Annotated in this window: 50 protein-coding genes, 1 tRNA gene, 1 other RNA gene, 1 pseudogene and 1 riboswitch; of the genes and pseudogenes, 19 read left to right on the top strand and 34 right to left on the bottom strand. The window is 65.6% G+C overall.

The genetic code is table 11. The features are described from left to right. Positions 1 to 730: glycogen/starch/alpha-glucan phosphorylase (locus tag KUG38_RS07445; protein WP_216920326.1), on the top strand; the 730-nt coding region annotated here is incomplete at its 5' end. A 27-nt stretch (positions 731 to 757) separates the two neighbouring features. Here KUG38_RS07445 and KUG38_RS07440 read toward each other — a convergent pair. From KUG38_RS07440 to KUG38_RS07425, 4 genes are all read right to left on the bottom strand, one after another. Beyond that, positions 758 to 1,237 (bottom strand): DUF8661 family protein, encoded by a 480-nt coding sequence (locus tag KUG38_RS07440; protein WP_216920324.1) that lies wholly within the window; start codon positions 1,235 to 1,237, stop codon positions 758 to 760. Between the two features lie 81 nt (positions 1,238 to 1,318). Continuing rightward, positions 1,319 to 1,636, bottom strand: a complete 318-nt coding sequence (locus tag KUG38_RS07435) for a DUF8670 family protein (RefSeq protein WP_094584336.1) — start codon at positions 1,634 to 1,636, stop codon at positions 1,319 to 1,321. A gap of 89 nt (positions 1,637 to 1,725) precedes the next feature. Continuing rightward, on the bottom strand, positions 1,726 to 1,977 hold the full coding sequence (locus KUG38_RS07430) for a hypothetical protein (protein WP_216913533.1): 252 nt from the start codon (positions 1,975 to 1,977) through the stop codon (positions 1,726 to 1,728). Positions 1,978 to 2,020: 43 nt separating this feature from the next. Further along, positions 2,021 to 2,094, bottom strand: a tRNA-Arg gene (locus KUG38_RS07425). A 291-nt stretch (positions 2,095 to 2,385) separates the two neighbouring features. On the opposite strand from KUG38_RS07425, the gene KUG38_RS07420 reads away from it, so the two are divergent. The 4 genes from KUG38_RS07420 (at position 2,386) to rnc (ending at position 5,189) form a co-directional block, all read left to right on the top strand. After that, positions 2,386 to 3,057 (top strand): hypothetical protein, encoded by a 672-nt coding sequence (locus tag KUG38_RS07420; protein WP_216920315.1) that lies wholly within the window; start codon positions 2,386 to 2,388, stop codon positions 3,055 to 3,057. 148 nt (positions 3,058 to 3,205) lie between these two features. Continuing rightward, positions 3,206 to 3,973: an HpsJ family protein gene (locus KUG38_RS07415; protein WP_216920313.1), complete on the top strand. Its 768-nt coding sequence runs from the start codon at positions 3,206 to 3,208 to the stop codon at positions 3,971 to 3,973. Between the two features lie 34 nt (positions 3,974 to 4,007). Beyond that, an RNA gene (rnpB, locus tag KUG38_RS07410) (RNase P RNA component class A) lies at positions 4,008 to 4,421 on the top strand. 12 nt (positions 4,422 to 4,433) lie between these two features. Continuing rightward, entirely contained in the window at positions 4,434 to 5,189 is a 756-nt protein-coding gene (rnc, locus tag KUG38_RS07405; RefSeq protein WP_216920311.1) for a ribonuclease III, read from the top strand. Here rnc and KUG38_RS07400 read toward each other — a convergent pair. Beyond that, positions 5,167 to 5,346, bottom strand: a complete 180-nt coding sequence (locus KUG38_RS07400; RefSeq protein WP_015109734.1) for an NAD(P)H dehydrogenase subunit NdhS — start codon at positions 5,344 to 5,346, stop codon at positions 5,167 to 5,169. The genes rnc and KUG38_RS07400 overlap by 23 nt on opposite strands. Positions 5,347 to 5,498: 152 nt before the next feature. Here KUG38_RS07400 and rimM point away from each other — a divergent pair, with 152 nt between their 5' ends. The 3 genes from rimM to KUG38_RS17135 all read left to right on the top strand — a co-directional run bounded on the left by rimM (position 5,499) and on the right by KUG38_RS17135 (position 8,586). Further along, the gene (gene rimM, locus KUG38_RS07395; RefSeq protein WP_216920329.1) at positions 5,499 to 6,014 is read left to right on the top strand and encodes a ribosome maturation factor RimM; all 516 of its coding nucleotides are present in this window, start codon (positions 5,499 to 5,501) and stop codon (positions 6,012 to 6,014) included. Between the two features lie 92 nt (positions 6,015 to 6,106). Beyond that, the gene (locus tag KUG38_RS07390) at positions 6,107 to 7,555 is read left to right on the top strand and encodes a mannose-1-phosphate guanylyltransferase/mannose-6-phosphate isomerase (RefSeq protein WP_216920305.1); all 1,449 of its coding nucleotides are present in this window, start codon (positions 6,107 to 6,109) and stop codon (positions 7,553 to 7,555) included. Positions 7,556 to 7,560: 5 nt separating this feature from the next. Next, the gene (locus tag KUG38_RS17135; RefSeq protein ID WP_216920304.1) at positions 7,561 to 8,586 is read left to right on the top strand and encodes an ATP-grasp domain-containing protein; all 1,026 of its coding nucleotides are present in this window, start codon (positions 7,561 to 7,563) and stop codon (positions 8,584 to 8,586) included. A gap of 231 nt (positions 8,587 to 8,817) precedes the next feature. Here the strand turns inward: KUG38_RS17135 and glmS are convergent, their stop codons facing one another. Both glmS and psaC read right to left on the bottom strand, forming a co-directional pair. Next, positions 8,818 to 10,716, bottom strand: coding sequence for a glutamine--fructose-6-phosphate transaminase (isomerizing) (glmS, locus tag KUG38_RS07380; RefSeq protein WP_216920303.1), 1,899 nt, complete (start codon positions 10,714 to 10,716; stop codon positions 8,818 to 8,820). A 76-nt stretch (positions 10,717 to 10,792) separates the two neighbouring features. Continuing rightward, positions 10,793 to 11,038 carry a photosystem I iron-sulfur center protein PsaC gene (gene psaC / locus KUG38_RS07375; protein ID WP_011377242.1) on the bottom strand — a complete coding sequence of 82 codons (246 nt, stop codon included), beginning with the start codon at positions 11,036 to 11,038 and terminating at the stop codon, positions 10,793 to 10,795. A gap of 149 nt (positions 11,039 to 11,187) precedes the next feature. Between psaC and acpP the strand changes: the two genes are divergently transcribed. The 3 genes from acpP to tkt all read left to right on the top strand — a co-directional run bounded on the left by acpP (position 11,188) and on the right by tkt (position 14,779). Beyond that, a complete protein-coding gene (gene acpP, locus KUG38_RS07370) occupies positions 11,188 to 11,430 on the top strand; it encodes an acyl carrier protein (RefSeq protein ID WP_035833476.1) in 243 nt (80 codons plus the stop codon). Positions 11,431 to 11,437: 7 nt separating this feature from the next. Then, positions 11,438 to 12,685 (top strand): beta-ketoacyl-ACP synthase II, encoded by a 1,248-nt coding sequence (gene fabF, locus KUG38_RS07365; RefSeq protein ID WP_216920302.1) that lies wholly within the window; start codon positions 11,438 to 11,440, stop codon positions 12,683 to 12,685. Positions 12,686 to 12,760: 75 nt separating this feature from the next. Continuing rightward, complete coding sequence (gene tkt, locus KUG38_RS07360) at positions 12,761 to 14,779, top strand: transketolase (RefSeq protein ID WP_216920301.1); 2,019 nt, start codon at positions 12,761 to 12,763, stop codon at positions 14,777 to 14,779. Positions 14,780 to 14,833: 54 nt separating this feature from the next. Here tkt and KUG38_RS07355 read toward each other — a convergent pair whose 3' ends face one another. Further along, positions 14,834 to 16,489 (bottom strand): hypothetical protein, encoded by a 1,656-nt coding sequence (locus tag KUG38_RS07355; protein WP_216920300.1) that lies wholly within the window; start codon positions 16,487 to 16,489, stop codon positions 14,834 to 14,836. Between the two features lie 300 nt (positions 16,490 to 16,789). On the opposite strand from KUG38_RS07355, the gene KUG38_RS07350 reads away from it, so the two are divergent. From KUG38_RS07350 to KUG38_RS07340, 3 genes are all read left to right on the top strand, one after another. After that, complete coding sequence (locus tag KUG38_RS07350) at positions 16,790 to 17,773, top strand: glycosyltransferase (protein ID WP_216920299.1); 984 nt, start codon at positions 16,790 to 16,792, stop codon at positions 17,771 to 17,773. Beyond that, positions 17,766 to 18,164: a hypothetical protein gene (locus KUG38_RS07345; RefSeq protein WP_216920298.1), complete on the top strand. Its 399-nt coding sequence runs from the start codon at positions 17,766 to 17,768 to the stop codon at positions 18,162 to 18,164. Before KUG38_RS07350 ends, KUG38_RS07345 begins: the two co-directional genes overlap by 8 nt. A gap of 203 nt (positions 18,165 to 18,367) precedes the next feature. Further along, positions 18,368 to 19,435 carry a class I SAM-dependent methyltransferase gene (locus tag KUG38_RS07340; protein ID WP_216920297.1) on the top strand — a complete coding sequence of 356 codons (1,068 nt, stop codon included), beginning with the start codon at positions 18,368 to 18,370 and terminating at the stop codon, positions 19,433 to 19,435. Here KUG38_RS07340 and KUG38_RS07335 read toward each other — a convergent pair. The 6 genes from KUG38_RS07335 to KUG38_RS07310 form a co-directional block, all read right to left on the bottom strand. Continuing rightward, a complete protein-coding gene (locus KUG38_RS07335) occupies positions 19,425 to 20,360 on the bottom strand; it encodes an NAD-dependent epimerase/dehydratase family protein (RefSeq protein ID WP_216920296.1) in 936 nt (311 codons plus the stop codon). The genes KUG38_RS07340 and KUG38_RS07335 overlap by 11 nt on opposite strands. A gap of 82 nt (positions 20,361 to 20,442) precedes the next feature. Beyond that, a complete protein-coding gene (locus KUG38_RS07330) occupies positions 20,443 to 21,246 on the bottom strand; it encodes an aldolase/citrate lyase family protein (protein WP_216920295.1) in 804 nt (267 codons plus the stop codon). A 48-nt stretch (positions 21,247 to 21,294) separates the two neighbouring features. Beyond that, positions 21,295 to 23,100: a thiamine pyrophosphate-binding protein gene (locus tag KUG38_RS07325; protein ID WP_216920294.1), complete on the bottom strand. Its 1,806-nt coding sequence runs from the start codon at positions 23,098 to 23,100 to the stop codon at positions 21,295 to 21,297. Then, positions 23,100 to 24,110: a 3-dehydroquinate synthase gene (locus tag KUG38_RS07320; RefSeq protein WP_216920292.1), complete on the bottom strand. Its 1,011-nt coding sequence runs from the start codon at positions 24,108 to 24,110 to the stop codon at positions 23,100 to 23,102. The genes KUG38_RS07325 and KUG38_RS07320 overlap by 1 nt, the downstream gene beginning before the upstream one ends. Positions 24,111 to 24,255: 145 nt before the next feature. Then, positions 24,256 to 24,984: an SDR family NAD(P)-dependent oxidoreductase gene (locus KUG38_RS07315; RefSeq protein WP_216920290.1), complete on the bottom strand. Its 729-nt coding sequence runs from the start codon at positions 24,982 to 24,984 to the stop codon at positions 24,256 to 24,258. 112 nt (positions 24,985 to 25,096) lie between these two features. Beyond that, positions 25,097 to 26,062 carry a glycosyltransferase family 2 protein gene (locus KUG38_RS07310; protein WP_216920288.1) on the bottom strand — a complete coding sequence of 322 codons (966 nt, stop codon included), beginning with the start codon at positions 26,060 to 26,062 and terminating at the stop codon, positions 25,097 to 25,099. A 9-nt stretch (positions 26,063 to 26,071) separates the two neighbouring features. Between KUG38_RS07310 and KUG38_RS07305 the strand changes: the two genes are divergently transcribed. Then, a complete protein-coding gene (locus tag KUG38_RS07305) occupies positions 26,072 to 26,410 on the top strand; it encodes a hypothetical protein (protein WP_216920286.1) in 339 nt (112 codons plus the stop codon). Here the strand turns inward: KUG38_RS07305 and KUG38_RS07300 are convergent. Genes KUG38_RS07300 through rfbF form a run of 6 tightly spaced genes read right to left on the bottom strand, consistent with a single transcriptional unit; the run spans position 26,407 to position 33,525 of the window. Further along, positions 26,407 to 28,182 carry a hypothetical protein gene (locus tag KUG38_RS07300; protein WP_216920284.1) on the bottom strand — a complete coding sequence of 592 codons (1,776 nt, stop codon included), beginning with the start codon at positions 28,180 to 28,182 and terminating at the stop codon, positions 26,407 to 26,409. The genes KUG38_RS07305 and KUG38_RS07300 overlap by 4 nt on opposite strands. A 19-nt stretch (positions 28,183 to 28,201) precedes the next feature. Then, positions 28,202 to 29,257: an SDR family NAD(P)-dependent oxidoreductase gene (locus KUG38_RS07295; RefSeq protein WP_190612502.1), complete on the bottom strand. Its 1,056-nt coding sequence runs from the start codon at positions 29,255 to 29,257 to the stop codon at positions 28,202 to 28,204. 5 nt (positions 29,258 to 29,262) lie between these two features. After that, positions 29,263 to 30,129, bottom strand: a complete 867-nt coding sequence (locus KUG38_RS07290; protein WP_216920282.1) for an NAD-dependent epimerase/dehydratase family protein — start codon at positions 30,127 to 30,129, stop codon at positions 29,263 to 29,265. Further along, positions 30,129 to 31,619, bottom strand: a complete 1,491-nt coding sequence (rfbH, locus tag KUG38_RS07285) for a lipopolysaccharide biosynthesis protein RfbH (RefSeq protein WP_216920280.1) — start codon at positions 31,617 to 31,619, stop codon at positions 30,129 to 30,131. Before rfbH ends, KUG38_RS07290 begins: the two co-directional genes overlap by 1 nt. After that, on the bottom strand, positions 31,616 to 32,749 hold the full coding sequence (rfbG, locus tag KUG38_RS07280) for a CDP-glucose 4,6-dehydratase (RefSeq protein WP_216920278.1): 1,134 nt from the start codon (positions 32,747 to 32,749) through the stop codon (positions 31,616 to 31,618). The genes rfbH and rfbG overlap by 4 nt, the downstream gene beginning before the upstream one ends. Positions 32,750 to 32,751: 2 nt before the next feature. Next, positions 32,752 to 33,525 carry a glucose-1-phosphate cytidylyltransferase gene (gene rfbF / locus KUG38_RS07275; protein WP_216920277.1) on the bottom strand — a complete coding sequence of 258 codons (774 nt, stop codon included), beginning with the start codon at positions 33,523 to 33,525 and terminating at the stop codon, positions 32,752 to 32,754. A gap of 190 nt (positions 33,526 to 33,715) precedes the next feature. Here rfbF and KUG38_RS07270 point away from each other — a divergent pair, with 190 nt between their 5' ends. Beyond that, entirely contained in the window at positions 33,716 to 34,276 is a 561-nt protein-coding gene (locus KUG38_RS07270; protein WP_216920275.1) for a J domain-containing protein, read from the top strand. 4 nt (positions 34,277 to 34,280) lie between these two features. Beyond that, positions 34,281 to 35,324 carry a hypothetical protein gene (locus tag KUG38_RS07265; protein WP_216920273.1) on the top strand — a complete coding sequence of 348 codons (1,044 nt, stop codon included), beginning with the start codon at positions 34,281 to 34,283 and terminating at the stop codon, positions 35,322 to 35,324. A gap of 124 nt (positions 35,325 to 35,448) precedes the next feature. Here the strand turns inward: KUG38_RS07265 and KUG38_RS07260 are convergent, their stop codons facing one another. From KUG38_RS07260 to KUG38_RS07205, 12 genes are all read right to left on the bottom strand, one after another. Further along, entirely contained in the window at positions 35,449 to 36,636 is a 1,188-nt protein-coding gene (locus KUG38_RS07260) for a pentapeptide repeat-containing protein (protein ID WP_216920271.1), read from the bottom strand. A gap of 215 nt (positions 36,637 to 36,851) precedes the next feature. After that, a complete protein-coding gene (locus KUG38_RS07255; protein WP_216920269.1) occupies positions 36,852 to 38,492 on the bottom strand; it encodes an AAA family ATPase in 1,641 nt (546 codons plus the stop codon). Between the two features lie 95 nt (positions 38,493 to 38,587). Continuing rightward, the gene (locus KUG38_RS07250; RefSeq protein ID WP_216920267.1) at positions 38,588 to 39,280 is read right to left on the bottom strand and encodes a hypothetical protein; all 693 of its coding nucleotides are present in this window, start codon (positions 39,278 to 39,280) and stop codon (positions 38,588 to 38,590) included. A 210-nt stretch (positions 39,281 to 39,490) separates the two neighbouring features. Further along, a complete protein-coding gene (locus tag KUG38_RS07245; RefSeq protein WP_216920265.1) occupies positions 39,491 to 40,603 on the bottom strand; it encodes an MBL fold metallo-hydrolase in 1,113 nt (370 codons plus the stop codon). Between the two features lie 13 nt (positions 40,604 to 40,616). Further along, positions 40,617 to 40,874: a hypothetical protein gene (locus KUG38_RS07240; protein ID WP_286195768.1), complete on the bottom strand. Its 258-nt coding sequence runs from the start codon at positions 40,872 to 40,874 to the stop codon at positions 40,617 to 40,619. 181 nt (positions 40,875 to 41,055) lie between these two features. Continuing rightward, positions 41,056 to 41,271, bottom strand: a complete 216-nt coding sequence (locus tag KUG38_RS07235) for a type II toxin-antitoxin system HicB family antitoxin (protein WP_216920264.1) — start codon at positions 41,269 to 41,271, stop codon at positions 41,056 to 41,058. A 79-nt stretch (positions 41,272 to 41,350) separates the two neighbouring features. Next, the gene (locus KUG38_RS07230; RefSeq protein ID WP_216920262.1) at positions 41,351 to 41,821 is read right to left on the bottom strand and encodes a cupin domain-containing protein; all 471 of its coding nucleotides are present in this window, start codon (positions 41,819 to 41,821) and stop codon (positions 41,351 to 41,353) included. Between the two features lie 7 nt (positions 41,822 to 41,828). Continuing rightward, positions 41,829 to 43,217: a phosphomethylpyrimidine synthase ThiC gene (thiC, locus tag KUG38_RS07225; protein ID WP_216920261.1), complete on the bottom strand. Its 1,389-nt coding sequence runs from the start codon at positions 43,215 to 43,217 to the stop codon at positions 41,829 to 41,831. A gap of 44 nt (positions 43,218 to 43,261) precedes the next feature. Further along, positions 43,262 to 43,378: riboswitch (TPP riboswitch) on the bottom strand. A 151-nt stretch (positions 43,379 to 43,529) separates the two neighbouring features. Continuing rightward, positions 43,530 to 44,129 carry a HEAT repeat domain-containing protein gene (locus tag KUG38_RS07220; protein ID WP_216920260.1) on the bottom strand — a complete coding sequence of 200 codons (600 nt, stop codon included), beginning with the start codon at positions 44,127 to 44,129 and terminating at the stop codon, positions 43,530 to 43,532. Beyond that, entirely contained in the window at positions 44,122 to 44,397 is a 276-nt protein-coding gene (locus KUG38_RS07215; protein ID WP_286195765.1) for a DUF3188 domain-containing protein, read from the bottom strand. Before KUG38_RS07215 ends, KUG38_RS07220 begins: the two co-directional genes overlap by 8 nt. Next, positions 44,394 to 45,632 carry an amidohydrolase gene (locus KUG38_RS07210; RefSeq protein ID WP_286195764.1) on the bottom strand — a complete coding sequence of 413 codons (1,239 nt, stop codon included), beginning with the start codon at positions 45,630 to 45,632 and terminating at the stop codon, positions 44,394 to 44,396. Before KUG38_RS07210 ends, KUG38_RS07215 begins: the two co-directional genes overlap by 4 nt. 34 nt (positions 45,633 to 45,666) lie before the next feature. Beyond that, a complete protein-coding gene (locus KUG38_RS07205; protein ID WP_216920259.1) occupies positions 45,667 to 46,485 on the bottom strand; it encodes a tetratricopeptide repeat protein in 819 nt (272 codons plus the stop codon). A 175-nt stretch (positions 46,486 to 46,660) separates the two neighbouring features. Here KUG38_RS07205 and KUG38_RS07200 point away from each other — a divergent pair, with 175 nt between their 5' ends. Beyond that, positions 46,661 to 48,241, top strand: a complete 1,581-nt coding sequence (locus KUG38_RS07200; RefSeq protein WP_216920258.1) for a glucosyltransferase domain-containing protein — start codon at positions 46,661 to 46,663, stop codon at positions 48,239 to 48,241. Positions 48,242 to 48,267: 26 nt separating this feature from the next. Here KUG38_RS07200 and ruvB read toward each other — a convergent pair whose 3' ends face one another. Next, positions 48,268 to 49,338: a Holliday junction branch migration DNA helicase RuvB gene (ruvB, locus tag KUG38_RS07195; protein WP_094584295.1), complete on the bottom strand. Its 1,071-nt coding sequence runs from the start codon at positions 49,336 to 49,338 to the stop codon at positions 48,268 to 48,270. 62 nt (positions 49,339 to 49,400) lie between these two features. Between ruvB and smpB the strand changes: the two genes are divergently transcribed. Further along, positions 49,401 to 49,901 carry an SsrA-binding protein SmpB gene (smpB, locus tag KUG38_RS07190; RefSeq protein WP_094584294.1) on the top strand — a complete coding sequence of 167 codons (501 nt, stop codon included), beginning with the start codon at positions 49,401 to 49,403 and terminating at the stop codon, positions 49,899 to 49,901. Positions 49,902 to 49,910: 9 nt separating this feature from the next. Here smpB and KUG38_RS07185 read toward each other — a convergent pair. Continuing rightward, positions 49,911 to 51,153 (bottom strand): annotated as a pseudogene (locus KUG38_RS07185) (serine/threonine protein kinase); the annotation flags it as partial.

Raw genomic sequence — 51,153 nt, 5'->3', positions numbered from 1 at the left:
TCCCGGCTATGCCATGGCCAAGCTGATCATCCGCTTCATCAACGGCATCGCCGACGTCGTCAACGCCGACCCCGACATGGACGGCCGTCTGCGGGTCATCTTCCTCGCCGACTACAACGTCAAGCTCGGTGAGCGTGTCTACCCCGCCGCCGACCTCTCCGAGCAGATCTCCACCGCCGGCCTCGAGGCCTCAGGCACCGGCAACATGAAATTCATGATGAACGGCGCCCTCACCATCGGCACCCTCGACGGCGCCAACGTCGAGATCCGCGAGCAGGTCGGCGACGACAACTTCTTCCTCTTCGGCCGCACCACCGAAGGCATCGCCGAACTCAAGCAGCAGGGCTACCGGCCCTGGGAGCTGATCAACTCCACCCCGGAGCTGCCGGAGGTGCTGCATCTGATCGAGAGCGGCCACTTCAGCAACGGCGACAAGGAGCTGTTCCGACCGCTGCTGGAGAATCTCACCGGCCGCGACCCCTTCTTCGTGCTGGCCGACTTCGAGGCCTACATGAAGGCCCAGCAGGAGGTGAGCGAGGCCTGGAGCGACCGCCCCCGCTGGAACCGCATGTCACTGCTCAACACCGCCCGCAGCGGCCTGTTCTCCTCGGATCGCTCGATCCGGGAGTACTGCGAGCGGATCTGGCAGGCGGAGGAGTTTCCCGTGACCATCACCTGCGAGATCGACGAGGCCCCGGCCAAGGGCCGCAGGCTCCCCGCCGCCCAGTGAGGGCGGCCTGAGACTGGCCGGGGCGGGTCAGCCGCCCCGGTGATCGGGCAGGTCGGGGGTCTGATGCAGCAGCCGATTGAGACGCAGCCGGTCGGCGTTGAGGGGGTCGGGGGCCAATTCACCGGCCACTTCCCGGAAGGTCTGCTCCACGGGCTCGGGCACCCTCACGTCGAAGATGCGCTCCATCAGGGCTTCGATGGAGAAGAGGTGGGCGTTGATGTTCTCCAGATCGGCCATGGCCTGCTGGATCGCCTCATTTTCAGAGGGTGCATCGGTACTGGTCTCGGCCGAGGAGATGTCGGCGGCCGAGGGGGTGGGGGGCGTGTCGCCGTCGCCGTGCTGCTTCTGGAGCTCCTCCAGCACCCGGCCGGCGAGGGTGCGGAATGACTGCAGGGCGGCCCAGTTGAGCTCCTGCTGCTGACGCAGGCTCGGATTTTCTCGGATCAGCCGGTCGTGTTCCCGATAGAACCGCTGGCAATCAGGACATTGGCAGGGCTCTTCTGGCACCGCGTCCCTTCTTTCATTCAATGGTCATCATGGCACCGACCGGGAGCTGCGGGGCAAAGTGCAGCGCCGGAGCCAAAGCGCTCAGGCGGCCATCGGGTCCTGATCGGGATGGTCCCCCGCCTCCTGGAGCAGCGGCAGGGGAATCTCGATCGAACTGACCACCTGGATCACATCGCGCAGGCGCATCGAATCGGCGAACCAGCCCATGGCCTGCTCGACGTCGCCGCGGCGCTCGGCATCGCCGGCCTGCTCCTCGTGGGCATCGGCCAGCAAGGCCAGCCAGCAGAGGCAGCGGGCCTGCACCACCGACAGATCGAGTTCATCGGGGTGGCTGTGGGCGATGGATTCGCTCTCCTGTTGCACCAGCAACCGCAGGCGCAGGTCGTGAAGCTGGGTCATCCACTGCTGACGACTGGCGACACGCTAGCGGGAGCGTCCGCTTTGGGAAGCCCACCAGTGGTAGCGCTCGTTACGGCCCAGGCCAGGGGTCAGTTGCCGGCGTAGGCGATGCCGGCCTCGACCTCGGCGATCGCCTGGTTCACCAGGTTGATCGCCCGGTCGCGGTGGCCACCTTTATTGGGGGCGGCCATCTGCAGGGACGACCGGGCGCTGAACAGCGCGTTCAGGGCGTTCTGCATGTTGGGTTGCTGGGCCACGGCGACGCCCGAGGCGACCGCCGCACCGGCGAGGAAGGCGACGGGGGTGGCCAGCCAGGGGGAGAGCAGGGGACGGGGAGCCATGGGCTTAAGAAATTCTCAAGGAAATCTAGGCCTGCCGGGGGAACGGGGCTGGCGGGACTCGAACCCACGACCTACGGTTTAGGAAACCGTCGCTCTATCCGGCTGAGCTACAGCCCCCTGCGGCCAATTATGAAGGCTGCCGGGCAGGGCCGGAAGACCGACCGCCGGTCCCATGAAAACCCAGTGGCCGCCTGACTCCGGCCGCCAGCGACCAGGGCCGCATTTGCGGGTTCACGGACATGGGAGGGGGAATTCTGTGAAACGGGTGAGAGGTGGTAGTATTTCGGCGGTACGACTCCTTTCCTCCTACCCACCATGCTTTCGCTCAGATCGCCTATAGGCCTTGGGGCTGCGCTCAGCGCAAGCCTGGCCGCCTCTTTCCTTTCCGCCACCCCGGCCCAAGCCCAGGTGTTCAACGCCCCCTCCGGCGGGTTCCCCGGTGGCGTTGAAGGCACCGCCGTCGTTGCCGCCTGCGGCAACGGCTTCGTTGCTGCCACCACCATCTTCAGCGGTTCGTTCGCCTGTCAGATCGGCGACAAGATCTACAGCAACTTCTTCCTGACCAACGACACGTCAGGTGCTCTGTCGAACGCCAATTTCCTGTTCCAGAACATCGGCGCCAACCACTCGCTGTCGGCCTTCGGTGCCTTCATCCCCGGCACCTACACGTTCGGCTACACCATGACGGTGTTTGACGCCATCAACACCGGTCAGAGCCTGGCCAGCATCCGCAACGATGCGCTGAACGCCGCCATCGGTGCCGGCGTCCCCGCCTGGACCAAGACCCTGACCGCCCTCACCAACGGTCCGACCATCACCACGGAAAGCTCCAGGGCTGGTCTGAACCAGTTCGACGACGGTCCGGTTTCGTTCCCCGTTGCCGCCCAGCCTGTCGTGGCTGATTTCATCTCCGAGCTGTTCGTGGATAACCTCCCCAACAACTTCACCCCCGGTATCAACGACACCGTGACCCAGAAGTTCGCGGAAGAGTCCGTCCCCGGCCCCCTGCCCCTCCTGGGTGCTGCCGCCGCCTTCGGCTTCTCCCGCAAGCTGCGCAGCCGCATCAAGCAGACCGTCTGATCCAGGCGTCGTCCTGCATCCCCTGCCCCCACTCCGGTGGGGGCTTTTTTTTATGTGCGGGTCGAGCCCCTCACCGGCATGAATGCCCATCCTGACAAACGGCGGGCTCCCGGTAGATTTGGCCCTGCCGTCTGAGAAAAGCCCAGTGATGGATGCGACCGAACCCAATGTTTCAGGCAGCAGTGAGGTCCGCATCGGCAAGGAGGCCGCCCAGGCGTTCTCCGTCATCGGCCTGGTGTCCCTCGGCCTGGGCCTCGTCACCCTGGTGTTCGCTTCCCTGCCGGTGCGGGTGATGGACCCCGCCTGGCAGTTGCAGCTCTCCGGCGCCTTGACGGGAGCAGGCTTTTCCCTGCTGATCGGCACCCTCCTGATCTGCACCGCCAGCGCCTTTCCCGGCGCCTCCCAACCCATCCACGGGAATGTGAAGTTGCTGCGCAACATCTGCACCTGGGTGGCGATTCTCTACCTGGTGATGATCCCGGTTCAGCTGTATGCGGGCATGCGGGTGCTGCAGCAGAAATCCGGGGAGGAGGGCCGGACCCAGGCCGCCTGGAAGAAGTTCAAGCGGCAACTGGAGGCCACCAGCAACGAGCAGGAGCTCCGCGACCTGCTCGGCAAGCTCAACCAGCCCATCAACCTGCCGCCCAAGCTGAATCAGCCGTTTCTCTCCTTCAAGCAGACCATCGTGGCCCAGGCGGATTCCCGCTTCAACGCCCTCGTCTATCAGAACGATCAGGCCCGCTCCGAGCGGCTGCAGAACTTCATCAGCGAGGCGGCCAACAACACCCTCAAGTCCCTGCTGTTCGCGGGGGGATTCGCGGCCTTCGGCCAGGGGAAGGAAGGCGGGCCGACCCTGCTCGACAAGGCGCTCGGGATCTTCGGCAACAAGCCCCGCCGCCGCGGCCGCGTGGCGTGAAGCCCCCTGGGGTCGCTGCCTACAGTGACCCCGGAAAGCAGGCGAGGTGATCGCGATCGGTGCGGTGCGGTCTTCGGGCCAGCTCCGCGGCCGGTTGAGGAAAGTCCGGGCTCCCCAATGGCCAGGCCTGCTGGGTAACGCCCAGTGCGGGTGACCGTGAGGACAGTGCCACAGAAACACACCGCCGATGGCCCGGGCTTGCCCGGCGCACAGGTAAGGGTGCAAAGGTGCGGTAAGAGCGCACCAGCGGCATCGAGAGGTGCCGGCTTGGTAAACCCCGGCTGGGAGCAAGGCCCAGGGACAGCGGTTGGCCATCTTCCCCGTCCCGATTCCCATGCGCCGCTCGAGGCCGCCGGTGACGGCGGTCCCAGACAGATGATCACCCCCCCAGCCGGCGGTCCGCCGCCGGCTGGGGAGAACAGAACCCGGCTTACGTCCTGCTTTCCCCTTTTGCCCCGCGATGACTCCCCAGCGCCGCCAGCAGATCCTGGCCTTTCTGGAGAGCCTCGGCTTCGGCGCCGCCTCCGACCTGCTGCCCCCGGATCCGGCCGCCGCGGACGCCGCCCTCGACACCCTGGATGAGGCCCTCACCCACAGCTCCACCGGCCTCCCCCGCCACCACGACCGCCTGGAGTTCCTCGGCGACGCGGTGCTGCGGCTGGCGGCCGCCGAGTTCCTGCACCGTGAGCATGCCTCCCTCAGCGTGGGCGACACCTCCGCCCTGCGGGCCCAGCTGGTGTCCGACCGCTGGCTGAGCGAGCTGGCCCGCAGCATCGCCCTGGAGCCGGTGCTGCTCATGGGGCCGATGGCCGCCGGCGACCGGGCCGGCCGCTCCACCGTGCTGGCCGAATGCGCCGAGGCCCTGGTGGGCGCCATCTACACGGTGGGGGGCGGTCCCCAGGGCGGCCTGGTGGCCGTGCAGCGCTGGCTGGCCCCCCACTGGCAGGTGAGCGCCGCCGAACTGCTGGCCGACCCCGCGCGCCACAACTGGAAGTCGGTGCTGCAGGAATGGAGCCAGGGCCAGGGCAAGGGCCTGCCCATCTACCGCAGCCACGAGCGCAGCCGGGTGCACGGGGATCCGGAGCGCTTCGAATGCCGGGTGGAGGTGGCCGACCTCAGCGGTGAGGGGCGGGGCGGCTCCCGCCGGGAGGCCGAGCAGCAGGCGGCGAAGGCGGCGCTGGCCGCGCTCGCGCTCAGGCCTGCTCCAGGGTGCTGAGCGGCACGGTCACCAGCTTGTCCCAGTTGCCGCCCTCGAACAGCACCGCGGCCATCGCCCCGCTGATGCGCTGCACGAAGCCCTGGTAGCCGTTGTAGATGGAGCGGGGATCGCGCACCACCACGGTGGAACCGGGCAGGATCGGGCTGCTGGCCATGGCGGATGCCCTGGAGGGGACCATCAAGTGGGGCCATTATCGATGCCGAAGCGTCCCGTTGGGCCCGTGACGCGATGATGCGCCGCGACGGGAGCGATCAGGCCGTGGCCGACACCAGCAACGAGGGGCATGGGGCCGACCCGGGTGAGCTCATGGCCGTGGGGCGGGTCGTGGCGGCCCAGGGCATGGGCGGCGACGTGCGCCTGCTGCCCCTGAGCGACTTCCCCGAGCGGTTCACCCGGCCCGGCCCCCGCTGGCTGCAGGCCCCCGGGGGCGAACCGCGGCCGGTGCGACTGCTGGCCGGCAGACCCGTGCCCGGCAAAACCCTGTTCGTGCTGCGCCTGGAGGGCATCGGCGACCGCAACGCCGCCGAAGCCCTGGTGGGCCAGCACCTGCTGGTGCCGGCCGCCGACCGTCCCACCCTGGAGCCGGGGGAGTTCCACCTCCTCGATCTGGTGGGCCTCCAGGTGCGGCTGCTGCCGGATCCCCAGGCCCCGATCGGCACCGTGACCGACCTGATCCACGGGGGCAACGATCTGCTGGAGGTGGAGCTCAGCGACGGCGGCCGGCGGCTGCTGATCCCCTTCGTGGAGGCGATCGTGCCGGAGGTGAACCTGGCGGAGGGCTGGATCGGCCTGACGCCGCCCCCCGGACTTCTGGACCTCTGAAACCCGCCGGGGTTCACCCGGACGCTGACGGCCGGGTGCGGCTCCGGTTGAATGGGCCCGTCTGATGGTCCTGCGGGACAGCTGCCGCCGCGATGGCTACCCCCTCCCTGGTCCCGGTGATCCTCTGCGGCGGCACCGGCACCCGCCTCTGGCCCCTGTCCCGAGCCAGCTATCCGAAGCAGTACTGGCCCCTGGCCGGCACCACCGAGGAAACCCTCCTGCAGCAGACCCACCAGCGCCTCCAGGGGCTGCCGGACCTGGCGCCGCCGTTGCTGATCTGCAACGAGGACCATCGCTTCATCGTGGCCGAACAGATGCGGCAGATCGGCGTCGAGCCGGCGGCGATCCTGCTGGAGCCGGTGGGCCGCAACACCGCCCCGGCGGTGGCCGTGGCGGCCCTGCAGGCCACCGCCCGCGGTGAGGACCCCCTGCTGCTGATCCTGGCGGCCGACCACGTCATCCGCCGGGCCGCCGACTTCCGCGCCACCGTGGCCGCCGGCATGGCCGCCGCCACCGCCGGACAGCTGGTCAGCTTCGGCATCGTGCCCACCAGTCCCGAGACGGGCTACGGCTACATCGAGGCCGCCGGACCGCTGGCCGCCACGCCCGTGCCGATCGCGCGCTTCGTGGAGAAGCCGGACCGGGCCACCGCCGAGGCCTTCCTGGCCACCGGCCGCTTCACCTGGAACAGCGGCATGTTCCTGTTCCGCGCCAGCGCCATCCTGGCGGAGCTGGATCGCTTCGTCCCCGAGGTGGTGAGCGCCTGCCGCACCGCCCTGGAGCACGACAGCGCCGACCTGGAGTTCCTGCGGCTGGAGCGGGAAGCCTTCGCCAACGGCCCCAGCATCGCCATCGACGTGGCGGTGATGGAGCGCACCGACCGGGGCGTGGTGCTGCCCCTCGATGCCGACTGGAGCGACGTGGGCAGCTGGGCGGCCCTCTGGGAGACCTCGGAGCAGGACCCGGAAGGCAACGTGCTGCGGGGCCGGGTGATCAGCGAGGGCAGCCGCAACTGCTACCTGCGCAGTGAGCACCGCCTGGTGGTGGGGCTGGGGGTCGAGGATCTGGTGGTGGTCGAGACCGACGACGTGGTGCTCGTGGCCCACCGCGACCGCGCCCAGGAGGTGAAGGGCATCGTTGGCCGGCTGGAGCGGGAAGGGGCCCCCGAGAGCCGCGCCCACCGCCGCATCTACCGCCCCTGGGGCCACTACGACGGGGTGGTGGAAGGGGAGCGCTGGCAGGTCAAGAAGATCTCGGTGAAGCCCGGCGCCAGCCTGTCCCTGCAGATGCACCACCACCGGGCCGAGCACTGGGTGGTGGTGCGTGGCACCGCCGTGGTGGAGAAGGACGGGGTGGAGGAGCTGGTGGGCGAGAACCAGAGCACCTACATCCCCCTCGGCGCCCGGCACCGCCTCACCAACCCCGGCAAGATCCCCATGGAGCTGATCGAGGTGCAGAGCGGCCCCTATCTCGGCGAGGACGACATCGTGCGCTTCGACGACCAGTACGGCCGCAGCGACGCCCCTCTCCCCTGCCCTTGAGCAGCGTGTCCAGTTTCATGGCAGGGGCGGAACGGCCCCTGCGACCCCTCAGACGCGCCCTTTCGGCGGCCATCAGCCGCCACCTGGCCCGCCGCCTCCTGCGGGCGATGGAACGCGCCACCCCGTCGCCGTTCGCGACGGCCCCACCGGAGGGGTACCGCCGCGGCATCGACCACTACAGCCGCCAGGACCTGATCGCGGCCCTGCAGAACGTCCTGGCCTCCTACCGGAGAGCCTGCGGCCGGTACCCCGATCTCGCCAGGCCCCGCCTCTACTCCGAGAAGGTGAGCCACGCCAAGTTCTTCGCCCCCATCAAGGTGCCCGAGAGCGGCAACAAGCTGCTCACGGGCAGCTTCCTGCCCCCGGCCCTGGCGGGCCAGGTGAGCGTGCCGGAGGTTGTCTGGCACCACGACCAGCCCCTGCTGCCCGCCAATGGGCAGCTGGAGCCCGGCGAGTACTACCTCAAGGCCAGCCACGGCTCCGACATGGTCCAGTGCATCCGCTTCCCGCTGGAGCCAGGGCAGCGGGAGGCCCTGGAGGCCACCTGCCGGCGGTGGCTGAGCCGCCCCTTCGGCCTCGCGCAGGGGGAATGGTGGTACAACAGCTTCCCCCGGCGCCTCCTGATCGAGCGGTCGATCTCGTCCCGCATCCCGTCGCTGTCCCTGCTCTTCTATGTGCTCGGGGGTGAGGTGGCCCTGATCACGGTCTTCGCCAAGACGCTGCAGCGGGGAGAGCCCAACCGTCGCCTGCTGCTGGACGGACGCTTCGTCCCCCTCGCCGAGCAGGATCCCGAGGAGAAGCGGCTTTCAGAGTTCCCGCTCAGCGAACCCCTCCAGCGGCGCTGCCTGGAGGTGGCCCGCACCGTCGCCGGCCCGTTCCAGTCGGTCAGGGTTGACCTGATGGTGGGGGACGACGGGCGGATCTACCTGAACGAGGTCACCTTCTCCCCCAACAACGGCCTCCCCTTCGTGGGCAGGGACCTGGACCTGCAACTCGGCCAGCTCTGGCCGGGCACCAGCCTGTGGCGCTGAGGGCGCCGGCCTGGGGCGGCGAGCCCGCGGAGCGGGCAACGCCGCCTTCGGTCGGCGCCCTCAGCGCCGCAGGAGCTGGTGGGGAGGGCGGCAGGGGCCATCCAAGCTTGCGGCAGAAGGCTCTCGAGCCCCCTTCCCACACGGGAGGGTGTCGGGCCGGTGACGTCCGAAGGTGGGCGTTGCCCGCTCCAGCGGGCTCGCCCACCGCAGGGGGTCACCGGCCCGAGACCCTCACTCGACAGTGACGCTCTTGGCGAGGTTCCTGGGCTGATCGACGTCCAGGCCCCGGTGGGCGGCGATGTGATAGCTGAGCAGCTGCATCGGGATCACCGTGAGCAGGGGGCTGAGCAGCTCGTCCACCTCCGGCAGGGGCAGCAGCACGTCAAACAGCTCGGTGTCCGGGCAGGCGGGCGCCACGCCGATCAGCTGGGCATCGCGGGCCTTGGCCTCCTGGGCATTGGAGAGCACCTTCTCGAACACGGTTCCCGGCACGGCGATCGACACCACCGGCACCCGGGCGTCCAGCAGGGCGATCGGGCCATGCTTCATCTCACCGGCCGGGTAGCCCTCGGCGTGGATGTAGCTGATCTCCTTGAGCTTGAGGGCCCCCTCCATGGCGATCGGGTAATTGATGCCCCGCCCCAGGAAGATCACGTCCTGGGTGTCGGCGAACAGGTGGGCCAGCTCAGCGCAGCAGCGGTCATGGTCGTCGACCAGGCGCTGCAGCACCGCCGGCATGGCCCGCAGCTGCTCCACCAGCTCCCGCAGCTGGGCGGGGGTGCGGCCGCCACCGAGGGGATGGGCGGTGCCTCCCCGGCGCTCGGCGAAGGCCAGGGCCAGGCCGTAGAAGGCCAGCAGCTGGCCGAGGAAGGTCTTGGTGGCGGCCACCCCCACCTCGATGCCGGCACCGATGTCGAGCAGGTGGGGCACCAGGCGGCCCAGGGAGCTCTCCGGGCGGTTGGTGATGCCCAGCAGCCTGGGGGCGTAGGCCGGATCGGCCACGAGGAAGCGCCGGTCCTGCTCCATCGCCAGGGCGGCGAGGGTGTCGGCCGTCTCCCCTGACTGGGTGACGCCGATGGTCAGCGTGTGGGGCTCCAGCGGGGGCGGGGCGTAGCGGAATTCGCTGGCGTAGAACACGGACGTGGGCAGGCCGGCCAGCTGCTCGAGCAGATGGGCCCCCACCTGGGCCGCATGGCGGCTGGTGCCGCAGGCGAGGATCTGGATCCGCTCCACCCCCTCGTAGACGGACTCATCGAGGGGAAGGGCCACCAGGGCGCCCTCGGGCAGATGGCGGGCCACCCACAGGGCCACCGTTTCGGGTTGCTCGTGGATCTCCTTGTGCATGAAGTGGCGGAAGCTGCGCTTGTCCGCCACGTGCTCGGTGCCCACCAGCAGCGTCGGGTTGCGCTGCACCCGAGCCCCGGAACCGTCGTAGAGCTCGATGCCCAGGGGCGTGAGCAGGGCCACCTCGCCGTCCTTCAGGGGCAGGATCGTGCGGGTGAAGCCGGCCAGGGCCGGGGTGTCGCTGGCACAGAGGAACTCCCCCTCCCCCAGTCCGATCAGCAGCGGCGCCTGCCGCCGTGCCACCACCACCGCCCCAGGCACCGCTGCCCACACCACCGCCAGGGCATAGGCCCCGTGCAGCAGGGGCAGCACCTGCTGCAGGGCCTCCAGCAGCAGCGCCGGTGAGGCACTGGCCCCCTCGGCCTGCCGCTGCCGCAGCCAGCGGGCGATCAGGTGGGGGATCACCTCGGTGTCGGTGTCGGAGCGGAACTCCACCCCCTCGCCCTGCAGCTCCTCCCGCAGGCTGCGGTGGTTCTCGATGATGCCGTTCTGCACCACGGCCAGCTGGCCGCTGCCGTCGAGGTGCGGGTGGGCGTTGCGCTCCTCCGGCTTGCCGTGGGTGGCCCAGCGGGTGTGGCCGATGCCGCACTGGCCCGGCGCTCCCCGCTCCTCGAAGCGGGCCGTGAGGTTGACCAGCTTGCCCTCGGCCTTGAGGCAGTGCAGGCCGGCCCCGTCAACGGTGGCGATGCCGGCGGAGTCGTAGCCGCGGTACTCCAGCTGGCGCAGGCCCTCCAGCAGCTGGGGGGCCGCCTCCCGTGAGCCGATCAGGGCAACGATGCCGCACATAGAGAGTTAGGCCAAAAAAAAGCCCGGCGCAGGCGCCGGGCATGAGCTTATGGGAGGGCAGCGGCGGCGCCGGTGCTCAGTAGGCCAGGCCCATGGAGCGGCTGGTCTCGTCGCCCAGGTAGACGCGGATGCTCAGGAAGTCGGTGGGGCAGGCGGTTTCGCAGCGCTTGCAGCCGACGCAGTCTTCGGTGCGGGGCGAGGAAGCGATCTGGGCGGCCTTGCAGCCATCCCAGGGCACCATCTCGAGAACGTCGAGGGGGCAGGCACGGACGCACTGGGTGCAGCCGATGCAGGTGTCGTAGATCTTGACGGCGTGGGACATGCCAGGGCCGGGAACGAACGGCGAGGTGCCCAAAGTACCCACACCGTTCCGGCGCAGGGCAACACCCGGGGCTGGCCGTCACCCTTGTTCATACGCCGAAAGGCCCCGAACGGGGCGACCCGTAGGATGCTGCCTCCCTCACAGCAGCCATGTCCCAGGAAGCGATCTTCGAGAAAGTCCGGTCGATCGTTGCCGAACAGCTCAGCGTGGAGGCTGACGAGGTCAAACCGGAATCCAATTTCCAGAACGACCTGGGCGCCGACTCCCTCGACACCGTCGAGCTGGTGATGGCCCTGGAGGAAGCCTTCGACATCGAGATCCCCGACGAGTCGGCCGAAGGGATCACCACGGTGGGTGACGCCGTCAAATACATCCAAGAGAAGCAGGCCTGAGGCGTCCATGGTGGAGGGTCTCCGCCGCGTCGTCGTCACCGGCCTGGGCGCGGTCACACCGATCGGCAACAACGTCGCGGATTACTGGGAGGGGCTGACCAGCGGCCGCAACGGGGTGGCGCCGATCACCCTGTTTGATGCCTCCCGCCATGCCTGCCGCTTCGCCGCCGAAGTCAAGGACTTCGATACGGCGGGCTGGCTGGAACCCAAGGAGGCGAAGCGCTGGGATCGCTTCTGCCAGTTCGGGGTGGTCGCGGCCAAGCAGGCGGTGGCCGATGCCGGCCTGACCATCGACGACGGCAACGCCGCGCGCATCGGGGTCGCCATCGGCTCCGGCGTGGGCGGGCTGCTGATGATGGAAACCCAGGCCCACGTGCTGGCCGACCGCGGTCCCGACCGGGTCAGCCCGTTCTGCGTGCCGATGATGATTCCCAACATGGCCACCGGACTGGCGGCCATCGCCATCGGCGCCAAGGGCCCCAGCAGCGCCGTGGCCACCGCCTGCGCCGCCGGCTCCAACGCCATCGGCGATGCCTTCCGGCTCATCCAGATGGGCCTGGCGGACGCCATGGTCTGCGGCGGTGCCGAATCGGCGATCACCCCCCTGGGGGTGGCCGGCTTTGCCAGCGCCCGGGCCCTGTCGTTCCGCAACGACGACCCCGCCACGGCCAGCCGCCCCTTCGACGCCGAGCGCAACGGCTTCGTGATCGGTGAGGGGGCGGGGGTGCTGGTGCTGGAGAGCCTCGAGCACGCCACGGCCCGGGGCGCCCGGGTGCTCGGCGAGATCGTCGGCTACGGCATGACCTGCGACGCCTACCACTACACCCTGCCCTCGCCCGGCGGCGTGGGGGCGGCGGAGGCCATCCGCCTGGCCCTGGCCGATGCCCGCCTGGAGCCGGAGGCGGTGGACTACGTCAACGCCCACGGCACCAGCACCCAGGCCAACGACAGCAACGAGACCGCCGCCATCAAGTCGGCGCTCGGGGCCCACGCCATGACCATCCCGGTCAGTTCCACCAAGTCGATGACCGGCCACCTGCTGGGTGGCAGCGGCGGTATCGAGGCCATCGCCGCAGTGCTGGCGGTGGCCCACAACCTGGTACCGCCTACGATCAACTACAGCACGCCTGATCCTGCCTGCGATCTGGATGTGGTGCCCAACCAGGCCCGGGAACACGCCGTCAACGTCGTGCTCTCCAACTCCTTCGGATTCGGCGGCCACAACGTCTGCCTCGCCTTCCGCCGGATGACCTGACCACCCGGCGCGCCAGCGCACCGGGTCACCCATCCCAGGAACACCTCCCTCCTCCCTGTACTCCCCCGTCAAGCCATGGTCGCCGCCCCCTCCACCCAGGTCGATAGTCACGTAGAGACGCTCTGCATCAACAGCATCCGCTTCCTGGCGGTCGACGCGATCAACAAGTCCAACTCGGGGCACCCCGGGCTGCCGATGGGCTGCGCACCGATGGCCTTCTCCCTCTGGGACAAGGTGCTGCAGCACAACCCGAAGAATCCGCAGTGGTTCAACCGCGACCGCTTCGTGCTCTCGGCCGGCCACGGCTGCATGCTGCTGTATGCGCTGCTGCACCTCACCGGCTACGACAGCGTGACCCTGGAGGACATCAAGCAGTTCCGCCAGTGGGGCTCCCGCACCCCCGGCCACCCCGAAACCTTCGAGACCCCGGGCGTCGAAGTCACCACCGGGCCCCTCGGCCAGGGCATCTCCAACGCCGTGGGCCTGGCGATCGCTGAAGCCCACCTGGCGGCGAAGTTCAACAAGCCCGACGCCACCATTGTCGACCACTACACCTACGTGCTGATGGGTGACGGCTGCAACCAGGAGGGCGTCTCCGGCGAGGCCGCCTCCCTGGCCGGCCACCTGGGTCTGGGCAAGCTGATCGCCCTCTACGACGACAACCACATCACCATCGACGGCAACACCGGCGTGTCCTTCACCGAGGACGTGATGAAGCGGTACGAGGCCTACGGCTGGCATGTGCAGCACGTCGAGGACGGCAACACCGACGTGGCCGCCATCACCCGGGCGATCGAAGCGGCCAAGGCGGTCACCGACCGTCCCAGCCTGATCAAGGTCACCACCACGATCGGCTATGGCTCCCCCAACAAGGCCAACACCGCCGGCGTGCACGGCGCCGCCCTCGGGGCCGAGGAGGCCGAGCTCACCCGCCAGCAGCTGGAGTGGAGCTATGGAGCCTTTGAAGTGCCCGAGCCCGCCTACGAGCACTGGCGCCAGGCGATCCAGCGCGGTGCCGCCGCCGAAGCCTCCTGGAACGAAAGCCTGGCCGCCTACCGCAGCCGCTACCCCGCCGAGGCCGCCGAGTTCGAGCGGCTGCTGCGCGGTGAGCTGCCCGAGGGCTGGGATGCGTCCCTGCCGGTGTTCACCCCCGAGGACAAGGGCCTGGCCACTCGCCAGCACTCCTACAACGCCCTCAACGCCTTCGGCCCCGGCCTGCCCGAGCTGATCGGCGGCTCCGCCGACCTCACCCACTCCAACCTCACGGACATCAAGGGCGAGGCCAGCTTCCAGAAGGGCCACGAAGCCAACCGCTACCTGCACTTCGGTGTGCGGGAGCACGCCATGGCGGCGATCCTCAACGGCATCGCGTACCACAACAGCGGCCTGATCCCCTACGGCGGCACCTTCCTGGTCTTCGCCGGCTACATGATCGGCGCCATGCGGCTGTCGGCCCTCTCCGAGCTGGGCGTGATCTACGTGCTCACCCACGATTCGATCGGTCTGGGCGAAGACGGCCCCACCCACCAGCCCGTGGAAACCCTCGCCAACCTGCGCGCCATCCCCAACCTGCTGGTGATCCGCCCCGGCGACGGCAACGAGACGGTGGGGGCCTACAAGGTCGCCGTCACCAACCGCAAGCGCCCCACGGTGCTGGCCCTCAGCCGCCAGGCCATGGTCAACCAAGCCAACTCCGCCGCCGACAAGGTCGCCAAGGGTGGCTACATCCTCAACGACTGCAGCGGCACCCCGGACCTGATCCTGATCGGCACCGGCACCGAGCTCGACCTCTGCGTCAAGGCCGCCGCCCAGCTCAGCGCTGAAGGCAAGGCCGTGCGGGTGGTGTCGATGCCCTGCGTCGAGCTGTTCGAGGAGCAGGACGCCGCCTACCGCGAGTCGGTGCTGCCCGCCGCCGTGCGCAAGCGGGTGGTGGTGGAGGCCTCCAGCTCCTTCGGCTGGCACAAGTACACCGGCTTCGACGGCGCCAGCGTCTCGATCGACAGCTTCGGTGCCTCCGCCCCCGGCAACGTCTGCCTCGAGAAGTTCGGTTTCACCGTCGACAACGTGGTGGCCACCGCCAAGGCGCTGGGCTGATTTCTGCCCGGCCTAAGGCCCCATCAAGCCATCCATCCACAGGAAGCCGGGATCTCACTCCCGGCTTTTTTCATGCTTCTGCTGCGGATCACTGATCCGTTCGTAGAGGATGCCCAACGTGTTGCTCTGGCGCACCCGGTAGATCTCCAGCAGGTTGACGCCGTGGCGCCGGGCCAGCTGCTCCAGGGGCGGGAAGTTAGCCGCCGCCAGCACACCACCCCTGTTCGGAGAGGCCACATGGTCGAGCACGAAACGGGGCCGGCCCTGCGGACCATCCAGGGCCCGGATGTAGGGCTCCGTGTCCTGTTTCATCCAGGACAGCGCCAGCAGGGTGCCGAGCCTGAGATCGCTGCTATGGGTGTCCTGAAGGCCGAAAAGGCGGGAGTTCCAGCCATAGACGTGCAGCCCTGCCTGACGGGCGTCGGCCGGAAGCAGAGCCGCCTGGGGGTTCCCCCTGGCCGCCAGCTGCCGGTTCAACGTCAGCCCCGTTCCGACCAGCAGAGCCATGACGGGGGCCAGGGCCAGCGGCGGAGCCCACCACGGGATGGCGGCTCGCCCGAGGGACCCAGGGGAGAACGGCCTTGAACCGGCCGCGCGGCAGGCAAGATTCGGGAGATTGGCCAGCCCTGTGGCCATCACCACGACCGCTGTGGGGATGAGCAACAGGTAGTAGTGCAGCATGCCCTTGTTGGGCAGCAGGATCGCAGCGATGGTGGCGAGCGAGAGCAGCAGTGCGGCCTTGAGGTCGTGGCGGGAATGGGGCCCATACCGGCGGCGCTGAAGCAGGGGAAGCAGCCACACGGACCAGGCCAGCAGGAATTGGGGGGCTTCTGAAGCCAGGGTGCGGAGCGTGGCCAGAAACCGCGTCAACCGCTCAGGGGCGGTGCCGACCAGCGTGTGGCCCTGGACCACTAACCAGACGGCCACACCCCGCAGGGAGAACCCGGACGACTCCTGACGGGGGCCATCGACGTCAACGAGGCCCATGTAGTCGCCCAGCAGGGAACCCGCCCGACTGAACAGCCCATAGCCGCCCATGCGATAGACGACCAGGTCGGCCAGCAGACAGGCCAGCAGGGAGATGGCCAGGAGCCGCAGGGCCCGCTGCCGGCCGAGGCCGGCACCCAGGATCAGGGCCCACGCCTGGGGCACCAGCTGGTACTTGAGGTGAAAGGCGGCGACGGAAAGGGCCACCACTCCAGACAGGGCGCCCTGGACCTGGGGACGGTGGACCAGCAGGGCCCACATCCCCAGAAGCAGCACGCTGCCGAGAATCTCGCCATTGGGAGAGAGCTGGGTGAGTGACGGGTCCAGGGGCCGCAGCAGCAGGGGCGGCCCGACACAGAAGCAGGCAACGGCTACGGCGGCGGCCCGGTTCAGCAGCGCCCGACTTCCGACATAGGCCAGCAGAGCGATGAGGCCAACGGCCACCGACTGGACGAAGGCGATGGCCAATCCATCCTGCAAGGAGGACGGAACGCCGAGGGCCCGCAGCAGGGCCAGAAGCGGCACATAGAGCAGGGGATGGAGAAAGCCCTGGGTATACATATCCACCACCTCCGTGCCGGGAGGCAGCAACAGGTAACGGCGCGCCAGGGAGGCGGCGAAATGAACGTCGTCATCAAATCCGTGGGTGATCAGCCCCTCCGAAACAATGCGGGCCAGAACGGCCGTCGATAGAACGGTGAACAACAGAAGGCCGATGTTCAAATCCGCTGAACGGAGCCCAGATGACTTGGGCCCCGATGGCCTGGACTCAAAGGGATGACGCCTTGACGCGGCCAGGCCCATGCGACGAACACGTATGTTCGCCACGATACACGACATCAACGTGGATCAATGTGCTCCTGGCCGCTGGGAGACTTCAAAGGGGCACGGGCACGTGAATCCGACCGTTGAATCCGGAGTCCGGCGAAGGAATGGTCATGCAGCAGGGCGAGGGCATGCATGGAATCTGATGGCAATCGAGAAATGTCGGCTAACGTGGAAACGACAGCACTCGTCTGCAGCATGACATCCGAACGACTCGTATACGTATCAACGGCCTACAATGAGTCGCTGAACCTTGAGGAGTTGCATTCGCGTTGTCGTCAAGCCTTCGAGCAGATCAGAGCAGCCCTCCCGAACCCTGACGACCTTGAGTTCGGCATGGTGATTGCCGACAACAACAGCAGCGACGAGAGCCTGACGGTGATTCAGCGCATTGTCGCCAAGGACCCTCAGGTCATTGGCATCGCCAACAGCAGCAACTACGGACCGGAGGCTTCAGCCGTAAACGCCTTCAAGCATGCGGGCGATTGCAGCTTGATGATCTGTCTCTGTTCCGATCTTCAGGATCCTCCCGAGCAGAGTGTGGAGATGGTGGTGCGGCTGCTTCAGGACAATTCCAAGGATGCGGTGCTGGCCGTGAAGAGTCGTTCGGCAGGGGGACCATTGCTGCAGATGGCCCGCAGGACGTACTACAAGGCCCTGGGCTATTCCTCGAGGCTCCAACAGGTTCCCAGTGGCTTCCATGGCTTCGGCTGCTACCGAAAAGAGGTTGTCGAGGAGATCCTGCGCTACTGGGATGAGTCCGGGATGAACCTGCGCATGTGCATCGCCAACAGTTGCCATTCGCCCGTGCTGATTCACTACAGGCAGGCCGATCGAACCCGGGGGACATCCTCCTATCGCGGTGCAGGGTATGCCTTGGAGGCCATCCGAGCTCTGCTGTCCGCAGACGCAGCCGCCAGTCGACTGGCCCTCACCATCGGCGGGTTTGGGGTTCTCTTTGCTTTCATGGTGGCCCTGTTCCTGCTCGCCAACTATTTGTCTGGGAACAGTCAGTACGAAGGCGGCATCCCCACGGTTATGGCCCTAGTTCTGATCAGCTTTGGCCTGCAGATGCTGACCATGGCGGTGGTCTCCAGGCAGATCGAAGGCCTGCGCCTTTCCGGCTTCAGGCCGAAGCTCAGATATACCTTGATGCGCCAGAGCCAGAGTCCGAATGATTAGCCATTCATTCACCCGCTACGGACTCAACGGCATCGCCTTCACCATTCTAGGCCCAGCTCTTTTCTGGCTTGCCTATCCGATGGGTGCGTTTATCGCCCTGGGCATTGCAGAAGCAACCTGTCATGTCCTGAGATACTTCAGCTTTCGCTTTCTTGTCTTCCCCAGCAGCCAGGGATATCGGGTTTCCATCAGGCGCTACATCGTTTCCATCGTGCCCACCATTACGGCTGGAGCCATCATCGTCGCCCTGTTCAAGGGAGTGATCGGCAGAACGGAGCTGACGGTGCTGGGCGCCGCCACATCCCTGATCGTTGGCTATGCATGGAGCACGTTTGTGTACAAGCAGAAGATATCCACCAGGCGCACAGAGCAGGACGAACCCCAGAGCTGAATCTGCTGCCCCGGGGAGGTGAGAAGCAGGGATACCACCAGAGTCATCAGCGAAGTCGTTGGTGGTCGCCTTCTTATTGAGTCCGTACTACGATGACATGACTAAGGGCGGCATCCATCGTGAGACAGACTTGCCTCGTTTGCGGCCATCAGCTGTCGGAGCCGATCCTTCACTACAGCGATCTCCCTTCCGGCGCCCAACAGATGCCAACGAAGGAAGAGCTGGCTTCAGACAAGGGAATCGATTTCAGCGTCAGGCAATGCCTCTCTTGTGAGACCTTGCAGCTTGACTGTGAACCCGTTGCCTATTATCGCGATGTGATCAGGGCGATGCCGGTCAAGGGTGTCTTTGCCAATCTGAAGCTTGAGCTGTTCAAGGACTTTGTCAAAAAGTTTTCTTTGGACGGCAAGCATCTGATCGAAGTCGGCTGCGGCAAGGGGGACTTCATCCAACTCTTTTCCAGCGAATCGGTAAGGATCTCTGGAATTGAGCATTCAAGTGCCTCCGTCCTCGCCGCACAAAGCAAGGGCCTCGACGTCGTCGAAGGATTTGTCGACTCCGCTGAATGCGGGGTGCCGAACGCACCCTATGACGGGTTTCTCTCGATCAACTTCCTTGAACACCAACCAGATCCATGCGGCATGCTGGCTGGAATTCACAGCAGCCTGGCGCCCGATGGCGTTGGACTGATTACGGTGCCAAGCTTTGATCACATTCTGCGCTATGACGCCTATTACGAGTTTGTCAGGGATCACCTGCTCTACTTTACGGAAACCACGCTGCGGCGCATGCTCGAAACAAATGGGTTTGACATCCAGGAGATGGGCCTCTTCAATGAAGACACCATTTATGCCTACGTCAGGAAGCGGCCAGTTGTTGCCTTGAGTGGGCTGTCCACCAACTACATGAAGCTACGCACCGAGCTGAATGCGTTGATTGATGATCTCAAGGCCCAGGGCAGGCGCGTGGCCCTATGGGGAGCCAGCCATCAAGGCTTTACGATCATCGCCTGTGCGGGTATTGGAGAGAAGATTGAGTACATTATTGATTCGGCAGAGTTCAAACAGGGCAAATACTCGCCCGCCACACACATTGAGATCATTTCTCCCTCCGAAGCCCTATCCCGGGCAGCCAATGCCATCATCATCGCCGCTCCGGCGTACACCAAAGAAATCCTCGGCGTTATCCTGTCCACCTATCCTCCGGATACCCATGTTTCCGCACTCCGGCAGGACGGGATTGAGGTTCTGCATCAGCCGGTCAGCCCTTAAGGCCAGCAGCGGTATCGGTGATCTGCTCATCCAGGGTCCATGCGGAAAGGCCATGGGTGGAGAGGAAGTCCAGGAAAGGAGCGGGATCAGAGGAGTAGACATTCGGCGTGAGGCCCGGGTCAACAGAGGAGACGGGCTCAGGAAGGCTGAATAACCTGCTGACTCTCTGTGCCAGGGACGTCAGATCGGTTTCCTCGCTGACGGTGGCCAGGGGGCCCTCCAGTGGCGGGTGGTCGCTTGCCAGCCACGCCCAGGCCAACGCCACAATGTTGCCGGCGTGGCCAAAGCCGCGGACGACACGGTTCTTGGACTTCAGGATGATCTGGCTACCGTCCCGGGCTTTGAGAAGAAAGTCACCCAGGGCATAGATCTCAGGGTTCGTCATGAATCTGCCCGAGAGCGTGTAGATCCTCAGGATGAGGCTGGCGGTGAGCTCCCTGATCCGCACTTCCTCCTCATACTTGAGGGCGCCATAGGGGTTTTCAGCGGTCTTTTCTTCAGAGGCCGGACCGGTGTGGTCAAAGGCCGCCGCGGCACCGGAGGAGATGTTCACAGCCCTGACGCCGGGTGAATGCACAAGGGCCTCGCAGACAAGCCTCGTGATCTCCCGATTGATCGCGATATAGGCGTCGACACCGACAGCATCCAGCCCTGAGCGAGGGAAGAAGGCCCCATGGAAGAGATAGCCAAAGGGCTCCTGCTTCGCATGCTCCGGCAGGTCGGCCAGTGGATGGACGGGATAATCGAACGACTGGTCTTGTCCATAGGCTGTGGTGCTCAGCAAGCCGGGCTTGCTGGCATAGGCGCGGACCTGCTGACGAAAGACATCGGGCGCGAGCAGACGCTGGAGCTCGTGCAGTGCGGTCTTTCCCACCCACCCGGTGGCACCGGTGACAGCAATGGGCTTGGAATGAAATTCAGACATCAGCAAGTGGCGTGGAAGTGAAATAACTGTTTCGTCCGTTATCGATCGAATGGCTCAAGATCGAGCATCGCGTGGCTCAAGATCAGGCGTCGCGCTCAAGCACCTTCCAACGGCTCTCCAGCATCTCGATGCGCATCTGGTCTTCCTGGTACATCAGGCCATAGTACTCACGCTTATTGAGGAGCCAGAGCAATTCGAAGTGAACAGCCTGCAGCAAGGCTTCTGCAAGATCAGGCGAGTCAAGGGCGGATCCCTGGAAGATGACCTTGCGGGTTTCGAAACGATCCAGATGGACAGCCTGGAATCGCTTCAGGTTGGGAAACGCATCAATCGACACGGCTCCACCAACAACGAACTCAAGACCGGCCTTCTGGCACTTCATGGCGATATCTTCTCCAACCGCGGTGACCTCGTTGCCTTCCAAGCCCTCCCGACCGACGCCAAGCGAACAGCTGAAGTCGACGCGGCCAAAAACAACGCCATTGCAGCCAACCTCCGCAGAGGCTGCTGCGATCAGATCATCGATGCAGCGATAGCCCGCGATTGTTTCCACGTTGAACAGGAACTTGACATCCTCCTGATCCTCGGGAGCAAAGACCTTGTTCTTGGCGGCAATGAATTTCCCCAAGGCATAGGGGGATTCCACCATGGGCGCAATGATGTAATTGACCCCAAATTGCCGCGCCTCAAGCATGTCACGGATGGCCTCGCAGCCACCCACCTTCAGGGCCATACCTACATCGGCCTTATGGGCGATTTCGAGCAGCCTCAGGAGCTCGTCCGTACGGGTACCTTCGGCCTCAAACTCAGCCTTTGTAGCGACCACCCCGAAACATTCCCTTCCGCGCTTAAGAATATCCAACATCTTCCGTTCATGAGCGTTCATGGATCTCGTGACGATTGGTCGAATCTTACCAGAAATGTACGCTTCTGATTACTCGGATGTGTGTAGGTATCGGTAAACACAAGATGCAATCTCGTCGGGGAGGTCGGGAGTCATCCTGTGAAGCGGATTGGATTCCATGCCACCCTGGGCACTGATACGGCTGGAGATCTTGGGGAAATAGCTTTGCTCCGGATCGATGGGTACAAGGAACAACGCTGGAGATGGACGCTCCCATAACTCAAGGAACACAGGATCGTCGGAACACCACCCAGCGGAGAGGGTGTGGACGGGCACGTCATAGGCCTTGCCAAGGAGCCTCCAATCGGGGAACCCCAGACCGGAGCGAACGTCACAGCCAACATAGGAACCCTGGAAATAGTTCTTCTGGGTCATGCGGATCGATGCATAGCCCTCATTGCAGAACAGAAAGATCTTGAGATTCAGCCCGTTGACGGCGACCGTGGCCAGCTCCTGGAGGTTCTGGCTGAACCCACCATCCCCCTCAACCAGAACGGTGCGATGGTGGCGGTCGGCGAGGGCCACACCGATCGCCGCCGAAAGGCCATAGCCCATGCTCGCCAGGCCCTTGTTCGTGAGCATCGTCTGGCCCTGACGCAGGAGAAAGGCCTGCATCATCACGGTGAAGGCACCACCGCTGCTGCAGGGAACGATATGGTCGGCATCACCGCAGACCCTGGAGAGGTCCATCACCATGTCGTAGGGATTCAGATAGCCCTCCGCCGTGGCATTGCAGGCCTCAGAGAGGGGCACCAGGGATTTGACGTCCTGGCAGAAGGCCAGCCATTCCGGGTGCTGGCCAAGATCATGACGGAGCAGCTGGCTCAGAAAAGCATCGGCATCGGCCTCAATGGCCTCCGCCAGCGTCGGATTCGGCTTGGCAAGCTCGGCTGGGTCGATGTCCACCTGAATCACATCCCCCACCGGCAGGAACTCCTGCCAGTTGAAGCCTGTCTGCTGCAGCCCGAGCCGGGTGCCGATGGCAATCAGCAGGTCGGACTGCTGCAGCAGGATGTTGCTGTAACGCTGCCCCCAGGTGTTGGGCCGACCGAAGTAATTGGAATGCTCGGATCCATAGCGATCGGCCCCATTCCAGGTGGTCATCACCGGCAGCCCCAGGGACTGCAGGAGGGACTCAAGCTTCTGGGCACAGGGCCGGGAGACGCCGCCGCCAAGGAGAAGAACCGGCCGTTGGGCTGCGGCGACACCTGCCGCGATCCGGGCCGCGATGGGGGCGATGTCGGGAGCGGCGGCCGAGGGCGCCGGGGATGGCGGGGCCGGCTCTGCCGCCAGCCAGTCCTCGGGGACCGGATGGGCCTGGACATCCAGGGGGAGCTCCAGAAACACCGGCCCGGGCCGACCCTGCCAGCTCAGGGCCACGCTGGCCAGAAAGGATCGATGATCCAAGGGCTCCCGCAGACAAAGACTCTGCTTGCACAGTGGGGCCGCCAGCGCCACACCATCGACTTCCTGGATACCCAGCTGACGCAGGCCGGGAGGGGCAAGATCACTCACCTTGACCTGGCCGCCGAGCAGCAGCAGCTCGCGGCTCTCCAACCAGGCCCCAGCCAGGCCGGTGAGGCCATTGGTCAGACCCGGACCTGCCGTGACCAGGACAAAGGCACGGCCGATGGCTTCTGCCGCGGTTCCCGAATTCAGCGTGGCATTGTGATGCTCGGCGGCAATGACGGCAGCCACCTCATGCACCGTGGGGACGCACACCATCTGATGGCGGGCGGAGTTCAGCAGATGCATGATGTTCCCCCCCGCGACAAAGTAGCAGTGGGTGAAGCCCGCGGACTTGAGCCACTCCAGCATCACATCGGAGTATTTCATCAACCAATCTCCTGGGGAACGGACGACACGGCCTTCAGGGCCTCCTCCATGGCGAGCTGGATGGCTGCCAACTGGGGCTCACCGGCCGGGATCTTGATTTCCTCGACCCCAAGCACACTGGAAGGCCCGATTCCTGGCTTCACACCGCTGGAGGCCGGAACGATCAGATGATAGTAACCGGAAGAATGCTTCTTGTCAGCAAGAAAGGCACGGCGGAAGCGTTCTGGATCAAATGATTCAACGGCCGTGGGATCAAGCGTCGGATGCAGAAGCTGGAGGCAATGATCCCAGAGCGGCAGACAATCGGACGGTGCTCCAAGAAAGCGGACCGCCGCCATCATCCCCAGGGCCACCCCCAGACCGTGGGGAATGGCGAACTGGGTCGCTGACTCAAGGGCGTGCCCCCAGGTGTGGCCGAAGTTGAGGCAGCGCCTCTCGGCCCGGTCGAATTCGTCCTTCTCCACGAACCACTGCTTGACCCGCAGGGTGGCATGGAGCAGGGCGGCCAGATCCTGCTCGCTCCAGGCCCCGGACAACACAGGCTGCACCAGTTCCAGATAGCTGGAGAAGGCCTCAGGTCCACGGCAGAAGGCGATCTTGGCAGCCTCTGCAGCCCCTCCTGCCATCTCCACGGCAGGCAGCGTGCGTGCGAAGACAGGAAGGATCTGAATGCAGCGAGGGGGGTGGAAATTGCCGATCAGATTCTTGTAGGCGCCGACATTGATCGAACTCTTGCCCCCCATGCAGGAATCGGCCATGCCCAGGAAGGTGGTCGGCACATAGTCCCAGGCGATGCCTCGCATGTACAGCGAGGTCACGAAGGTGGCGATGTCCTGAATGACGCCACCCCCCACGGCGAGCAGGCGGGAGCCGCGACCGAGTCCGGCCTGCTTGAGCGCCACGAACAGCTCGATGGTCTGCGGCAGGGACTTGGCGTCCTCGGTGGCCTCCACGAAGATGACGGGCTGCTCTGCTGGAAAGCTGATCCTGTCCCGGAAGAAGGCATCCATCAGGATCAGGTCCGCCTCAGGCTTCCATGCCCCGAGATCGGTCAGCCCCTGGAACTCGATGCTGTAGTCCGACAGTGAGCTGCGGATGACGAGGGGGGGGAGCGAAGCCAGGGACAGGGACGTCATGAAGGACTGGCAGTGGGTGTCATGTGTGCTTGAAGCCGATGAAACCGCCGTCGACCGTCAGGAACTGGCCCGTGATGAAGCGATTGCCAGGCCCGATCAGGAAAGCCGTGGCTTCGGCGATGTCCTCGGGTTGGGCGAGGCGGTCGAGGGCCGTCTGGGACGTGATCGCCTCGATCTGCTCGGGGGACAGGTGCCGTCGCGTCATCGGTGAATCCACCACACCGGGGAGCACTGCATTGATCAGAATGCCTTTCGCACCCAGATCCATGGCGCAGGACTTCACCAGGCCCTGCAGCGCAGCCTTGGAGACGGTGTAGGAGAGTTTTCCCAGCCGGCTCTCCAGCTGCCAGATCGAGCTGATGACGCAGAGGCGACTGCCGCGCTCCAGCCGCCCAGCCGACAACAACGCCGAAAGACTGGCCGCAATGAACAGCACATTGCATTGCCAGAGACTTTCGAAGGTGGTCGGATCGAAATCAGCGATCGAATCACTGGCATTGAGGCCGTGGGCCCACACCACCGCATCCAGCGGCGGCAAGGCCGCAAACAGCTCGGCACTCACCGGTTCGGCATAGGAGAGGGCCACATGGGAACGGGCACGCCCTGAGGGGGAAACGGCTGCCGAGCCGGCCGTGTGGAGCTGGTCACCCGCGGCCGTCAGTGCTTCGCCGATGGCCGAACCCAGGGCACCCCCGGCGCCGAACACCAGCACATGGCGGGGTCGCTGGTCAGGGGGAACGGCGTTCATGGAACCGTGACCGCAGGGCGCACGGCGCAATGGCACAGCCTCGATGAGTGGCGCATGGGGGCCAGCAGCAGGAAGCGTTGCTGTGCCCCATGGTAGGGGGACTCCCCGGTTTTCAGACCTTCGTCTCGCGGGAGGGAACGTTGTGGCGGCTGCGCTCCACCACCAGGGGCAGGCGCAGGGTGCGCTGGTTGATGAAGCCGATGTATTCGCCCAGGATGCCGAGGGCGAACATCATGGTGCCGGCGAAGAACAGCGCCGAAACCGACAGCATGGCCACACCGAACTGGAAGCTGTCCCAGAAGATCAGCTTGCTGACCATCACCACGAACGACAGCAGAATCGAAAGGGCCCCGAGCGACAGGCCGGCGGTGGTGATCAGCCGCATCGGCTTGCGGGAGGAGGTGACGATGCCGAGCACGCCGAAATCCACCAGGAATGAGAGCGAGGCGGAGCTGCTGCCGCCCTTGCGATCGGCGCTCACATAGGGAATCGTGGACCACTTGAAACCGATGGCACAGACCAGGCCCTTGATGAAGGGGTAGGAGTCGATCGATTGCCGCAGGGCCAGAATCACCGAGCGGTCGTAGATGCCGAAACCGGTGGTGTCACGCACCATTGGGTAGTCGGACAGCCACGAGAGCGTGGCGTAATAGACCTTCTTGCAGAGGAACAGGATCGGGCTTTCATGGCTGGAGCGCCGCACGGCGAAGATCACCTGGTCGTCGCCCTTCTTCCAGGCGCTGATCAGATCGGCCACCAGCTCGGGGGGATCCTGCAGATCCGACATCAGAAAGACATTGGCATCCGCATCGGGCACCAGCAGGGCATTGGCCGAGGAGCGCACGAAACCGAAGTTCGAGACGTTGCGAATCAGACCGACGCGGGAGTCCCTGGCCGCCAGCCCCTCGATCAGATCCACCGTGTGGTCGGTGGAGCAGTTATCAGCAAAAACGATCGAGAAGACATCGTCCGGAAACTGTTCGAGAACCTTGGCCAGCCTCACATAGAGCGCTTCGACGTTGGACGACTCGTTGTAACAGGGAATGCAAATGGCGATATGATGCGTCGACGTCGTCATGGGCAAATGTTGTCAAAAAGCATGCTGCAGGCAGTGTATCTTTTGGCTGCCGTTCTTGCGGCATGCCTGGGCCAATTCATCTTGCGGATCAGGCCGCCGGCCGAAGGTGTCCGCACCGGTGCGATCTACCTGGCGGCGTCGCTTGTTTGCTATGGCGCCTCCTTCGGCATCACGGCCCTGGTGCTGCCCGGGGTCGATCGAAAACTGGCCGTGCTGGTGCTGAGCCTGCAATATCCGCTGCTGTATGTGTTCTTCTCGCTGAAGGATGCGGCCCCGGTGGCTCCGGCCAACATCCTGGCCATCACCGTGGGTTATGGGATCGTGGCCCTTGGAATGGCCGGCCGCTAGCTCACTCCCGCAAAGGCCACGGGGCTGCTGATCAGCCTGGACCCATAGACGGCCGTCTCGCCCTTGGACCTGTTTCCAGGCCGATCCAGATCGCTCAGGGAAAACTCCAGTGTCTCGCCGGAGCGCACCGCCAGGCCGTCGGCGAAGGGGAACCGGGCGATGTGGTTGTCCTGCAGGCGCCTCTTGTCCACATCCGCCGAACAGACAGGGGCGGCCGCCGATGGGGCTTGAACGCAGAGGCGCAGGACGCCTTGGTTGACCCGGTTGTTGGTGCCGATCATCAGACCGACGGCCTCCATCCTGTGATCCTCCAGTGGAACGACGGGGAAGCGCATCGTCTGCCCGATCTTCAACGGCATGGGCTGGAGGTGCTTTGGCAGCACATCACTGGCTTTGGTGTTCATCGGCGTGAAGTGCATCACGCCGGCGCAGAGTCTGTCGATCTGGGGCCGACCCAGCTGGAAGCTCCAGATCGGGCCCGCGAAGATCTGCAGCTCCATCGGCCGCTTGCCGGGCACCCTGCACTGCTGCTCGAGCTGTTCGGTGTAGCTGATCGGCGCCTCGCGGCGGGCGACGTTGTTGTGATAGAAGACGATCGAAAGGATCAGCCAGGAGGCCAGGATCCTGGAGGCCGTTCCCTGGCGGGTTGTGCGATCTCGCACCAGGAGAACAAAGGCCGTGAGCAGGATCGTGAGGAACAGAACGGTGTTCCAGAAGAAGAAGCGCCCGCCGGCATCCTCCACGGTCAGGGCGACGATGGGAGCCCCCCGGCGCACCGCCACCAGCAGGCTGGAGAGGGAGAGCACCATGGTGGAGAACATGGCCAGATAGAGCAGCGCCGGCTGCCGCATCCGGCGACTCACCACCCGCACCGCCAGCACCACAACGGCCACCATCACAGCCACCAGCAGCAGTTGCAGCGGCTCCGGCAGCACCCGCAGGTACCAGCCCGGCTTGTAGCCGCCGAACAGGGGGCTGACCAGGTGGATGGTGAACCAGTCGAGCAGTGCATCCGGCCGTGCCAGCAACTTGCTGATCGCCTGGGCCGTGGAAACCTCGTAGCTGTAGGTCAGCTGGGAGAGATAGAGCTGCACGGAGGAGAGCAGCACCGGCACGGTGAGCCAGACCGGGGCCAGCGAGAGACGACGGCGCTTCAGCAGCACGAAGACCAGCAGAGGCAGGCCGTAGAGGGCGACGAAGGGCCCCGTGAGCACCGCCACCAGCCCATAGAGAAACAGCAGCAGCTGGAAGCCCGGCCACACCCGCAAGGGCGACCCCTCGCTGCCCTGCAGCAGGCGGCCGTAGACCGCGTAGGCGATCAGGATGAAGCCGAGCGGGAAGAAGATGTAGGCGTTGGGCAGATTGAGATAGGTTTCCTGGCCATAGGGATAGAAGACATAGGGGATATAGGAGAAGCGCAGGATCCGGCCGAAGAACCCCATCCGGATCAGGGCCTCCATGCAGCACAGGGGCACCAGGTAGCTGGCCCAGGCCACCGCCAGGAAAAACTGCGGGTAATCCAGCGGCGAGAGGTTGTTGACGGCGAACAGGGCCACCAGGCGCTGCAGCAGGTGGCTGTAGCCGGCGTAGGTCTTGAAGATGGAGTGGACGCCTGAATCGATCGCCGTCTGCAGGAAGATCGATCCGTCTTCCGCATAGAGGAGCGGCTCCAGGGTGATGGAGGGCCGCCTCAGGAAATAGAACAGGGCGCAGAGGCCGATAAAGCCGGCGGAGACGAGCAGGGGGCGCAGCTTCTGCAGGGCAACGGGCATGGTTCGGTTCACCCCGGCCTCAGCCCATCAGGTTGGTTTCGGTCCAGGCGAGCATGCGGCTGACGCCGTCGCGGCAGGAGATGGCCGGCGACCAGCCCAGGAGGCGCTGGGCCTTGCCGATGTCGGCGATGAAGCAGTCCTGGTCGCTGGCGCGGCGGGGGGTGGGGGTGTAAACGAGCGGCGGAATGGCCAGCAGCTCGGCGAGCAGGGCGAACAGCTCCAGCAGGCTGAGGGAGTTGGCGGCGCCGCCGCCGATGTTGAAGATCTCGCCGGTCATGCGCTCCCGGTGCTCGTAGGCGGCCCGGTAGAGGCGGATCAGGTCGTCGGCGTGGAGGACATCGCGCACCTGCTTGCCGGTGCCGGCGATGGTGAAGGGCTGGGGGGACACGCCCGCCAGGTGGGCGCGCTTCTGCTCGATCGCCTTCTGGCAGAACCAGCCCACCCAGCCCTGGTCGAAGGAGGCGAACTGGCGGCCGCCGAAGATCGAGGAGTGGCGGAACACCACCGTTTTCAGGCCATAAACGCGGGCCCAGTCGCGCACGTACTGGTCCGCCGCCCCCTTGGAGCAGCCGTAGGGGGTGGAGAAATCGAGGCCGAGGGCTTCGTCGAGGCCTTCGGGGTGGTCGGGGAGGCGGTAGCGGGTGGGGGTCTCCTCGTAGCGGAGGCCCTCCAGGTCGCCGTAGACCTTGTTGGTGCTGCTGTAGGCGATCAGCGCCTCCGGGGAGAGGGCCCGGGCGGCTTCGAGCACGTGGAACGTGCCCAGCACGTTGGTCTGCAGGTCGCGGGCGGGATCGGTCAGGGAGGTGGTCATCGCCACCTGGCCGCCCACATGGGCGATGTAGTCGAAGGGGGCGTGGCGGCGGAAGACGGCCATCACGGCCTCGGCTTCGGCCAGATCGCCCTGGATGAAGTGGAAGCGCCCGGGGGCGGCCTGGGACTCCAGCCAGGCCAGGTTGGCCGCCGAGCCGCGCCGGAACAGGGCATCGAGCACGATCACCTCGGCGCCTTCCTGCAGGTAGGAGGCGGCCAGGTTGGAGCCGAGAAAGCCGCAACCGCCGGTGATCAGGACCTTCATCGGATTCAGGGCAGAGGGGACGCGGGAAGCCTCAAACCAGCCAGGTCCGGAACGTATCGCTCGATCTGATCGGGGCGGTCGGGAAGCACACCGGGGCGCAATCTACCGGTCGCCCCCAGGTGGCTCCACTCCGCCTCGGCGAAGGCCAGCAGGCTGGTGGCGACGCCCGAGCCGATGTTGGCCACCAGGGGGCGGCCCGGGGCCACATCGGGGCGCGTGCAGGCCTCCAGCAGGTGGGCCGCCACGGCGGCGACAGGCACGAAATCGCTGACCTGGCGGCCGGAGGTCATGGGGAAGTCCTCCCCGGCCAGGGCGGCGCGCCGCAGGGAGGGCCAGAAGTTGCCCGCGAACTGGCCCTCGCCGTAGGCGGTGAAGATGCGGCCGTAGAAGAGCTCCAGGTGCCGCTGGATGGCGAAGGTGCGCAGCAGCTGGAAGGCCGCCGCCTTGCTGGCCCCGTAGGCGCTCAGGGGCTCCAGGGGGGCATCGGGGGGGATGGCCGCAAAACGGCGGGCGGCGTTGCCGTACTCGTGGCTGGTGCCGGTGACGACGCAGCGGCGCACCCCCGCCTCCGCCGCCAGCTCCAGCAGCCGCAGGCTGCCGGCCACGTTGGCCTGCACCAGCTCGGCCCAGGGCACCTGCTTCGGGCTGACACCCGCCGAGGCCAGGTGCAGCACCACCTCCACCCCCTCCAGCGCGGAGGCCGGTAAGGTGAGCAGGTCGCCCTCGCACCACTGGGGCTGGCGCGGCAGGGGGATCACCGGGGCAGAGGCGGGGCTGCGGCGCAGGGCCCGCACCTGGTGCCCCGCCGCCAGGGCCGCCGCCAGCACGTGGGAGCCGATGAAGCCGGTGCCGCCGGTGAGGAACAGCCGCATCAGGCCTGGCAGAAGGCCCGGATCACGTCGATCTCCTTGGCCAGCATCGGCGCCGTGAGGCCCGGGTAGGTGCCGAGGAAGAGGGTGTCGACCATGATCGCGTCGGCGCCGGCCAGATCGCCCACCACCCGCAGGGCGTCGGGGCGATCGGCGCGCAGCTGCACAAAGGCCGGCTGGCGCACCAGGTTGCCGCCGAAGAGCATGCGGTTGCCGATGCGATGGGCATCCAGCTCCCGGGCCAGGTCGGTGCGGCGGAAGGGGGCGTCGGGCTTGACGGCGATCTTGAAACCGAACCAGGAGCAGTCGGTGCGACAGCCGCTGGCATCCCAGGAGAAGCCGGTCTGCGGATCCCAGCCGGTGGCATGGGTGGGCAAGGAGAACTCCAGCACGTGCTCGGTGGCCACCAGGCCTTCGCGCAGGGTCTGCCAGTTGCGCTTGCGGGCCTCGATGAACTCGGGCAGGCGGCGCAGCTGCACCCGGCCGATGGCGGCCTGGGGATCGAGGGGTTTGAGGTTGAAGCCGAGGTGGCTGTAGATGTACTTGTGGTCGTAGCCGGCGGGCAGCTCGCCCAGCTGCCAGTCGAAGCGCTTGCCGCAGGTGTCGTCCTTGCCGGAGGGGCACCAGCAGTCGCGGCCCCAGTCGCGGAAGCTCTCGGCCACCACCTTGAGCTTCTGGTCGCGGACGATGTTGACGGCGCCGCCCTCGCCCATGGTGAGGTGGTGGGGCGGGTAGAAGCTCTGGGTGCTGATGTCGCCCCAGGTGCCGGTCCAGCGGATGACGCGGTCGGGGCCCTCATCGAGGCCGGGGCTGTTGTCGGAGAAGCCGAGGGATTCGGCCAGCTCCCGGGGCATGGAATAGGAGCACCCCAATGCGTCGCAGTTGTCTTCGACGAGATAGAGGTCGTGGGCGCGGCAGAAGCGCAGCACAGCCGCCAGGTCGAAGGGGTTGCCCAGGGCGTGGGCCATCATCACGGCCTTGGTGACGCCGGGGGTGAAGGCGGCTTCCAGCTGGTCGCAGCGGGCGTTGCCGGTGATCGGGTCGGCGTCGATGAACACCGGCACCGCACCCACCTGCAGGATCGGCGCCACGGTGGTGGGGAAGCCGGCGGCCACGGTGATCACCTCATCGCCGGGGCGCAGGCGCCGCTCGGCGGGCAGGCGGTGGGAGGTGAGGGCCGAGATGGCCACCAGATTCGCTGAGGAGCCGGAATTGACCAGCAGGCTGTGGCGCACCCCGAGGAAGGCGGCCAGCTCGCTCTCCATGGCGGCGCCTTCGGTGCCGAGGGTGAGCCAGAAGTCGAGGGTGGTGCCCACGGCGGCTTCGACTTCGTCTTCGGTGAAGACGCGGCCGGCGTAGGGGATGGTCTGGCCGTCGGCGTGGGGGGTGCGCTCCGGGTCATCGCCGGGGCGGAAGCCGGCGTGGGCGCGGCGGGCGTAGACGCGGGTGAGCCGGAGGATCTCCTGCTTGAGCTGGTCGAGGTCGGCGGTCATGGGGTGGATCGGCCCGGCGGGCAGCAGGCGAGATAGGCGGTGAGGTCGTCGAGGCAGCAGGACACGGGGTCGTCGCCGGCTTCGATCACGCGGCGATACCACTGAAGCGTGCGGGCGGTGGTGGTCGCGAAATCCCAGCGGGGCGACCAGCCGAGGCGGTGGTGGGCCTTGTCCACCACCAAGTTCAACAGACCCGCCTCGTGGGGGGCCGTGGGATCGGAGGCATCGATCCAGGTGCCGGGCCAGTGGTGCAGGGCCTGCTCCACCAGCTCCTGCACGGGCCGGTTGGCCTCCAGCTGGGGCCCGAAGTTGAAGGCTTCGGCCATCGCGAGGCCATCGGACGGCTCGGCGAGGGCCTCGGCCAGGGCCAGGTAGCCGCCGAGGGGTTCGAGCACGTGCTGCCAGGGGCGGGTGGCGCCGGGGTTGCGCAGGGTGATGGGCTCACCGGCGCGCAGGGAGCGGACGGTGTCGGGAATGATGCGGTCGGCGGCCCAGTCGCCGCCGCCGATGACGTTGCCGGCCCGGGCACTGGCCAGGCGCAGGTGGGGCGACTGGTGGGGCAGGGGGCCGCAGTAGCTGGCGCGCCAGGAGCTGATCGCCAGCTCGGCGGCGGCCTTGCTGCTGCTGTAGGGGTCGTGGCCGCCGAGGGGATCGTTCTCCCGGTAGCCGTAGAGCCATTCGTTGTTGCGGTACACCTTGTCGGTGGTGATCAGCACCGCGGCGCAGGGCTGGGCCAGGGGCCGCAGGGCCTCGATCAGGTGGATGGTGCCCAGCACGTTGGTTTCCCAGGTGAGCACCGGCTCGGCGTAGCTGCGCCGCACCAGGGGCTGGGCCGCCAGGTGCAGCACCACCTCCGGCTGGACGGCGGCCACCAGCGCGCTGAGGGCGGCCGGATCACGCAGGTCGCCCACGTGGTGATCGAGGCGGCCGGCCAGGCCCAGCTGGTCGAACAGGGAGGGTTCGGTGTCGGGCGCCAGGGCAAAGCCGGTGACGCGGGCCCCCAGCTCGCAGAGCCAAAGGGCCAGCCAGCTGCCCTTGAAGCCGGTGTGGCCGGTGAGCAGCACCCGTTTGCCCTGCCAGAAGGCGGGATCGGGCTGCTGCCAGGCCCGCCGGGGGGAGGTGCTGGCCATGGTCAGCTCCAGATCTTCCAGGGGGCGCGGCCCTGCTGCCAGAGGTCTTCGAGGCGCTGGCGGTCGCGCAGGGTGTCCATGGGCTGCCAGAAGCCGCGGTGCTTGAAGGAGTTGAGCTGACCCTTGGTGGCCAGGGCCTTGAGGGGGGCCTGCTCCCAGATGCACTGGTCGCCGTCGATCAGGTCGATCACGGGGGGCTCGAGCACGAAGAAACCACCGTTGATCCAGGCATTGTCGCCGTCGGGCTTCTCCTCGAAATCGGTGACCACATCGCCATCGAGGTGCAGGGCGCCGTAGCGGCCGGGGGGCTGGACGGCGGTGAGGGTGGCCTGCAGGCCCTGGCGCTGGTGGTGGGCGATCAGGGCGGTGATGTCCACATCGGCGACCCCGTCGCCGTAGGTGAAACAGAAGGACTCGTCGTCGGGGAGGTAGCTGCGCACCCGGGCCAGACGGCCGCCGGTGAGGGTGGCATCGCCGGTGTCGACCAGGGTGACCTTCCAGGGTTCGGCCTTCTGGCGGTGCACTTCCATATGGTTGAGATCCATATGGAAGGTGACATCACTGGTGTGCAGGAAATAGTTGGCGAAGTATTCCTTGATCACATAACCCTTGTAGCCACAACAGATGATGAAATCGTTGATGCCGTGGTGGCTGTAGATCTTGAGGATGTGCCACAGGATCGGCTTGCCGCCGATCTCCACCATCGGCTTGGGCCGCAGGTGGGTCTCCTCGGCGAGTCGGGTACCCAGTCCACCGGCCAGGATGACGGCTTTCATCAGGCTGCAACGGGCCAGGCAGGCGGCGGCAACCTAGCAAAGGCACTCCTTAGCACCGAACCCAGACAGACCGGGCGTTCTGGTGGCTGCCGCAGGGTCAGGCAGACAGGCGAAACACGACAGTTTCCTAAGCCCCCAGGCAACCCCACAGGCCACTGGCCAGGATGAAAATCGTTTCCACCACTGGCCTGTGGCCGCCCGAAGCAAAAAGCTGACGCTGACGGAGGTCAGGGGGCTGATCCAGGCGCTCCTGGCACAGCCGGAACTAAGCGAGGCCGACCTGCTGACCTTCGCGCAGACGATCAACGGGGCAGCGTTCAAGGATCCGCCGCCGCCGAAGCCCAAGCCCCCCACCGCCACCGAGATCAAGAACAAGGTGCTGGCCCACTTCAGGTGCAAGACCGTCACCCAGCTGCGGAAGGACAAGAACTTCCAGCTCTCGATGACGGGCGAAGAGGTGGCGCTGAAGACCAAGGACGACTGGCTGGTCCTCTACCGGCGCTTCATCGGCATTCCGGCCAACGAGCGGAACCTGGAGGACGGACCCACCGTGATCAATGGCATCGACGTGCTGCAGCACTTCCGGCCCTGGGTGGTGTTCGGCCTCGACCCGAAGACCGCCACGGCGGATGAGGTGCGCGAGGCGTTCCGGCGCCTGATCCAGGTGCACCACCCCGACCACGGCGGCGATCCCCGCGTGGCGGAACGCCTGCAGACGATGAAGGACTCGATCCTTGCCCTGATGCCCTGAAACGATGCGCGACCTTTTGACGGCCAAGGAAACGGCCAGGATTCTCGGAAAACGGATCGACAGCCTCTACAACATCGTCGACGCGTTCGATGCCAAGGGCGACGACGAATGGGAACTCGTGGAGGGCGAGCACTTCGAGTACGCCGGCCCCGCGGTGGCCGGCGCCAATGGTCGACGCCCCCGGCGCTTCAGCGAGGAGGGCGTGGAGGCGCTGGCCCGCTACATCGAAGCCACCGAGAAAACGGGCTTGCTTGGCAAGATCCGCGAACGACTGTTCAACGTGAAGCAGAAGCGCAAGCAGCTGCTGGTGTCGCGGCGGATCACCCAGGAGTTCATCGAGGCCGGCGGCACCCTGGAGATCCGGGGCGATCTGGCCTTCGTGAGCCGGAAAACCACGGTGGGGATCCTGCAGACAAACTACCTGGGACTGAACAACTCCTGGAACCGGCTGCGCATCGCTGGCACCGAAGAAGGAGAAGAGGCCTTGGAGCTCAACAAGGACTTCCTGGAGAGCGAGGAGCGGCAGCTGCTGATCAGCCAGCGGGGCATCGCCCGCGTCGCCCGCGACATGCGGGTGAACAGCCGGATAACTAAGACGCGCCAGGCCTGGATCGAAGCGGTGGGCGATGTCGTGGAAGCCTGCTTCAACTCCGAGATCCGCTACCTCACCGAAGGCGTGGACCGGGCCATCAAGCGTGCCAAGTCGGCCGCCGGCCATCGCTGCGAGATCACCGGCAAGAAGGCAGAGGTGTACAAGAAGATCGACCTGGACGGGCACCATCTGTTTGACCGCCGCAGCCGCCCGGATCTGGCCGACCTGCCGGAGAACATCCTGGTGCTGACGCCCGATCTGCATCGGGAATTCCACGGCTGGAAAAGTGGTCCCTGCAGTCCCAAGGACGTGCTGGTGTTCATCGAAACCGCCCGGGGGGATCTGTTTGATCCGGTGAACTCCCACCACATGAAACGGCTACGAGCGCTGACGCACCGGTTGCAGCGGTTCCAGAGCGAGCGGGAGGGGCAGAAGGTTAGGTATCACCAAAGGTGAAGTTCGAGAACGCCTGACTGACGCACCATTCACGAATATCTATCATTCTTCCAACATCCCGGTGGCATGCAATTACCATCCGGCCAAAAGCATGGCTTATCAGCAAGACGACAAACTAAGCTCCCTAATATCTTTGAGACACTTTCTGACCTAAGATATACAGAAAGCTGCCGAGAGCCAAATAGCCTAGGATTACCTCAGCCATCACAATGACTCTACCAAGATCGTCACGTGGCGTTATGTTTCCGTAACCAGTAAACATCAATACGCTAAAATAGAAGCTTTCCAAGGGCGAGCCCGAAAAATTTGTATAATGACATGAGAAGGCTACGTATAATCCCGCAAAGATTATGTTTGCGATCACAGCAAAGCTCAAGAGAACGGCCGGCGATCTCCAGTACTTCGTCAAAGTGATTGATAGAAGAAGAGAGACTCGCTCAATAAGAGGAAGCTCATCAAAACCATCAATTTTTCCAAGAAGAGACTGTGACCAGTTAATATATTCAGCTTGATATTTCAATAAAGGGTCGCTTACTCCGCGAACGTCTACCAATTGAAATCTCGTCCACTTTCTGCGGTTCCTTGCCGGATGTCTCTTCAGCACCAGCACATCTAGCAGATACACGATAAGCCCAAAGTAACTGATCTCTATGATTCGCATCGGGGAACCAACGACTTCATCGCTTAGAGCAACTGCATTTATGAAGGCCCCTCTAAATGAAGCCCCGCCAAGAGCAGTACCTCCACCATGGCGTACTGCTACAAATCTTGAATCATCAAGGTTTGCCGATACAAAGTTACAATTGACAAGGTCAACTTGTTGAATGTTTGCACCAATGAATGATGCACTACTGAAGTTAAGCCCAATCAATGCAGAGTCTGACACACGGACTCCATCTAGAGGAATGCCCCTCAGATCATGCCAACCTTCAATTTGGCTTGTTTTAAAAGAGTTTACTAGAGTTTTGATAGTGCATTCACGTTCATCAAAATGAAACACGAAGCCATTAAGATCTATCTTCGCCAATTCGATGAATCGACCATAATCACCGCGCTGGTACTTCCTCGAACGCTCTAAGCGTGCTTGCTCCTGCAAATGCTCTATATGTTCCTTGAGGGCGTTTACGCGAGTCTCACCCATTGCCGATCTCCACCTCACCTGTAAGTCAAAGATCTGACTATGATAAGGGAATCTCTGGTTGACAATTCTTGCCAGCTCTTCATGATTAGAGAACCAATAGTCTGAGATGTTTTCTCGCTCATTGTACCCGTTCCTTGTGAGAAGCCTTACCACTTTATGGTACTCGACCATCTTAAAACAGCTCCTTGCATAAGTTGGCCAAAGTCCGGTCAAGCTGCATAAGAAACAATTGGTATAAAATGATTTTAGACAAGATTCGAGAGCTCAGGCGGCCAACAGCAAGGTGACTCCTAGATCAGCGGCATTCAGCCATGTGCCGACTTTACATTATGCCGAACTGCTTCCGGCTGCACATCCGCCGCAGCGACTTCTTGGCCTCGGATGAGCTATTCCAATGGCATACCGTGGCGCATTGGATCAGAAGTCCAATTGGCGACGGCCTCAATGAAGCCCCAAACATCACCTGATTCCGGGCGGACATAATCCACTTCGTTAGGATCAGAACGCATTCGCTCGAAGATCGTCGTGAGCCACACGTCCTTGGCAGCAGCGACACGAAGAGATTGTAGCCAAGACTCAACTTCACCGATCGGCACAACGAAAACCCCATAGGCACGAAGTTGCTCCATTAGCGACTCAAAGGACTCACGATCAGCGCCTTGGAGTTGCCTGACACCACCAGCCTTCATATCTAGACCCAGCTCCTTGAAGCGAGCCTCTATGTTACCGCGAAGTATTGTAAGCGAATGGACAAGGGCGCTCGGCACAAAGCAAGCACCAAGAAGATCGCGAAGGTCGGTGCCTTTGATTATATCGACATCGACTACTGCGGCTGCTGGAATACCCATCTCCCGCAGAGGCTGCACAATGCGACGGATTGTCTGTTTGTTTTGCGCATTGAGGAATACGCCATCCGTTACCGCAGGCTTCTTCGCAGCAACTAGGCGGGTGTTAATTTCTTCGTAGAAGGCCCTATCCCGATCAGCTTCACATACAACCGCACTTGCATGGAAAAGTGCGTTCAGAACACCCGTTGAACGAAGAAGTGGATCACGCATCAGCGTGGACAGTCGACTGTCCGGGAGCAGCCGTGCGGTAGCACTTCCTTGGTTATAGGTAAGGCGAATAATATTCGTCCGCGTCCCGGATTCGATGCAGCCCATCAGGAAGTGAGCGCTATGCGTCGACGCGAACACGTTTGCTTTGCGCTCAGTTGCCAGTGCGGCCATAGTTCCACCAAGCTTTCGCGCCAACGGTGGGTGAAGAAACGCCTCAGGCTCATCAACAAGTATGATGCGATAGTCTGCGCTGATAAGCGCGCTGACAAGCCCGGTGAACGCTTTCACTCCATCGCTTGCTTCCGCAATATCGGTGGCCGCTGCATGGAAATTGCGGGAACGCTGATCTACAGCCTGTTCCTCAGTGGGATCGGCTGGAGCTCGGAGCGACATCCGTATTCGGAAGGTGCCCAAGTTTGTCGGGTCGATGACGAAATATAATCCGATCGCATCGTGAGTGATCTCACGTACCCTAGCGCGGGCCACATCATTTACAAACAGGGCCGCGAGATGGTTTTGTGGAGCGAGCTGCAAGTCACCTGCTTGGCGCGGCTCCGTAAGTGCGAATCGCGTTCGGCCGTCTAGCGCAATCGTATAGAGCGAGACGAACTGCTCGAATACACCTGGCCAGGGATCGAATCTCGCAGGTAAGGAGGAAGCACTCTGCTTTTCCCAAGCACCTTGGATGTTCTGGAGAAGATGGGGAACGTTGACATCAAATTGCGACACACTGCCCGAACTTGGAATGGTGCGAATTAGCCGCACATGGTTCTCCTGGAGGTACTGCCCTGGAGGCAATGCAGCTTCTCGAGAACGTACGAGTACGGCTGCTGACTCAGGATCGGGGTATGCGATTTCTAGGTGTTCAACAATTTTGCTTCTGGCAGGTTTGCCGTGTTCCGCATACTGCTGAATCTCGCGGAGTACCAAACTCTTTCCGGAGTTGTTCGGCCCAACGAACACCGTCATCCTGAGCGGATCAACACTCAGTTCTGACAAAGTCCCATTGGATCCGAACTTCAAGGTAACAGTATTGAGCATGAGAATCAGGGAGTGTTTGCGGGCTAACGCCTGAGCTCAAGCGATAGTACCAATTGTGAAGCGCTTGATGCTGTCGCTTGAGCAAGTAGATAGATCTCGCTCGCCGCGTCCAGATGGCGGAGCATAAACAAGTACTGATTGGCGATGAGATTAAAAGCGAAGTCTATGTCAAGTTCTTTAAAGCTCGGATTGGAGTCGCCGAGCGCCGCTACGATGATGCTGATCAAGCTCTTCCTGTGCGTGTCGAAGCTGGCAATACGGTAAATGGCATAGAGCGGCTCGAGTCGATTACCTTGATCGATACGCACCTGAGTGATCATGCTTCTTACATCTAGACAACCCTGGATTTGGCTCCATCCTTGGCCAGGCGGCGCGAGAGAACAATTGACGACCGAGTTTTCATAGTTGAACTTGCAATAGTCTCGCTTGAATAACGTTACGAGATTTCCATGCCGTGACGGACGACTAGAGCGTTCATCAAGGATGTAAACCAACCAGAAAAAGCCTTCGATGAGCGAGCTGGCAAAACAATTAGAGATATAGCGCTCATCAACGCATGCATTGCCAACCATCCCTCTTTCTTTAAGCGTTCCGGCAATCGAGAGAAATCCCAGGGCTTCTCGCCCAAGAAATCCGATAGACCCGGGCTCTCTGCCTAGATCCGCGAAACCGTGAAGCTCGCTCTTCAGCAACTGGAACTGGTCGGTGACGGTCATGATGAGGTCTAACTTGTTCTTCAACGGTTATGCGAACCACCCCCATCCGGCAGGCCCATGCCAGAGAAGTCAAGCTTGTGCAAAGAAAACAGTCTCTACAACGGGTGAGCTCGGTGACACTTTATTCAAGAACCCCAATCCCAGCCGCGATTAACGAGTCCGTGAACCACCTGTGTCCTCGGCTACAGAAGACCACAATGGTGTGATTCCTCAGGGATGCTCCAACGGCAGCCCCTGCGCCTTCCAGGCCCGCAGGCCGCCGCGCAGGTTGGCCACCTGTGTGAGCCCCTTCTTCTGCAACTGTTGGGTGGCCAGGGCGGAGCGGCTGCCGGAGTGGCAAAGCACCACCGTGGGTCGATCGGTTGGTATCTCGCCGGCCCGGATCTGCAACTCGGGCAGGGGAATCAGCAGGCTGCCCCGGATGCGGCCGTCCGGGCCCTGCACCTCCGCTTCGGAACGCACGTCCACCAGCGTCAGGGCCTCGCGATGGTCGGCCACCCAGTCGGCTGTCAGTTCCGGCAGGCCGGCATAGCTGCGTTCGATCGGGGCCCAGTCGTCCGCCTCATCCAGACCACCGTCAGCGGGCCGGCCGGAGCGCAGGTTGGCCGGCAGGGCCACGGAGATCCGGTTGGGGTGGGGGAGATGCAGGTTCTCCATGTAGCCCACGAAGTCGCGCTCATCGGCCTCGCCCCCGAGCCGGGCGTTGTAGGCCTTCTCCTCGGCCACCGAACTCACCGCCCGGCCGCTGTAATCGTGGGCCGGGTAGAGCAGGCAGTGGTCGGGCAGGGAGAGGAGCTGCTCGGTGATCGAGTGGTACAGGGTGGCGGCATCCCCCTGCTGAAAGTCACAGCGGCCGCAGCCCCGCACCAGCAGGGCATCGCCGGTGAAGGCCACGCTGTGGTCATCGAGCACCACGCTGAGGCAACCATCGGTGTGGCCTGGGGTGGCGCGCACCTCCAGGTGGCGGCCGCCGAAGCTCACCCGATCCCCATGGCGCAGGGGCAGGGTCACGTTCTCGGCCCCGGCGACGGCGGCCAGGGCGATGGCGCAGCCGGTGGCCCGGTGCAGTCGCCAGCTGCCGGTCACGTGGTCGGCGTGCACGTGGGTGTCGAGGCTGGCGACCAGCTGGATGCCCAGCTCCCGGATCAGGGAGAGATCACGGGGGTGCTGCTCGTACACCGAATCGATCAGCACCCCCTGCCGGGAGGCCACATCCGCCAGCAGGTAGGTGAAGGTGCTGGTCTCGGCGTCAAACAGCTGCCGCAGCAGCAGCGGCGCACCGCCGGCGGCGGCCACCAGGGCGAAGGGAGCGTTGGAAGCCATCGCGTCTGGGGCGTTAGCCCTTGAGCTTGGGGCGGCCTTCCGCCAGCACGCCCTGCAGGTAGGCGCCCACGAACATTCCGGTCAGGCCGATCAACATCGGCTTCACCTCGTGGGAGAAGTGCCGCCCCTGAAGCGTGGTCTGGCGCAGCCGCGGGGCCAGCCGGAAGCCGATGGTGTTGACCGTCAGGGCCGCCGCCATCACCAGGAGCAGGCCGAGGAACAGCCCCCCGTACAGATAGGACGTGACGCGATTGGGAAGTGGGAAGCCCAATCGATGCGGTCAACAACGACGCTTGGACCATAAATCCATCGGTTTGGGCATGCAACTCAAGGGTCGGGCCAGGCTGGCAATGGCCTGTTCAGACGGCGCAACAGATCGTTGAGTTTCTCAATCAAAAGGGCCGTATTCCAGCCATGGAACGGATGCCTACAAAAGGCCGGGCCCCAAAGATTCATTGGAATGAACCGGCACAACCGTCGTTCTTCCGTCTGGGTGTCTCAAGGGCAGAGCCTGCAACTTCAAGGCAGAGCTCAATGGCCTCCTTGACTCGCTCCATCAATTGATCCAGGGATCGGGCCTGCGTATGGCAACCGGGCAGTGCCGGTACGGTCGCCACATAGAAACCTTCTGAATCTCTTTCTAGGACGACATCAAACTGTCTGGACATTGAAGACACCTCCTCAGTTCAAGCTAGCTGCTTTGCCTCTGCCCTCACCCTGGCTGACAAGCCGACCAGACCCTCTCGGTCAGACGGAGTCAAAAGCCTTGATCACTGGCAGCGCCGCCGGAAACACCTCTCCCAGCGCCCCCAAATCCATGCGCTCCACCCGCTCCGGATCCACCCGCCCCCACACACTGGTGCCCAGCAGCGCGTAACCGAAGGCGCCACCCGGAGCCACCCGTCCGGCATGAAACGTGCCACCGGCAATCGCCAGCTGGGGCCGCTCCCCCGCCGCCAGGTCACTGCCCACCCGATGCCGTGAGGCCACGCCATCGGCGGACACCAGCAGCCCCTCCAGTGGATCCCCCAGGTAGTGGTGATACACCTGATCCTGGGCGATGCGATGCAGCTGGATGCCCCGCTCCGGGCTGGCCAGGAAGTAGAGGGCACCGCCAGGGATTGCTCCGGCCGTGTAGCTCTGGGCCACCAGGCCGCAGGTGCGGTGGGGCTCCAGGCCCAGGAGAGTGATCACCTCCTGGGCCGTTGGCTGTGCCACCCCCAACTCAGACCCCCAGCGGTTCCCCCTGGGCCTTCTTCTGCTCGGCCAGCACCTGCTCGAGACCCTCGATGTCCTCGTCGGTGATCTTGGTCTGCATCGGGCAGTGCTTGGGGCCGCACATCGAGCAGAACTCGGCCTGCTTGTAGATGTCGGCCGGCAGGGTTTCGTCGTGGTACTCGCGGGCCCGCTCCGGATCCAGGCTCAGGTCGAACTGCTTGTTCCAGTCGAAGGCATAGCGGGCGCGGCTCAGCTCGTCGTCGCGGTCGCGGGCGCCGGGGCGGTGGCGGGCGATGTCGGCGGCGTGGGCGGCGATCTTGTAAGCGATCAGGCCTTCGCGCACGTCTTCGGCGTTGGGCAGGCCCAGGTGTTCCTTCGGCGTCACGTAGCAGAGCATCGCCGTGCCGTGCCAGCCGGCCAGGGCCGCGCCGATGGCGCTGGTGATGTGGTCGTAGCCGGGGGCGATGTCGGTGACTAGCGGGCCGAGCACATAGAAGGGCGCCTCGCTGCACTCCTCCATCTGCTTCTTGACGTTGAACTCGATCTGGTCCATCGGCACATGGCCCGGACCCTCCACCATCACCTGCACGTCGTGCTTCCAGGCGCGGCGGGTGAGCTCACCCAGGGTCTTCAGTTCCGCCAGCTGGGCCGCATCGGAGGCATCGTGCTGGCAGCCAGGGCGCAGGGAATCCCCCAGGGAGAAGCTGCAGTCGTAGCGCTTGAAGATCTCGCAGATGTCGTCGAAGCGGGTGAACAGCGGGTTCTGGCGATGGTGGTACAGCATCCACTGGGCCAGGATGCCGCCGCCGCGGCTCACGATCCCGGTGAGGCGGCCCTTCACCTTGGGCAGGTGCTCGATCAGCAGGCCGGCATGGATCGTCTGGTAGTCGACGCCCTGCTGGCAGTGCTTCTCAATCACATGCAGGAAGTCGTCCTCATCGAGCTTCTCGATCATCCCGTGCACGCTCTCCAGCGCCTGGTACACGGGCACCGTGCCGATCGGCACCGTGGAGGCGTTGATGATCGCTGTCCGGACCTCATCGAGGTTCACACCGCCGGTGGAGAGGTCCATCACGGTGTCGGCGCCGTACTTCACAGCCAGCTTCAGCTTGGCCACCTCCTCATCGAGGTCGGAGGCATTGGGGGAGGCGCCGATGTTGGCGTTGACCTTGCACTTGCTGGCGATGCCGATCGCCATCGGCTCCAGGCCAGGGTGCTCGATGTTGGCGGGGATGATCATGCGGCCCCGGGCCACCTCCTCCATCACCAGCGACTCGGGCAGGTTTTCCCGCTTGGCCACGTAGGCCATCTCCTCGGTGATCACCCCCTGGCGGGCGTAATGCAGCTGGGTGACGTTGGCTTGACCACGACGCTTCTGGATCCAGGCGCTGCGCATGACGGGCTCCGGCAAAGGGCGGGGGCGCGGCCTGAGATTGGTTTCACGATCCTGTTCCACTTCCCTGCGCCGGCATGACCCGTATCAGGTTCGGAGGGTGTGATCTCAGCCCTGGGCGAAGCGATCGGTGGATCCTGCGCCGGGCACCCCTAGTGACGCTCGAAACCTAGCAAGGCTGGACGGGGGTGGGGTCAAGGCCAGAAGGGGGCAGGGGTCCGCAACAACGTTTCACGGTTCTGTACAGGCTGTACAGGTCACGGAATCGACGCGCCGCCCCATCTCCGGGCCCACGAACCCCCGCAGTCGCAGGCTTCAGGCCTGCAGGCCGTCCAGGGCGATGGCCGTGACGCGATGGTCGCCGTCGCCCTGCAGCGCCGCCAGGGCCTCGCGGGCCTGGGCCGCCTCCGGCCCCCGGCCCTCACGCACCAGGCGCCCCAGGATCTCGGCCCCACCGGCCCGCACCGTGCCGTCGCCATCGGTCACCGCCTCCCGGGCCAGCTCCAGCAGCCAGGCCGCCGGCATCGCCTCCTGCTCCGCCAGGGCCGAGAGGATGCTGCAGCGCACCAGCCACTGGTCGTCGGCCACGAACGCATCCCGCAGCAGGGGCCAGGCCCTCTCCACCCCGTAGCTGGCCAGGGCGTTGGCGGCCTCGGCGCGCACATTGGCGTCCTCGTCCTGGCGCACCGCCGTCTCCAGGGCCGCCCAGCCGGCCTCGCTGCGCTTCACCCCCAGCCCGGCGCAGGCCAATGAACGGATCACGAAGGTGGTCTGCTCCAGCCCCAGCAGCAGCAGCGGAATCGCCGCCTCCGGCTCCACCCCCCGCAGCCCCGCCAGGGCCGGCATCGCCCGGCTTGGATCGCCCGAGGTGATCGCCTGGCGTGCCGCTTCCAGATCGGGGGTGGACTCACTCACGGGGATCAGGGCGGGGATCCTTCACCTTGGCGCAGCTCGCCGCCGGCCGGGGGGCCTGGCGCAGGGCCCGCAGCAGCTCGGCCCGGCGCCGCCGCCGGCGGATCCAGCTGGTGGTGAGCAGGCCGGAGCCGATCACCAGGGCGGGCACGGCCGGCAGCTTGTCGGCCCCCTGGCGGGTGAACAGCACCAGCAGGGCCAGCAGGATCAGCAGCGGCGAGGAGAGCGCCAGCAGTGCCGCCCGGAAGCGGGAGGGCCGACGGCCGCTCAAACCGGCTGCTCCATCCAGCGCAGCAGGCTGAGGGTGAGCACCTTGATGCCCACCTCCAGGCAGCCCTCGTCGGGATCGAAGCTGTTGCTGTGCAGGGGCGTGCAGCCCCCGGGCCCGGCCACCCCCAGGCGGAACATGGTGCCGCGGGTGCCCTCCAGCAGCTGGGCGAAGTCCTCGGCCCCCAGGGACGGCTGCTCCAGCCACTGGACCCGGGAGCGGCCCAGCAGGCCCACGGCCGTGTCGGCCACCAGCTGGGTGAGCTCCGGATCGTTGTGCACCGGCGGCGAGATGCAGCGGTAATGCACCCGGGCCTCGCCGCCGTGGCCCTGGCAGAGGGCATGCACCGTGTCCTCGATCCAGCCCGGCAGCTGGGCGTGCACCTCCAGATCCAGGCAGCGCACCGTGCCCAGCAGCCGCACGTGGTCGGCGATGACGTTGAAGGCCTTGCCCCCCTCGATCAGCCCGAAGCTCACCACCACAGGATGGAGCGGGTCGAGCCGTCGGCTGATCGCCTCCTGCAGCCCGCTCACCACCCGGGCGGCGATCCAGATCGCATCGGTGCTCTGGTGCGGGCGGGCGCCGTGGCCCCCTTCCCCCAGCACCTCCACCTCCAGCTCCCCCGCCGCGGCCGTGAGGCTGCCGCTGCGCACCCCCACCGTGCCCACCTCCAGGCTCGGGAACACGTGCACCCCGAACAGGGCCTGCACCCCCTCCATCGCCCCATCGGCCCGCATCCAGGCGGCCCCCTCCGCCGTCTCCTCCGCCGGCTGGAACAGCAGCCGCACCCGGGCCGTGAGCCGGTCGGCCACGCCGGCCAGCAGCCGCGCCACCCCCAGGCCCACGGTGGTGTGGATGTCGTGGCCGCAGGCATGCATCAGGCCCTGGCGGCTGGAGGCGTAGGGCAGCTCGGTGCGCTCCTCGATCGGCAGGGCGTCCATGTCGGCCCGCAGGGCCACCAGCGGCGCCCCCACCGGCCCCAGTTCGGCCACCACCCCGGTGCGGCCCACCCCTTCGCGCACCTCCCAGCCCCAGCGCCGCAGCTCACCGGCCACCAGGGCGGCGGTCTGCTGTTCGTGGCCGCTCAGCTCGGGGTGGCGGTGAATGTGGCGGCGGATCTGGATCAGCTCCGGCAGCAGCGACTGCAGGGTGTCCTCCAGTCCCAGGGCGTCCCAGGCCCCATCCCCCCCTTCGACGGGCCCGCCGGGTGAGAAGGGGGGAAAGGACAAGGGGGTCATGGGCGGAGGGGGAGGCCGAGGGGGCGAAACCGGTTCAGGAGGCCAGGGCCAGGAACTGGGCCAGAGCCTGCACGGGCACGGGCGGCCAGCGCCGTATCTGCAGCAGCCATTCTTCCTGCCGGTAGCGGGGATCGAGGCCGGAGGCCGCGGCCCAGTGGCTCTCGGCCTCGCCCCGGGCCCCCCGCTGCCACAGCAGCGCCGTGAGGCCGGCGCGGGCATCGGCGAACAGCGGGTAACGGCGGATCAGGTCGCGCAGCTGCTTCTCAGCCACCGGGATGTCCCCCAGCTGGAAGGCGGCCAGGGCGGCGCTGGAGCGGGCCATGGCGAAGCCCGGCCGGGCGGCGGCCGCCGCCTCGAAGCACTGGCGGGCCGCCGGCCAGTCACCCCGGGAGCCCTCCACGTTGCCCAGGTTGTAAAGGGCGGAGGCATCCTCCGGATTGCGCTCCAGGATCCAGGCGTAGTCGGCCGCCGCCTCCGGCCAGAGGCCCAGGGCCTCCTCGGCGGTGCCGCGGTTGAGGTGGGGGTCGGCGCTGGCGGGCTCCAGCTCGATGGCCCGGTCCTGGTCGGCGATCGCCGCCCGGGCATCCCCCAGGGCCAGCTGCACGTTGCCGCGGTTGCTCCAGGCCGAGGCGTCCTCGGGCGCCAGATCCACCACCCGGTCCCACAGGGGCAGGGCCTCGCCGAAGTGCCCCTCGCGGCTGGCGGCCAGGGCCTGCTCGAACAGGGCCGGCAAAGACAGCGACGGTGAGGACAGCGCCGCCTCGTCTGAATCGGCTCGCACGGCGGGCGGCCAGGCCAGGAGCCCTACAAGAAACAGAAGAACAAGAGCCCTGAAAGGGTTGACCGACGTCATGATCAGTATCCGCTCCCGCCGACGGACCGCCCTGCCATGACGCAGCCATCCAAGTAGAGCGGAAAGACCCTGACCCAGCTTCGGAATGGGACTGGGTCTCCCAGCGCTGTGCTGTGTGCCATGCCCCGACAGTAACGGCGGGTGATCATGGATGGCGTTGTGGATGCACGATGCCATGGACAACAGCCTGCTCAGCTCGATTGAAAGGATGCCGCGCAAGACGGGGCTTTCCAGCGGGGCAATCGGCGTGCTGTTGGGAATCACCATCCTCTGCCTAGGAGGCTTCCTTTTTTCCTACACGGTATCGATTGACGATGAGTTGACTCTCATCGACAGGAACCAATCGATTCTCTTTCACTTCCAGATCGGCAGATTCATGCTTGGACTTCTCCGCAGAGGCGCCTGGCAGAGCACCCACCCCTTCATCGCCTATGCCTCCCTGGCCGTGGCCTATGTGACCTCTTACGTCCTGCTGCTCGGCATCCACAACCTGCGGCATTCCTGGAGGACGACACTGCCGTTCGTGATCTTCATCGGCTTCCCGACGAACTGGCTCTTGCAGGAGTTTCCTGTCACGGCATTTTCGCTTGCCTTTGGACTGGTGCTCGCACCCATGGCCGCCATCGAGACCCTGCGTGTCCACGCCGGAGACTCGAGCAGCAGGGCGCGCTTCTGGCGCCTCTCACTGGTCACGATCGCGCTTCTGGTGGTGATGATCGGCTTTTTTCAATCCTTTGTTCTCCTGTACCTCTCGATCGGTGTGGGCTGTGTCCTGCTGAACGGAGACGGGGAGGCCCAGACGGAAGCCAGGGCAAGGCTCAAGGCCTTGCCGTACTTCTTTTGCTACGGGGCAATCGCCATCCTGCTGCATCGGTTGATCTTCAAGCTGAGCCTGCTGATCCAGGGCCTAGAGCCCACCCACCTCGACCAATACACGCGCAACACCCTCGGCCTGCTTCGATTCAAGCCACTTGACTACTTGTTTGGTCATGTCCTTCAGATCATCCGCTCCTACGCTCACCCGGCCTACTCCTACGGACCGGATCTCTGGGCTCTGCCGATCCTGATCGCAGGATCAATCATCACCTATGGGTTCGCGACGCGCCGATCACAGCCATGGTCTCCGCTCACGCAGGGTGGCCTGGTCGTTCTGCTGCTGCTCTCACCGTTTCTGCTGAATATCCTGTCAACACCCAACAGGCTTCCCCTCCGGTCTTACGTCTCCTTTCCCTATGTCATCTGGGTATTCGCCATGCTCTGGCTGATCCACGCCAGGAGTCTCAGGCGCGGAGCTGTTCTGGCAGCAGCCCTAGTGACAGGCCTGCTTTCCTTCCAGTGCCTCAATGCCGTATCGGAGTATTCCTTTGCCCGGAATTACAACTCCAGAGCGGACCTGGTCACCGCCTCTTCCCTTGCCTCCGCCATGCTGAACAGGCCGGAATTCAGTGGAAAGGGCCCCCTGAAGCTTGTCGTTCAGGGCCAGCTCAACCGACCACTATTGTCACGTTCCGCCTGGTACTCGACGGCGAACGGATCTTTTTTCAACTGGGACGGCGGCAACCCAGCGCGCATCGTGGCTTACCTCCGAACCCTTGGCGTCGCCAACCTCACAGTGAGCGATGCGGCCGCGCACGCCAGCGTCAGCGACCAATTCCGGACGATGCGACCCTGGCCCGACCCCCAGTCCCTGCGGCTGCAGGGGGATGTACTGCTGCTGAAGCTGTCGGACGATTCGAAGCCTCAGAAAGGCCGCTGACCCGCCCGGCGGGCCTGCGCGCCGCCTCATGCCGCCACCGCGGACGCACCATCGAGGTGGGCGCGGCCGGCGGGGGTGACGATCCGGCCCCGGGGGGTGCGCTGCAGGAAGCCCAGCTGCAGCAGGTAGGGCTCCACCACTGCTTCCAGGGTGGCGGGGTCCTCCCCGAGCCCCGCCGCCAGGGTTTCGAGCCCCACCGGCCCGCCGCCGTAGGCCTCGAGCATCAGGCTCAGCAGGCGCCGGTCGCTGGCATCGAGGCCGCGGCCGTCCACCCGGTGCAGGGAGAGGGCCTCCTCCACCAGCGCCGCATCGATCTGGCCGTGGCCCCCCACCGCCGCCACGTCCCGCACCCGGCGCAGCAGCCGGTTGGCGATGCGGGGCGTGCCCCGGCAGCGGCGGGCCACCTCCTGGGCGGCGCAGGGCTGCAGGGCCAGCTGCAGCAGGCCGGCGGCCCGCACCACGATCGCCTCGAGGTCATCGAGGCCGTAGAACTCCAGCCGCTGGATCAGGCCGAAGCGATCCCGCAGCGGCGAGCTCAGCGAGCCGGCGCGGGTGGTGGCCCCCACCAGGGTGAACGGGGCCACCTCCAGGCTGCGGGTGCGGGCCGTGGTGCCCTTGCCGACGGTGAGGTCGAGGCGGAAGTCCTCCATGGCGGGGTAAAGGATCTCCTCGGCCACCCGGTTGAGCCGGTGGATCTCATCGATGAACAGCACCTCGCGGGGCTGCAGGTTCACCAGCAGACCGACGATGTCGCGGGGGCGCTCCAGGGCCGGGGCGCTGGTGATCCGGCAGCGCACCCCCAGCTCCTCGGCCAGCACCAGGGCCATGGTGGTCTTGCCGAGGCCGGGGGGGCCGTAGAGCAGCACGTGGTCGAGGGCCTCCTGGCGGCGGCGGGTGGCCTCCACGGCGATGCGCAGCACCTGCTTCAGCTCGCTCTGGCCGATGTAGTCATCCAGCCGGCGGGGCCGCAGGCCGTCCTCCCGCACGGGGGGCTCCTCGACGGCGGCGGTGGGGTCCACGAGCCGCTCCGGAGCCGCCCCGGACCGTGGCCCCCGGGGAGCGGGTGCGGCCGTTCCTCCCGAAGAGATGATCGCCATGGTTGGAGGGTACCGGCTGCTGCCTAGGGTCGGGGAGCACCCAGGTGATCAGGAACGCGGCGATGGCGAAGGGGCCCGGCAGGAAGGGTGGTGGCGCCAAGGGTGCCGACCCGGCCAACCGGCTGCTGGCCGACAACCGCCTGGCCAGACACCAGTACGAGATTCTCGAAACCCTCGAGACCGGCGTCGAACTGCTCGGCACCGAGGTGAAGTCGATCCGGGCCGGCCAGGTGAACCTGCGCGACGGCTTCTGCCTGATCCGCAACGGCGAGATGCAGCTCCACAACGTCCACATCTCCCCCCACAGCCACGCCGGCAAGTTCTTCAACCACGAGCCCCTGCGGGTGCGCAAACTGCTCGCCCACCGCCGCGAGATCGACAAGCTGCGCGTGGCCCTCGATCAGAAGGGCCTCACCCTGATCCCGCTGAACCTGCACCTCAAGGGCTCCTGGATCAAGATCACCATCGGCCTGGGCAAGGGCCGCAAGCTGCACGACAAGCGCGCCGACGAGAAGAACAAGCAGATCGCCAAGGAGACCCGGGCCGCCGTCGCCCGTCTCTGAACTCCGGCCTCAGTTGCTGGGCGGTGCGGGGGGCGCCGGTGGGGTCGCGGGGGCCGGTGCCGCCGGGGCGGCCGGTGCCGGGTTGGCCCCGGGGGTGGCGGGAGCGGGCGTGGCCGGCGTGTCCTGGGGCTCCTCGGGGGCCGGGGGGGCGTCCGGCGCCGGCGGCGGTGTGGGGGCCGGCGGATCGGCCCGCAGCGACAGGCGGATCAGGGCCGGGGCGACGCCGTCGTTGGTGAGCAGCAGCTGCACCGGCGAGCTCTTCTGGGAGTCGAGGGTGACCACCCGCAGCGGCCCCCTCGGCTCCAGCAGGGTGCCCCCGGCCGAGTAGACGCTCATCTGCAGCAGCGGCGAGCCGCTGACGCCGAGGGCGAGGCCGTGGCCGGCGGGCAGGCGGATCGGGAACAGGCGCGCCCCGCTGGCGGGCACCTCGGCCGACAGCACCTGGGGGTTGCCGGAGGGGGCCTCGATCGGCTCGATCCTGAGGTTCTCCAGCATCATTTCGGCGGCCGCGTACCAGATCTGGCGGAAGGGTTCCGGCGGCATCGCCTGGGAGGCGCGGCTCGGCAGCAGGTTCTGGACGCTGGCCGACACCAGCTCCCGCAGCACCGCCGGGCTCAGCCCCTGGCCCACGAAGCCACCCTGCCGCTGCTCCCAGTCGCTGGCGCTGAAGTTGCCCAGCCGGCGCCGCAGGGGCAGGGGCAACTGCTCCACCCGGGCCAGCCATTCCTCGGCCAGTTCGTTCCACACCCGCCGCAGCGGCGCGTCCTCCAGGGAGTCGGAGGGGAGGCGGCCGTTGCGCTCGGGGTACTGGGCCAGCAGGGCCGCATCCACCAGGCTCAGGAACCAGGCCCGGTCCACCTGCATGGCCCGCAGGCGGTTGAGCAGCTGCTGCCGCTGATCCACCTCCGAGGGGGGCAGGCTGCTGGGCAGCTCGCTCTGCCCCCCGGGCACCGGGGCGGCCACCTTGCCGCGGCTCAGCCACCACCAGCCCACCGCCGTCCCCACGACCGCCGAGAGCACCAGGGCGATCAGCACCGGCCAGAAGCCCCCCTCGGCCTCCTCCTCCCGTTCCTCATGGCGGCGCCGCACGCTGTCACTGACGGCCACGGCCGCCGGCGGCGGCGGGGTGGCGGCCGTGCGCAGCGGCAGCTGGGGCTCCGCCCGCTCCACGGCAGGCCGGCGGGGCGTTGCCGCGACATCTGCCGCGACATCCGCCGCGATGGCGGCCGCGATCGCCGCCTCGGCGGCGGCC

This window comes from Synechococcus sp. CCAP 1479/9 (assembly GCF_019038535.1).
GTDB lineage: Bacteria > Cyanobacteriota > Cyanobacteriia > PCC-6307 > Cyanobiaceae > Cyanobium.
The sequence above is the reverse complement of the archived record's forward strand: the minus strand, read 5'-3'. Positions and strand labels throughout refer to the sequence as shown.

Bases quoted from the DNA above. Each gene is read 5' to 3' on its own strand.
- KUG38_RS07435 (WP_094584336.1), bottom strand. From the start codon at position 1,636: ATGACCCAGCTTCACGACCTGCGCCTGCGGTTGCTGGTGCAACAGGAG.
- KUG38_RS07430 (WP_216913533.1), bottom strand. From the start codon at position 1,977: ATGGCTCCCCGTCCCCTGCTCTCCCCCTGGCTGGCCACCCCCGTCGCC.
- KUG38_RS07415 (WP_216920313.1), top strand. From the start codon at position 3,206: ATGGATGCGACCGAACCCAATGTTTCAGGCAGCAGTGAGGTCCGCATC.
- rnc (WP_216920311.1), top strand. From the start codon at position 4,434: ATGACTCCCCAGCGCCGCCAGCAGATCCTGGCCTTTCTGGAGAGCCTC.
- KUG38_RS07400 (WP_015109734.1), bottom strand. From the start codon at position 5,346: ATGGCCAGCAGCCCGATCCTGCCCGGTTCCACCGTGGTGGTGCGCGAT.
- rimM (WP_216920329.1), top strand. From the start codon at position 5,499: ATGGCCGTGGGGCGGGTCGTGGCGGCCCAGGGCATGGGCGGCGACGTG.
- KUG38_RS07390 (WP_216920305.1), top strand. From the start codon at position 6,107: ATGGCTACCCCCTCCCTGGTCCCGGTGATCCTCTGCGGCGGCACCGGC.
- glmS (WP_216920303.1), bottom strand. From the start codon at position 10,716: ATGTGCGGCATCGTTGCCCTGATCGGCTCACGGGAGGCGGCCCCCCAG.
- psaC (WP_011377242.1), bottom strand. From the start codon at position 11,038: ATGTCCCACGCCGTCAAGATCTACGACACCTGCATCGGCTGCACCCAG.
- acpP (WP_035833476.1), top strand. From the start codon at position 11,188: ATGTCCCAGGAAGCGATCTTCGAGAAAGTCCGGTCGATCGTTGCCGAA.
- fabF (WP_216920302.1), top strand. From the start codon at position 11,438: ATGGTGGAGGGTCTCCGCCGCGTCGTCGTCACCGGCCTGGGCGCGGTC.
- tkt (WP_216920301.1), top strand. From the start codon at position 12,761: ATGGTCGCCGCCCCCTCCACCCAGGTCGATAGTCACGTAGAGACGCTC.
- KUG38_RS07350 (WP_216920299.1), top strand. From the start codon at position 16,790: ATGACATCCGAACGACTCGTATACGTATCAACGGCCTACAATGAGTCG.
- KUG38_RS07345 (WP_216920298.1), top strand. From the start codon at position 17,766: ATGATTAGCCATTCATTCACCCGCTACGGACTCAACGGCATCGCCTTC.
- KUG38_RS07340 (WP_216920297.1), top strand. From the start codon at position 18,368: ATGCCAACGAAGGAAGAGCTGGCTTCAGACAAGGGAATCGATTTCAGC.
- KUG38_RS07335 (WP_216920296.1), bottom strand. From the start codon at position 20,360: ATGTCTGAATTTCATTCCAAGCCCATTGCTGTCACCGGTGCCACCGGG.
- KUG38_RS07330 (WP_216920295.1), bottom strand. From the start codon at position 21,246: ATGAACGCTCATGAACGGAAGATGTTGGATATTCTTAAGCGCGGAAGG.
- KUG38_RS07325 (WP_216920294.1), bottom strand. From the start codon at position 23,100: ATGAAATACTCCGATGTGATGCTGGAGTGGCTCAAGTCCGCGGGCTTC.
- KUG38_RS07320 (WP_216920292.1), bottom strand. From the start codon at position 24,110: ATGGATGCCTTCTTCCGGGACAGGATCAGCTTTCCAGCAGAGCAGCCC.
- KUG38_RS07315 (WP_216920290.1), bottom strand. From the start codon at position 24,984: ATGAACGCCGTTCCCCCTGACCAGCGACCCCGCCATGTGCTGGTGTTC.
- KUG38_RS07310 (WP_216920288.1), bottom strand. From the start codon at position 26,062: ATGACGACGTCGACGCATCATATCGCCATTTGCATTCCCTGTTACAAC.
- KUG38_RS07300 (WP_216920284.1), bottom strand. From the start codon at position 28,182: ATGCCCGTTGCCCTGCAGAAGCTGCGCCCCCTGCTCGTCTCCGCCGGC.
- KUG38_RS07295 (WP_190612502.1), bottom strand. From the start codon at position 29,257: ATGAAGGTCCTGATCACCGGCGGTTGCGGCTTTCTCGGCTCCAACCTG.
- KUG38_RS07290 (WP_216920282.1), bottom strand. From the start codon at position 30,129: ATGCGGCTGTTCCTCACCGGCGGCACCGGCTTCATCGGCTCCCACGTG.
- rfbH (WP_216920280.1), bottom strand. From the start codon at position 31,619: ATGACCGCCGACCTCGACCAGCTCAAGCAGGAGATCCTCCGGCTCACC.
- rfbG (WP_216920278.1), bottom strand. From the start codon at position 32,749: ATGGCCAGCACCTCCCCCCGGCGGGCCTGGCAGCAGCCCGATCCCGCC.
- rfbF (WP_216920277.1), bottom strand. From the start codon at position 33,525: ATGAAAGCCGTCATCCTGGCCGGTGGACTGGGTACCCGACTCGCCGAG.
- KUG38_RS07265 (WP_216920273.1), top strand. From the start codon at position 34,281: ATGCGCGACCTTTTGACGGCCAAGGAAACGGCCAGGATTCTCGGAAAA.
- KUG38_RS07260 (WP_216920271.1), bottom strand. From the start codon at position 36,636: ATGGTCGAGTACCATAAAGTGGTAAGGCTTCTCACAAGGAACGGGTAC.
- KUG38_RS07255 (WP_216920269.1), bottom strand. From the start codon at position 38,492: ATGACGGTGTTCGTTGGGCCGAACAACTCCGGAAAGAGTTTGGTACTC.
- KUG38_RS07250 (WP_216920267.1), bottom strand. From the start codon at position 39,280: ATGACCGTCACCGACCAGTTCCAGTTGCTGAAGAGCGAGCTTCACGGT.
- KUG38_RS07245 (WP_216920265.1), bottom strand. From the start codon at position 40,603: ATGGCTTCCAACGCTCCCTTCGCCCTGGTGGCCGCCGCCGGCGGTGCG.
- KUG38_RS07235 (WP_216920264.1), bottom strand. From the start codon at position 41,271: ATGTCCAGACAGTTTGATGTCGTCCTAGAAAGAGATTCAGAAGGTTTC.
- thiC (WP_216920261.1), bottom strand. From the start codon at position 43,217: ATGCGCAGCGCCTGGATCCAGAAGCGTCGTGGTCAAGCCAACGTCACC.
- KUG38_RS07210 (WP_286195764.1), bottom strand. From the start codon at position 45,632: ATGACCCCCTTGTCCTTTCCCCCCTTCTCACCCGGCGGGCCCGTCGAA.
- KUG38_RS07205 (WP_216920259.1), bottom strand. From the start codon at position 46,485: ATGACGTCGGTCAACCCTTTCAGGGCTCTTGTTCTTCTGTTTCTTGTA.
- KUG38_RS07200 (WP_216920258.1), top strand. From the start codon at position 46,661: ATGGACAACAGCCTGCTCAGCTCGATTGAAAGGATGCCGCGCAAGACG.
- ruvB (WP_094584295.1), bottom strand. From the start codon at position 49,338: ATGGCGATCATCTCTTCGGGAGGAACGGCCGCACCCGCTCCCCGGGGG.
- smpB (WP_094584294.1), top strand. From the start codon at position 49,401: ATGGCGAAGGGGCCCGGCAGGAAGGGTGGTGGCGCCAAGGGTGCCGAC.